General features: G+C 37.7%; 24 protein-coding genes (1 of these 24 running past the window's edge). All 24 read left to right on the plus strand.

Annotated features, from left to right (window positions below):
* Nucleotides 1-880: the end of an ABC transporter permease gene (locus K5G00_RS20370; RefSeq protein ID WP_238768083.1), read on the plus strand. The gene continues 1,460 nt to the left of window position 1, outside the view; 880 of the gene's 2,340 nt are visible here — the last part of the coding sequence; its start codon lies off the left edge, out of view; it ends in the stop codon at nucleotides 878-880.
* Between the two features lie 43 nt (nucleotides 881-923).
* Complete coding sequence (locus K5G00_RS20375; protein ID WP_238768084.1) at nucleotides 924-1,334, plus strand: endonuclease domain-containing protein; 411 nt, start codon at nucleotides 924-926, stop codon at nucleotides 1,332-1,334.
* A 91-nt stretch (nucleotides 1,335-1,425) separates the two neighbouring features.
* A complete protein-coding gene (locus tag K5G00_RS20380; RefSeq protein ID WP_238768085.1) occupies nucleotides 1,426-2,481 on the plus strand; it encodes a DUF4932 domain-containing protein in 1,056 nt (351 codons plus the stop codon).
* A 72-nt stretch (nucleotides 2,482-2,553) separates the two neighbouring features.
* Nucleotides 2,554-4,944, plus strand: coding sequence for an ABC transporter permease (locus tag K5G00_RS20385; protein ID WP_238768086.1), 2,391 nt, complete (start codon nucleotides 2,554-2,556; stop codon nucleotides 4,942-4,944).
* Between the two features lie 21 nt (nucleotides 4,945-4,965).
* Nucleotides 4,966-7,278, plus strand: coding sequence for an ABC transporter permease (locus K5G00_RS20390; protein WP_238768087.1), 2,313 nt, complete (start codon nucleotides 4,966-4,968; stop codon nucleotides 7,276-7,278).
* Nucleotides 7,279-7,313: 35 nt separating this feature from the next.
* Nucleotides 7,314-9,740 (plus strand): ABC transporter permease, encoded by a 2,427-nt coding sequence (locus tag K5G00_RS20395; protein WP_238768088.1) that lies wholly within the window; start codon nucleotides 7,314-7,316, stop codon nucleotides 9,738-9,740.
* Nucleotides 9,741-9,758: 18 nt separating this feature from the next.
* The gene (locus tag K5G00_RS20400; RefSeq protein WP_238768089.1) at nucleotides 9,759-12,131 is read left to right on the plus strand and encodes an ABC transporter permease; all 2,373 of its coding nucleotides are present in this window, start codon (nucleotides 9,759-9,761) and stop codon (nucleotides 12,129-12,131) included.
* A gap of 15 nt (nucleotides 12,132-12,146) precedes the next feature.
* Nucleotides 12,147-14,537 carry an ABC transporter permease gene (locus K5G00_RS20405; protein ID WP_238768090.1) on the plus strand — a complete coding sequence of 797 codons (2,391 nt, stop codon included), beginning with the start codon at nucleotides 12,147-12,149 and terminating at the stop codon, nucleotides 14,535-14,537.
* A 126-nt stretch (nucleotides 14,538-14,663) separates the two neighbouring features.
* The gene (locus tag K5G00_RS20410) at nucleotides 14,664-17,057 is read left to right on the plus strand and encodes an ABC transporter permease (RefSeq protein ID WP_238768091.1); all 2,394 of its coding nucleotides are present in this window, start codon (nucleotides 14,664-14,666) and stop codon (nucleotides 17,055-17,057) included.
* Nucleotides 17,050-19,470 (plus strand): ABC transporter permease, encoded by a 2,421-nt coding sequence (locus K5G00_RS20415; protein ID WP_238768092.1) that lies wholly within the window; start codon nucleotides 17,050-17,052, stop codon nucleotides 19,468-19,470. The genes K5G00_RS20410 and K5G00_RS20415 overlap by 8 nt, the downstream gene beginning before the upstream one ends.
* Nucleotides 19,471-19,583: 113 nt before the next feature.
* Nucleotides 19,584-20,588 carry a DUF4097 family beta strand repeat-containing protein gene (locus K5G00_RS20420; RefSeq protein WP_238768093.1) on the plus strand — a complete coding sequence of 335 codons (1,005 nt, stop codon included), beginning with the start codon at nucleotides 19,584-19,586 and terminating at the stop codon, nucleotides 20,586-20,588.
* Between the two features lie 68 nt (nucleotides 20,589-20,656).
* Complete coding sequence (locus K5G00_RS20425; protein WP_238768094.1) at nucleotides 20,657-23,080, plus strand: ABC transporter permease; 2,424 nt, start codon at nucleotides 20,657-20,659, stop codon at nucleotides 23,078-23,080.
* Nucleotides 23,081-23,159: 79 nt separating this feature from the next.
* Entirely contained in the window at nucleotides 23,160-25,661 is a 2,502-nt protein-coding gene (locus K5G00_RS20430) for an ABC transporter permease (RefSeq protein ID WP_238768095.1), read from the plus strand.
* 334 nt (nucleotides 25,662-25,995) lie between these two features.
* Nucleotides 25,996-28,401 carry an ABC transporter permease gene (locus K5G00_RS20435; protein WP_238768096.1) on the plus strand — a complete coding sequence of 802 codons (2,406 nt, stop codon included), beginning with the start codon at nucleotides 25,996-25,998 and terminating at the stop codon, nucleotides 28,399-28,401.
* A gap of 225 nt (nucleotides 28,402-28,626) precedes the next feature.
* Complete coding sequence (locus tag K5G00_RS20440) at nucleotides 28,627-30,969, plus strand: ABC transporter permease (protein WP_238768097.1); 2,343 nt, start codon at nucleotides 28,627-28,629, stop codon at nucleotides 30,967-30,969.
* A gap of 23 nt (nucleotides 30,970-30,992) precedes the next feature.
* Nucleotides 30,993-33,347 (plus strand): ABC transporter permease, encoded by a 2,355-nt coding sequence (locus K5G00_RS20445; protein ID WP_238768098.1) that lies wholly within the window; start codon nucleotides 30,993-30,995, stop codon nucleotides 33,345-33,347.
* Nucleotides 33,348-33,571: 224 nt separating this feature from the next.
* Nucleotides 33,572-35,884: an ABC transporter permease gene (locus K5G00_RS20450; RefSeq protein WP_238768099.1), complete on the plus strand. Its 2,313-nt coding sequence runs from the start codon at nucleotides 33,572-33,574 to the stop codon at nucleotides 35,882-35,884.
* Nucleotides 35,885-35,911: 27 nt separating this feature from the next.
* Nucleotides 35,912-38,287 (plus strand): ABC transporter permease, encoded by a 2,376-nt coding sequence (locus K5G00_RS20455; RefSeq protein ID WP_238768100.1) that lies wholly within the window; start codon nucleotides 35,912-35,914, stop codon nucleotides 38,285-38,287.
* Between the two features lie 93 nt (nucleotides 38,288-38,380).
* Nucleotides 38,381-39,895: a DUF4933 domain-containing protein gene (locus K5G00_RS20460; protein WP_238768101.1), complete on the plus strand. Its 1,515-nt coding sequence runs from the start codon at nucleotides 38,381-38,383 to the stop codon at nucleotides 39,893-39,895.
* 7 nt (nucleotides 39,896-39,902) lie between these two features.
* Nucleotides 39,903-41,429: a DUF4933 domain-containing protein gene (locus K5G00_RS20465; protein WP_238768102.1), complete on the plus strand. Its 1,527-nt coding sequence runs from the start codon at nucleotides 39,903-39,905 to the stop codon at nucleotides 41,427-41,429.
* Between the two features lie 11 nt (nucleotides 41,430-41,440).
* Entirely contained in the window at nucleotides 41,441-43,852 is a 2,412-nt protein-coding gene (locus K5G00_RS20470; protein ID WP_238768103.1) for an ABC transporter permease, read from the plus strand.
* A gap of 29 nt (nucleotides 43,853-43,881) precedes the next feature.
* Nucleotides 43,882-46,272 carry an ABC transporter permease gene (locus tag K5G00_RS20475; protein WP_238768104.1) on the plus strand — a complete coding sequence of 797 codons (2,391 nt, stop codon included), beginning with the start codon at nucleotides 43,882-43,884 and terminating at the stop codon, nucleotides 46,270-46,272.
* A gap of 31 nt (nucleotides 46,273-46,303) precedes the next feature.
* A complete protein-coding gene (locus K5G00_RS20480; RefSeq protein ID WP_238768105.1) occupies nucleotides 46,304-48,718 on the plus strand; it encodes an ABC transporter permease in 2,415 nt (804 codons plus the stop codon).
* A 28-nt stretch (nucleotides 48,719-48,746) separates the two neighbouring features.
* Nucleotides 48,747-51,164 carry an ABC transporter permease gene (locus tag K5G00_RS20485; protein ID WP_238768106.1) on the plus strand — a complete coding sequence of 806 codons (2,418 nt, stop codon included), beginning with the start codon at nucleotides 48,747-48,749 and terminating at the stop codon, nucleotides 51,162-51,164.
* The last annotated feature ends 305 nt before the right edge of the window (nucleotides 51,165-51,469 follow it).

Here is a 51,469-nt window from a genome sequence, read left to right on the forward strand (position 1 = left end):
CGTTGGCATTTATTGGAATGGCGGCGGTTGGGACTGGGACGGCAAAGATGCCAATTTTGACCCGCAGGTAACCTATATTGAAACCGATAAAGATTTCAGCAAAACCTTTGGAATTAAAATGGCTCAGGGCGACTTTTTTGAATCTGACAGGCCAGGGGTGGTAATCAACAATACTTTTGCTCAAATGATTGCCTCCGGTGAAAATGTTTTGGGCAAAATACTGATTCTTGAAGATCAGGGAATAAAAATTCCAATAACAGGCGTTATCAAAGACATTCATTTTAAACCACTCGACCGAAAGATAGGTGCTTTGATGTTTATTCCGGAAATGGGATTTGAAAATATGAGGTATTTATTTGTAAAAGTTAGTCCTGCAAACATGACGCAAACACTTAATTTTATTGAAAAAACCGTAACATCTCTAAATCCGGATTTTCCTTACTGGCATCATTTTTTGGATGATGACTTTGCCCGGTTGTATACGCAGGAACGCACTTTACGCTCACAAATGACATTTTTCTCCATTCTGGCTATTTTAATTTCATGTATGGGTTTATGGGGTATTATGGTATTTGTAGTTAAGCAAAGAGTTAAAGAAATTGGCATTAGAAAAGTAAATGGAGCTAAAGTTTCAGAAATATTGGCTTTGCTCAACAAAGATTTTGTGAAATGGGTGGTGGTTGCCTTTATGGTTGCTACACCTGTAGCTTATTATGCTATGAATAATTGGCTACAGAATTTCGCCTATCAAACCACAATAAGCTGGTGGATTTTTGCTCTGGCCGGACTGCTGGCACTGGGAATTGCGTTGTTAACGGTTAGTTGGCAAAGTTGGAGGGCGGCTACGAGGAATCCGGTTGAGGCTTTACGTTATGAGTAGTATTTTACCCCAAACCCCTGAAGGGGCTTAAAGAAGGAACAAAATGATTATTAGTGATAATGTTTCGATGTTTTATAATGCCAAACCTCACATTTTTGAAAAAGCAAAAATGCTGAGGAAAAATATGACTAGGGCAGAAGAAATATTATGGGAACAGCTTAAAGGGAAGAAAATGTTGGGATTACGATTTCGCCCGCAGCACCCAATTGACATTTTTATCACTGACTTTTATTGTCATCCTTTAAAATTGATAATTGAAGTTGACGGAGGAATCCACAAAAGTAAAGAACAGCAAGATTATGATATTGGGCGGGAAGGAGAGTTTGAAAACTGGGGAATTAAAGTAATCAGATTTACTAATAAGGAAATTGAAAATAATATTACTCAGGTTATAAAAGAGACAGAACATGTTTGCAAAGAATATCAATCGGAGCTTCCTTCAAGTCCCCTTTAGGGGATTTAGGGGTAGTAAGCTGGTAAAGCTGGCGTGCAGCTAAAAGAAACCCGGTGGAAGCGTTAAGATATGAATGAATTATCTAAGTAAAATGAAGAAACAAATACGAATCGGATTGATTATTTTTCTTTTTATTTCGTGTAAAAGCGAAGTAGTAAATAGTGGAAAAAAAATTAATGTCGAAGTTGATGAACGAATAGAGTTATTGGCAGTAGTCCAGCATTTTACTACGTGGGCAAATTTCGGACATACACGATATGATTTAACCTATAAATCAGAGATTGAAGAATATTTTAAACCTTATTCTAACCATGAAGCTATAAAACTTTGTCAGGAATTATATGATTTTGGATTTAATGCTGATGCACCTCCTGCATTTGTATTATATTATTCAGCATTACCTGATTTTCAACAGATTCTTCCTTACACTGAATACTTAATAAATCGGGCAGGTTCAGAGTTAAAACTAAAAGTGTTTGCTAATTCCCTGAGAGATTTTGCCATTAAAAGCAACTTCATAGATTTTTATAATTCAAAAACAGATTTTTACAACCAAGTAGTTGATAGTATAAAAGAAAATATATCTGATAATTATATCAATATACTGGAGAGTTATTATGGTGATGAAAAAGTAAGCTACACGATTATTGCATCGCCTCTGTTTCATTCCGGCGGATTTGGACCACAAATTCAATCAAATAACGGTGAATTAATATACAGCATTCAGGGGCCTAAAAAGAGTATCAATGGGTTCCCTGTTTTTGGAGATAAGGAGTATTTTGAAGGCATAATGTTACATGAATTCAGTCACTCTTTTGTAAATCCGAATACTGAAAAGAATCTGGAAGCCATAAATAATTCAGAAAATCTATTTATGCCGATTGAAAATAAGATGAAACGGATAGGCTACACTTATTGGGCTACCTGTGTAAACGAACATTTAGTGAGAACTAATGTAGCCAGAATGTCAGCAAAATTAAATCATAATAAAAACGATATTCTCAAACAAGAATTTGATAGTGGATTTATTTACATATACGATTTAGACTCGTTAATGGAGGAATATGCGAACTCCAGAGATGTTTATACAACATATGAGGATTTTTATCCTGAAATAATCAAGTATTTTGATTATACGAACCAATAAGCGTTTGCTGACGAACTAAGTTTCGTCAGGATGGAAGCATTTAGATACGAATAATTCAACTACTGAAATAAAATGAGAAGTTTAAAAATCATATCCAGAAACCTATTCCTCAAAGGAAAATCAAATGCGTATGTCCTTGTCAGTTTTTCAGTTGCATTTACATGTGCATTACTTATCTATCTTTTTGTTGCCGACGAATTTGCTTTCGATAAGCATTTCTCAAATTATCATCAAACATATCGATTAAATATAGAAGCGAGCGATAAAAGCAATGTTAGCTGTAACCTGCCTGGAGTTTTATACGACCAACTGGAGCAAATACCGGGAACTGAAGAGTATGCACGTTTGCAAACTTATATGGGTGAACGCTACATAACAGTAGATAATGAAACATTTCTTGATGATAAGTTCTTTTTTGGAGATCCGGAGATCTTTCAAATTTTTGATTTTAATTTTCTGACGGGAAGTGCAGATAATGCAATGGAAAAACCGTTTAGTCTGATTCTTAGTAAATCAACTGCCGAAAAATATTTTGGAGACTCAACTCCGATTGGGAAAACCATTCGGATGAATAATCACGACTTTACTGTAACCGCCGTGATAGAAGATATGCCGGCGCAAACACATTTCAGTTTTAAATTTTTAGCCCCCATTTCGAGTTACCGGATAATGGATAACAATACATTAACCCAATGGTATGTTTCGGCCTTTAACTACTATTTTTTGTTGCCGGATAATGTTAATAAGAGTGAAATCGAAAGCCGGATTACCGATGCTTTTGCTGAAGGAAACGGCATTTCACAGGAAGAAAGAAAGTTTAAAATGGCGCTTGAGCCACTGGCTGATATCCACCTGAAAGCGCCAAACACCCGATGGGATAATGCTATTAAAGGCGACATTAAAGTAGTTTACGGTTTTATAGTGATTGCTCTGCTTATTGTAGGAATTGCTATATCCAATTACGTCAATGTTCTTACAGCAAACTATCAGGATAAAGTAAGAGAAAATAGTATTCGAAAAATAAACGGAGCCTCCGGCTTTTCATTGATCCGCAAACAGCTTAAAGAAACTTCTTTCCTACTTACTTTATCCCTGTTTGTTGCAGCAAGCCTGGTTTATTTGCTCCTTCCGTTTGTCAATGATTTAAGTGGCAAAGAATTGGCTCTGAATTTGTCTTTAGTTCCGTTTATTGGAGTGTCTCTTTCCTTGATTGTTGCAGGCTCGGTAGTTTACCCGGTTTTGTTCATGCAGTCTTTTAAAATTGCAGGATTCAGGAAAAGTCAGTCGGTTATTTTAGATCTGAAAAACCGGAAACAACATTTGCGGGTACGGGGAACGCTGGTTACTTTCCAATTGATAATTGCGACGGCGCTCATTGCTTCATCTTTGATAATCAACAAACAACTTTATTTGGTAACGAAAACCAAAACCGGTTTTGATCAGGAAAATACATTGGTGGTCGTCAATCCATACGGAGACGCGATGAATAAACGCTACAATTTGTTTAAGCAAAAGCTGGAAGCGATTGCGATGGTTAAAAAAGTGGGTGTTGCCCAAAACGCCCCGGCCGGATTTATCAATAATTACACACCCGTGTGGCTCCCCGGTGGAGAAGACAAGCTTAAAGCAGACCTCGGGCAAATTACTGTCGACCATGATTTTCTTTCGGCTATTGGGGCAAAATTTATTCAGGGTAAAAATTTCGATAAAAATATCCGGTATGATGAGCAAGTGGGGATTGTAATTAACGAATCAGCCGTTAAAGCGCTCAATCTAACAAATCCTATAGGGCAGAAAGTGGTGGTTCAAAACAATGCATACACACCAAACAATGAAATGGAAATCATCGGTGTAGTGGAAGATATGCAGTATTTTACACTAAAAGAGGCATCAAAACCAGTGATGTATTTTATTCGTGACTGGGGAAAGCACAATATTGTTGTCCGACTGGACGAAGGAAATTACAAAGCTACTTTACAACAAATTAAAAACAAGTGGAATGAGGTGGAACCCGGTCTTCCTTTTACTTATCAGTTTATGGACGATCGGATTAGTTTAAATTACGCATCAGAGATTAGCACGGCGCAAATTATCACTATCCTTTCGGCAATTGCTGTTTTCCTTTCTGTACTGGGAATTTTAGGAATGATTGTTTTTACGGTTCGGCAGCGTATTAAAGAAATCGGCATCCGTAAAGTAAACGGCGCCAAAATTTCTGAAGTATTGGTAATGCTCAACAAAGACTTTATAAAATGGGTGATTATTGCCTTCGTTATTGCTACACCCATTGCATACTATACCATGAATAAATGGTTGGAGGATTTTGCTTACAAAACCAATTTAAGCTGGTGGATATTTGCTTTAGCCGGTGTGCTGGCACTGGGAATTGCATTATTGACAGTGAACTGGCAGAGCTGGAGGGCAGCTACAAAAAATCCTGTGGAGGCTTTACGATATGAATAGTTAAACAAACAAAATATAACCGTGAAAAACCTTTTAAAACTCATTATCAGAAATATCTTAAGATACCCAACCTATTCAATGATTAAGATAGCAGGGCTTTCAATTGGATTAACGTGTTTTATTGCAATAATGCTTTGGGTAAAATACGAAACCAGCTATGATAAATTCCATGTTAATTCTGATAATCTGTACAGGGTGGCATTCACAAACGAAAACGAAGATTTTCATGGTTACTGGCAGCCAGGTAATTTAGGCGGTTATTTGAAGGAAACTTATCCTGAAATTATTGAATCGACAAATTACAGTGAAATACAGATTAAAATTTCTCATGAAAACAAAGGGTTTTATGGGACTGGAAGTTATGCAGACACTGCATTTTTTGCCATGTTTACGTTCCCGTTTAAATATGGGGATCCTGGAAATTCGTTAAAGAATCCCGGTTCAGTTGTACTTACCAGTTCAATGTCTCAGAAACTTTTTGGGGATAAAAATTCGATTGGCGAGATGATAAAGCTAAACGAAGAAATGATTTACACTGTAACAGGCGTGATAAACGATGTCCCTGAAAATTCTCATATGGATTTTGATTTTTTAATTCCTTTTTCCGATGCTGATGAAGAAATGAAAAGCTGGGCTCCCAAATGGACAAAAACATATATTTTGTTGGAAGACAATGCCAACACCGATGTGGTAAATAAAAAAATAGCACAGGTTATGAATAAATTCCAGCCTGCCTGGAAAAATATTCTCTATTTGGTGCCGATGGAAAAAAGCCACTTATACAATTTAAGTGGAGGAGGATTAATTGTTTACATTATTCTGTTCTCTTCGATGGCCGTTATTATTGTATTGCTGGCCTGTGTTAATTTTATGAACCTTTCAACTGCCCGTTCAGAAATAAAACAAAAAGAAATCTTTATAAGAAAAGTGATTGGATCGAAAAAATCACAGCTTGGCTGGCAGTTTATTTTTGAATCGATGTTGTATTCGTTTATCGCTACTATAATTGCAGTCTTTTTAACGATACTTCTATTACCTTCAATAAACAACCTTTTGAATACGCAGCTCCAAATAAATAACTTTTCCTTTATTCCATATCTTATACTTCTTACTGCTATAACCGGGCTAATTGCGGGTAGTTATCCTGCAATATACCTCTCATCATTACTACCAGATCAGTTAGGAAAAAGGAAAATCCAATCACGTCGTAGCCGAAAATGGGATTTCAGGTATATTCTGGTTACATTTCAATTTGTTATTTCAATTTTCTTTATTGTATCAGTGTTGTCCATCAAACATCAAATCAATTTTATTAAATCGAAAGATCTGGGTTTTAACAAAGAGAATGTTATCCGGCTTTCTTCTGTTGGGAAGTTGAGTGAAAAAGCCAAAGAATTCAAAACGGCTCTTATACAAAATCCATCCATTGAAAATGTTACAGTTTCAGTCAATAATCTAACATCATGGATCAACACCGGCCCCCTCGACTGGGACGGACGTAACAAAGATGAATTAATTGAAATCGGGTACAATTGGGTCGATTATGATTTTCTACAAACCTTTGACCTCGAAATGAGCCAGGGGCGTTTCTTTTCACGTGAACATATGTCTGATGTGGACAATGCCCTTGTTATTAATGAAAAGGCTGCTGATTATTTAAAGCTTGAGAACCCTATTGGTATGAAAATACAAACATGGTTTGGTTTTAAAGGTACAATTGTAGGGGTTATTAAAAATTTTCATACAGCGTCGTTACACGAAGAAATCATGCCTTTTGCATTATTATTAGGTGAAAACGGCAATAATATATTTATAAAAACCAACGGAAAAGATACCAAAGCCACCTTGCAATTTATTCAGCAACAACTCAAAAAAGTCGTCCCTGATGATCCTTTTGAATACCAATTTTTGGAAGATCAAATAAATGATCTTTATAAAACAGAAACATTAACCTCTCAAATTGCAGGTATAGGCACGTTTCTAGCCATATTCATCTCGTGTCTGGGACTTTTTGGGCTGGTATTTTCTACCGTTGAACGAAAAATAAAAGAAATTGGGATTCGTAAGACAAACGGAGCAAAGACCAATGAGGTAATGTTTATGCTAATTAAAGATTTTACTTTTTATGTTCTGATAGCTTTTGTTATGGCCAGCCCCTTTGCATGGTATGCTATGCACAAATGGCTTGAAAACTTTGCCTACAAAACCAACCAGAGTTGGTGGATATTTGTCCTTGCCGGTTTACTGGCTTTGGGAATTGCGTTATTAACTGTAAGCTGGCAAAGCTGGCGAGCCGCTACGAGGAATCCGGTTGAAGCCTTGCGCTACGAATAATCTTTATAAAAAACTTTAAAATAATTCTATTATAAATGATTAAAAATTATGTAAAAATAGCATGGAGGCAGTTTCTTAAAAATCGCACCCTGTCGTTTGCCAAACTTATTGGATTGGGAATCGCTTTTGCTGTTGTTTTATTTGTTGCCACATATGTTTGTTCCGAATATAGTTTCGACAACTTTATTCCAGAAAAAGACAATATCTACCGGGTTTACCGGCAGGGAGTACTCGACGGACAAAATATTAACTCCGTTGTTACTTCACCTCTTCTGGCTGAATATTCCATTAAAGAAATTCCGGAAGTAACAGAAGTGCTCAGAATCCAAAACCAGGGGAATGCCTTTATTGAAGTAAAAGATGAAGTGAGTAATGTGCCGGGGGCAATCTATGCTGACCCCAACTTCCTTGATTTTTTCCAAATTCCATACAACAGAAGCTTCTCCCTTGCTTTGCCCGATAAAAACAGTGTTGCTATTTCGGAAAAGCTTGCCTTAATGTATTTTAAATCCGAGGAAAATGCACTTGGACATGAATTAAAGATCAAATATGGAACCCATTATGAATCATGTATTGTTTCATCCGTATTTCGCGACCTACCCCCAAACTCACATTTAGAAGTAAACCTCATCAAAAATATCAATAAAGTTATTGATCCGGCGAGCCAGGATTGGGAGACAAAAAACACTACTACCTATATAAAAACAGGAAATAAAACTACTGGTAAAAATGAATTGAACTTTAAATTAACAAAACTGATTTACTCACAATCCGATATTGACGGAGACGGTGTATTAGAGAAAATAAATGAGAATAATTTTACTGAACTGACACAGTCAAAAAATGTCCCGGTTAAATACTACACTGAACCCCTTAAAAAGATACATCTGTCAAACCACGATTTTGATTTTGCGGTAACCTCAAGCAAGATTTATCTGTATGGTGCAATGGCAATAGCCTTTATTCTTTTTTTAATTTCAGGAGTAAACTTTATTAATCTGACACTGGCCTCTCATTCCCTTCGGCTAAGGGAAATTGGTGTCCGGAAAACGAATGGCGCATTTCAAATGCAACTTTCAAAAATGTTATTAACTGAAACTATTTTTCATTGGATACTGGCATTTTTACTGGGTATTATTATTTATTTAGGAACTAAAAATCTACTAACCCAACATCTAAACCTTTCCATTTATCTGCAAAATTTCGATTTATTTAAAGTGCTGTTCTATAGTTTTTGCGGGATTATACTTTTTAGCATCTTCATCAATTTGATTCCGATATCCTACTATTCCAGACTAAATATCTTAGCTCTGCTCAACTCAAAGCGTCCTAAATCAAAATCTCCAATTGGCTCAAAAAATGTGCTTATTGTTGTTCAGTTTACATTGTCGGTAATCATTATTCTGAGTACCCTTATTGTTCAAAAACAATTGACTTATTTAAATTCGAAAAACAGGGCATATGGCGCAAACAACATTATTATGTTTCGTTTGTATGACCTAAACCGCCCCAACAGATTCAGCTTCGTAGAAAAGCTAAAGTCATTCGCCTCGGTTGAAGAAGTTAGTCTTTTAAGCCAGTTTATCGGGGATGATCCAGAGATGGTATCCGTTTATTTTAACCACTCCGGTGATGCCGGAAACCAACTGGTTGCCAAACGGCTTTTGATTGATGGAAATTATTTTCAAACTTATGGACTAAAAATATTAAAAGGAAGGGGATTTAACGAAAACAGAAATACAGATTACGATTGTGTTATTTTGAACGAGACGGCTGCACGCGAGTTTCCTGGGAAAAATGATATCCTCAACCAGTATATTATTAATGACAACAAAACCTATAAAGTAGTGGGGGTGGTTAAAGATTACAATTACAGATCACTACACCACAAAATTGAACCCCTGTTGATTTTCAGGGGCAAATACATTGGAAATATTGCCATGAAAATTAGCAACAACCAAACAACTGAGGCTTTAGCTGCACTTTCGTCACTTTGGGAAGAATACAAAATAAAAAGACCTTTGTACTATCAATTTTTGGATGACACACTGGCTTTAAAATACAACAAAGACAGACAGGCCAAAAAATTAATGCTGATTTTATCGGTACTGTCTATTCTTGTGGCCTGTATAGGCTTGTATGCTATCTTATTCTTTTCCATAAAAACCAAAGTTAAAGAGTTGGCCATACGAAAAATAAATGGAGCTTCTGAAGTTGAAATCGGATGGTTGATTGTAAGTAAATACATGTTTTTAATAACAATATCGGTGCTGATCTCTGTTCCGGTTTGCGTTTTGGTTATGCGTCAGTGGCTGGAAAACTTTGCCTATAAAACCAATTTAAGCTGGTGGATTTTTGCTTTGGCCGGCATGCTGGCACTGGGAATTGCTTTTCTGACGGTGAGCTGGCAAAGCTGGCGGGCTGCAACGCGGAATCCTGTTGAAGCACTGAGATATGAATAAGTATTAAATTTTGTAGTCATGTTTAAACAAGAAATAAAACTCATTTTTCGCATGTTAAAAAGGCAAATTGCCACGTCGTCGATTAATATTTTTGGATTGGCAATAGGTTTCACTTTTGTAATTCTGGCTGGTGTTTATGCGTTCTCGGAAATGAGTTTCGACCGTTTCCACAAAAACCATAAATCGTTATACCGGGTAGAATGGCGTACCCCTGATATGAATGTCATTTATACACCTGGGATTATGAATTCGTGGGTAAAAGAAAACATGCCGGAAATTGTTCATTCAGCAAGGGTTTTGAACGATGAAGAAGGCTTAACCGAACGAAATATCATTTATAATCAAACAAAATACAATATTGATAATCCCCTGGTTATTGATGATGATTTTTTCCCGATGTTTTCTTTTGATGTTTTGTCTGGGGAAGTAAAATCATTTTCTGCCGATAAATATTCTGTTGCGCTTTCAAAATCATTAGCAGGAAGAGTATTCGGGAATGAAAATCCCATTGGGGAATCCATTGAATACAAAGGAGGATTATTCACCGTCAAGGCGGTTATGAATGAAATTCCACAAAATTCATCCATCAAATTCGACATGCTTTTGCCTGCATCGAATATGCCAGGTTATGTAACGATGGAATGGTTGAATAATAATGTTCATACTTTTATTCAGACTGATAAACTTGCACAGGCTGACCAACTGCAACAAAAAATAAACAAAGGGCTAACTTCCGAATTTGCTTCCTTGGGATTAACAGAACAGACAAAAAACAGAATCTACCAACTAAATCCCCTGGACAAAATTTATTATTCGCCTGGTAACTCGTTCAGCGATATAGGTGTACACGGCAACCGGAAAATAACCCTGATGCTGATAAGCCTGGTCTCGGTTGTACTCCTGATAGCCTTATTGAACTACGCTAACACCTTTTTATCCGGGGCATCCGAAAGTATCAAAAAGATAGGAATCAGGTCGGTAAACGGCTCTTCGCGTACAAACAATATCCGCTTTTTGGTTTACCAGTCAGTTTTACCATCTGTTATTGCTGTAACAATTGCTTTTTTTATCAGCTATCCGGTAAAAAATATACTAAGTGACTTTTTAAACATTACCATGCCTGATTTACGTCCGTCCTACTTTATAATTGCGCTTTTAATCGGAGCTTTAACCGGTGTACTGGTTGGATTATTCCCGGCTTTAAAATTTACATCGTATAAAATTACAAGTTCATTAAAAGAAAGTAACGATTCGGGCAAAAAAGTAAATCGTATTGGCAACGTATTTTCAGTGGCTCAGTTTGCCGCTTCAATTGCCCTTATAATTTCGGTTATTACCATTTACAAACAGATGAATTTTGTATTTACTGAAAGCAGTAAAAATCTGTCTGACGGAGTGATTATTTATATGCCAATTGCAAACCGTAGCGCAGAAACATCACCCAATATAAAAAGAATTGAAGAAGCATTAAAAAAGATTCCTGAAATTGAAAAAGTTAGCACCAGCCTGAGCATACCTGGCGATGAACATTACTCTGATTTAGGTAGAATACCGCTTGTTAAAAACGGGGAAGAAGAATTAATTCGTATTAACCATAACATGGCAGGAGCCGATTATCCTGAAACGATGGATTTTGAACTTGTAGAAGGAAGGTTTTTTGACGACAAAATAGTATCCGACAAACAATCGTATATTGTGAATGAAACGTTTATCAGAAAACACGGCATTCAGGATATTTCCGGAACCTTGTTAAATGGTTCACCGGTAATTGGAGTAATAAAGGATTTTCACTACAATTCGTTGCACAACGAAATTGAACCTGTAGCTATTCGCTACGAAGAATCGTACCAGTCGCGGATTATGGTAAAACTGGCATCGGCCAATACTTCATTAACTGAGGTTGTAACTAAAATTAAAAGGGAGACCGATGAAATTGATAACGCCGCCGTTTCCGATGTTTTTTTCCTCGACCAGCACATTGCCAAACTGTATGAAAAAGAAATACAGATATCGAATATTTTGTTTGTTTTGGCTTTGTTTTCCATTCTCATTTCAGGGATGGGGCTTTTTTCCATGTCGATGTTAATTTCAAAAATGAGGACGAAGGAAATCGGCATCCGAAAAGTAAACGGAGCTAAAGTTTCTGAAATTCTAAGCATGCTCAATCAAGACTTTGTAAAATGGGTAGTTGTTGCATTTGTAATCGCAACGCCTGTTGCCTGGTATGTCATGAATAAATGGCTCGAAAACTTTGCCTACAAAACCAACCTGAGTTGGTGGATATTTGCAATGGCCGGAGTTCTTGCATTGGGAATTGCATTATTAACAGTTAGCTGGCAAAGCTGGCGGGCTGCTACAAGGAATCCGGTTGATGCACTAAAATATGAATAAATAAAAAAGAAAAAAATGAAACCTTATAAATTAAAAATAACCATCAGAAATGCCCGAAAAAATGGTGTTTTGACTTTTGCAAAGCTGTTTGGACTATGTGTTTCTTTTGCTGTTATTTTATTTGCAACCGGCTATGTAGTTTATGAAACCAGCTTTGATAAAAGTATCCCTGATAATAAAACAATTTATCGTTGTTTGATGCAAGGAAAGCTAAACGGAGAGGATGCTGATTTTGCAGTCACCAGCCCGGCAATGGCTCCGGCAATATTGAGCGAAATACCGAAAATTAAAGAAACGGTGCGAATTCTTCCTCAGGGTGAAGCCTCATTAAAATATAACGATCTGGTTTTTAACGCCGGACATCTGATTTATGCAGACTCTAATTTCTGCAGTTTTTTTGGATCTTCTGTAAAAACGGAAACAGAAAACCCTCTGAGTGCCGACAATTACATAATTATTGCAGAAAGTCTTGCTGAAAAACAATTCGGTTCTGCCGGGAATGCGTTGGGCAAAGTGGTCGAACTGCGGGGAGAAAATTGTATTGTAACCGGTACTTTTGAAGATTTACCCGAAAACTTTCATTTGCAGGTGAGCCTTATTCAGCCCCTAAAAAAATCAAATCCCGACAAAGTCGGCTGGGGTTCACAAAGTTACTATACCTATTTTAAAACCAACCGGGGAAATATTGAACCGGACGAACTCAATTTTAAGATTAGTAAAACGGTTTATACTCATTTCAACGACGATATTGACGGTGCTAATGCAAAAACACTGGAGGATCTCAAGGCTTCGCCCGATTTATATATATTGTATACCGCAGAAAAATTAACTGATATCCACTTCAGCAACCATAAATTTGACCCCGCAATTACCTCGAATAAAACCTATGTTTACGGAGCGGTTATTATAGCTGTTCTTATTCTTTTGATTTCATCCATTAATTTTATAAACCTTAATATTGCCAATATATCAACACGGTTAAAAGAAATAGGTATACGCAAAACTTCCGGTGCATACAACCATCACATTTTTTCACAATTCTTGTACGAAACAGTTATTTTTTGGTTTGTTGGCTTTGCTTTGGCTTTAGCTCTTTATTTACTTGCAGAAAATACACTTGAACAATATTTAGGCTTTGCTATTTCTCTGTCTACCGGAGGAATGATAAAAATTATTGCCGCTGTTTTTATTGGTCTTTTAGCTTTTAATCTAACCGCCAATTTCATTCCGATATCATTTATTTCAAATAAAAAAATACTGGGTTTGATTAAAGAAGAAAAACCTGCAAAAAAAAGCTTGTCAGCAAACAGCAGTTTTGTTTTTCTTCAGTTTGTGCTCTCGGGTTTAGTAATTCTTGCGTCTGTCGTTGTCCAAAAACAAATCAATTACATGGTTCATAAAAATCGGGGATATGATACAGAAAATGTGATGATGCTATCCATGTGGTCAATAAATCAGCAAACCCGAAAAAATTTTACAGACGAACTAAAAACGTATAGCGTCGTAAAATCTGTTTCAACAAGCGATACATATTTTGGCAACGATCCGGGCATGAACGATGCCTATTTCGAGGTAATGGATGATGCACATTACTTTCATACTTCGATTATGCCTGTGAGTGCGGAGTTCCTTAATACTTTTAACCTTGAAATAAAAGAGGGACGCTTTTTTGACAAAGAAAGACAATCTGATTCAGAAGCTGTTGTACTTAATGAAACCGCACTGAAAAAATACACGGGAGAAGGATCAATTATCGGGAAACAAGTTATTGTTGACGGAAATTACAAAGTAATTGGTGTAGTAAAAGATTTCAACTTTCGCTCGCTACATCATCAGGTTCAGCCGCTGGTAATGGTCCTGACAAAAGACAAAGGAAATATTTTTATAAAAATTCAGAATGAAGAGATAGCCAAAGTTACCGGCATTCTCCAAAACCTCTGGGAAAAGTACAACATCGACTTTCCGCTCCAATACCAATTCCACGATGATGTTCTGGCGCAACACTACGTAGGCGACCAACAGGCCAAAAAGCTTTTGATGATACTCTCCATGATTTCAATTGCAATTGCTTGTGTCGGATTGTACGCAATTAGTTTTTTCACCATAATCAGAAAAACCAAAGAAATAGGGATACGGAAAGTGAATGGAGCAAAAGTATCAGAAGTGATGTCGATGTTAAATATTCATTTTATCAAATGGGTTGGATTTGCTTTTATTCTGGCAATGCCCGTTGCATATTACGCCATGCACAAATGGCTCGAGAACTTCGCCTATAAAACCAGTTTAAGCTGGTGGATTTTTGCATTAGCTGGTTTGTTGGCTTTAGGAATTGCACTACTGACAGTGAGTTGGCAAAGTTGGCGGGCAGCTACGAGAAATCCGGTTGAAGCATTACGGTATGAGTAAAAGCCCCTCCCTGAGAATTTAGGACTAAACATTCTGACAAAGACTTTCGAGAAATGACAAATACAAAAGAGAAATAAACAATACGATTTTCATAGAGCAGACCATGTAAACATAAAACTCAACTAGATGAAACATCTGAAAAGATTTTATAGAAACCTTGCTAAAAACCGGGTTGTTAACGGGATAAATATTTTGGGATTGTCCGTGGGTATTGCTGCTATATTGCTAATATGGCAACACATACAGTTTGAAAAAAGTTATGACAATTTTCTTGACAATAAAGAAAACCTTTATCGATTGGTTTTTTACAGACATTATTCAACCGGGCTTGATAAAAGCGTTGGGAATAGTTATGTAGCCGGGCAAATGGCTTATGATAACATCCCTGAAATTGAAGACTTTATGCGCTGTAAAAAATCAACAGAACTAATTAAAGCCAACAACGAAATTTACAAAGAGGAACGCACCTTTTTTGCCGATAGTTCATTTTTTAGCCTGTTTTCATACCCAATACTTGAAGGAGATCCTTCTTCATTATTAAACGCTCCGAATACAGCTGTCATTTCTGAGTCGCTGGCTATAAAATATTTTGGGAAAAGCAGCCCGATAGGAAAAACAATAACACTGGTTAATTATGGAGACAAACCGCTAACAGTAAAAGGTGTTGCTAAAGATACGCCAGATAATACCCACCTGAAATTTGATTTAGTCATTTCACTGTCAACAATAACCAATCAATCTTATTGCTACACCTGTAACAACACCAATACCTATTTTCAATTGGCAGCAGGCAGTGAGCCAGAAAAAGTGGTTGGTGAAATTAATCAACTGGCCTATAATTATTTTGAAGAAAAGGGATATAAGCTGGATATGAAAATAGAATACAAGCTTCAAAGGGTCAGCGATATCCATTTGCATTCCAATTACCGTTTTGAACATGAAACAAACGGAAATTACACCTATCTGCTAATTTTATCCGTCGTTGCCCTATTTATCGCACTAAGTGCTTTACTCAATTATACCAATATTTATGAATCGATTATCCGTAAGAAAAAAGTTTCTTTTGGCATTCAAAAAATAAATGGTACATCCTGGAAAAGCCTCTTTGCAAATTCTGTTATCGATACTTTTAATGTATGTTTTATAAGTCTGATTCTAAGTTATATATTTTTGATGGCAGGATTTCCCCTGTTAAAAGAAAAACTTCAATTAGGCTTTTCGTTGAATACTTTTCTCTCACCCGAAGTAACCTCATATACTGTCGTTGGAATTCTGCTTACAAGCATTATTATTGGCTTGTTCATTGGAATTAAAACACTTCGCACGTCGGCGCTCGCCATGGTTCAATCAAAAACAACAAAGGGTAATGAAAAAAGATTGGGAAATAAATTCGTTCTGGTACTCCAATTTGGAATTGCCATCATATTGATAACGGGTTCTATCCTGGCAATTAAACAAATAAATTTCATGCAGCAATCTGTTTTATCCATGGATATGGACCAGATTTTGGTCGTTAAACGTCCCGGCGAACGTAATTCCAATTTATTGCAAAAACAATTTGAAGAAAGATTAACACAAATTCCCGGCGTTTCCGATGTTAGTTATTCAACCATTGCTCCGGGGCAAAAAAACAGTTGGGTAAAGGGTGGCGTTACCATCCGTGGCCTCGATCGCCAAAGCGACCAACTGTATCAGTCGAGTGTTGCTCCCAACTTCTTTAATTTTTTTGGAGTTCAACTTTTGGCCGGACGATTTTTTTATGAAGAAGAAACAAATTACGGCACAGACTCCAGGCACGTTATTTTAAACAAAGAAGCAGCACAAGCGCTTGGTGCCGACAATTATTCCGAATTAATTGGCAAACAGGTATATGATTCAGAAAATAACTCTGTTTTGGGTGAAATCGCAGGCGTTGTTGACGGATACTTTCAAAACTCTCTTGAACAACAGGTTAATCCAACCATCTTCAATCCCGACCAATACGGATATTATATTTTCACAAAAATTAAGAGTAATAATCCCATCGAGGTTGTCGACAAAATAAAAGCGGCTTTTAAAGCATCCTTTACCGACAGCTATGTGGATATGTTTTTCCTTGACGATTTGTTTAACCAACAGTATAAACAGCATATACAGTTTAAACGAATTTTAACCCTGTTTAGCTTTATGGCAGTAATTATTTCGATGCTGTCAATACTGGGCATCGCTATTTTAGGAGCTTCTTCCAGGATCAAAGAAATAGGCATACGCAAAGTAAACGGCGCTAAAATTTCTGAAGTAATGACAATGCTCAATAAAGACTTTATACTGTGGGTGGGAATTGCATTCGTCGTAGCGACACCAATTTCCTGGTTCGTGATGAATAAATGGCTCGAAAACTTCGCCTATAAAACCAGTTTAAGCTGGTGGATTTTTGCATTAGCTGGTTTGTTGGCTTTGGGAATTGCAATACTGACAGTGAGTTGGCAAAGTTGGCGGGCAGCTGCGAGAAATCCGGTTGAAGCATTACGGTATGAATAAAACAAAATTATTACAAAAACAACTTAAGACCGTTATTATTATGATTAACATTCAAAATATAAAATTTTCAAAACGCAACTTATTAAAAAACAAAACGATTTCCCTCATTAATATTGCTGGCTTATCTGTTGGTATTACCGTCAGCATGCTAATCTTTACTTATGTGTATAGCGAGTATACCACCGACAGAACAATACCTGATGTGGAACATATTTATGCCCTGACTCAGGATGGTGAAGCGCACATGTCGTACAACCTTGTGAATTTGATGAGAAATGAAATTCCGGAAGCAAAAAACATAACACTCTGTTCTTCAGACTGGTCATCACAGGTTTTTCTCAGGAATGATGAAAATAACTTTAAAATTGAAAACGTACTCTGTGCCGACTCATGTTTTTTCCGGGTATTCCCTTTTAAAGCTGCTTTTGGGAACCCAACCACCGCATTAGATAACCCCAACCGTTTGGTAATAACCCGGGAACTAGCGAAAAAAATATTCGGAAATGAAAACCCGGTAGGAAAAGAATTGATTTACAATGCAAGCAACTTTCAGGATATTACTGTTCAGGTTGATGCGGTGATCGAAGACCTGCCTGCAAATTCTTCCTGGAATTTCGATGCTGCAATATCGTTGCCAACCTATTTTAACATAAGTTGGTATAAAGAGAACATGAGAAATTGGGGAACCAATTCTTACAATGCGTTTTTGAGGACAGGGGAAAACGTTTCGGCGGAAACATTAAATAAAAAGCTTACAGCCTTACCAAAAGATAAATTACCTGGGTACATGAAGGATATAAAACTTAGTTCACTCCCCTTTCTGAGTGTATACTTTGATTTTCCACAGTTAAAACTTTTAAAACATGGCACCCGCCTAATTTTATCGATAATACTGATTACCGGAATTTTAATTATACTACTTGCCTGTATAAATTACGCGAACCTTGTAACCGCGCAACGTGAAAAAAGATTTAAAAATATTGGCATCATTAAATCGCTTGGAAGTCAACGACGGAACATTGTAAAACTGTTCGCCACGGAATCGGTATTGAGTTTCCTTTTGGCAGTAATAATCTCCGTTTTACTGATAAGTCTGTTGTTTCCCTTTACCAGACATATTCTTGCGTTAAATTTTGATTTACAATCATTTTTCTCTCTCCGGAATCTGGCGTTTCTGTTTGTTGTTTTTGCTCTTACCATAACTATAACCGGAATAATTCCAGGTGTTGTTTTCAGCCGTTATAAAGCCCATCTCCTTTTAAAAAAAATGCCCGGCATCGAATCCCGGAGAAACTATCTGCGAAACAGTATGTTGGTTTTTCAGTTTGCAGTCTCAGTGGTTCTAATTGCCGGAATTCTTTTTATTAACCGTCAATACAAATATATGAGTGATTTTGATACCGGTTTTGAAAGTGAAAATATTGTTTTTGCAAATACCAATATCGATTTAGGGAAAAACATCCAGGCTTTTAAAAACGAATTGGAAAATATTGCGGGAATTAATGAAATTACCTTTTGCAGTAACGAATTGGGTTATATTAGCGGTGAATGGGGACGCATAGTGGTAAAAAACGGCGAAAAAGAACAAATTAATTTTGCAAAAGTTACCGTTTCTCCCAATTTTTTCAACTTTTTCGGAATGGATATATTGGATGGACGGGGGTACACCGAAAGTTCCGAAAAGCTACAGGAATATATATTTAATGAGGAAGCCGTCAAGCAGTACAATCTTAGTACTAACGGTAACAACAGAGTAAACTATGGAGACCCGGTAAAAGGACATGTCGTCGGAGTTGTTAACGATTTTAATATAGAATCACTGCACGTACCCATACGCCCGGCTGGTTTTACGTGCTCAAACGATTTTTGCGATGTGGTTTATTTTAAAACCAATGTCGCAAATTTTAAGCAGCTAAGGGAAACCATGAACTCAGTTGAAAAAATTTGGAACCAACTTTCCCCGAACTTTCCATTTGAGTATAAGTTTCTCGACCAGTCACTGGAAGCTCTTTATACCAGGGAAAAACAATTCCAGTGTATTTTGAGTTTCGCTACTATTGTTTCATTGCTTTTATCCTGTTTAGGATTAATTGGACTTTCTTTCTTTGTAATGGAACAGCGTACCAAAGAAATTGGCATCCGCAAAGTAAACGGAGCAAAAATCTCTGAAATTTTAACAATGCTGAACAAGGATTTTGTGAAATGGGTAGTTATAGCCCTTATAATTGCTACGCCTATTGCGTATTATGGAATGAGTAAATGGCTCGAAAACTTCGCCTATAAATCCAGTTTAAATTGGTGGATATTTGCCCTGGCCGGAATTCTGGCTTTGATGATTGCATTGTTAACGGTGAGTTGGCAAAGTTGGCGGGCTGCTACAAAGAACCCGGTTGAAGCGCTGCGTTATGAATAACTAAAATTTCTGTTCCGATTCAAGTTTTAATCAATATAACGTAATTGGTAACTGGCTAACAATTAAGATGTATATATAAAAAAACAACTTATTAAAACGAAATAAATATTACTATGAAAAATCAACAAAAAATAAAAGGGATGTCCAAGTTGATTGCAATACTGATGGTAGTGCTCTCATACAACGGATTCGCACAGGAAAACAAAACCCCCACAATTACAAAAACGTTTGATCTGAATCAGCCGGGCACATTAAATGCCTCATCATCCGGTGGAGGAGTGACTGTAAAAACCCATAGTCAAAAAGAAGTAATTGTGCAGGCTTTTGTCCGAAAAAATGGCAGGATATTGTCTCCTTCTGATGCACAACTCGACGACATTTTGGAAGATTATGATCTGGAGTTTGAAAAAAATGGTTCTGTTATTACTGCGGTTGTCAAACGCAAAACCAGGTTTAATTTCCGGAACAATACAGGTATTGCATTAACCATTATAACTCCCCGGGAAATGTCGTGTAACGTTTCGTCGAGTGGTGGTGGAGTCGATATCTCAGGCGTAGCCGGAACACATAATTTTTCCAGCAGCGGAGGAGGTGTACGAATTGAAAATGTTACCGGTTCCACCAAGGCCAGTTCTTCCGGCGGAGGTGTGACAGCAACAAACCAGAACGGTGATTGCCGTTTGAGTTCAAGCGGTGGCGGTGTAAAATTGACCGACGCACATGGTAGTGTTTTTGCCCGCAGCTCAGGTGGCAGTGTACGCCTGAACAACATTGATGGTGATGTGGATGCCTCCAGTAGCGGAGGAGGAGTAAGTGTTTCCGGAAAAGCAGGCGCTGTAAAAGCAAAATCAAGCGGAGGATCGGTTCGTGTTGACATTGGCAATTTAAGCAAAGAGTTATACCTTACTTCCAGCGGAGGAGGAGTTGACGCGATAATCAAAAATGGTGACAATCTTGGCCTTGATTTGGATTTAAGTTCCGACAGAGTAAATATCGATCTTCATAATTTCTCCGGGAAATCAGAAAAAAACCGGGTAAAAGGAACAATGAACGGCGGAGGAATTCCGGTTTATATTCGTTCTTCCGGCGGAAACATTAATGTTCGGTATAATAATTGAGAGCGAAGAACCAATCAAATAATCGCTCATTTTTAACCAAAATCCACTGTAAATAAAGCACTAAAACCATGAACTACTACCTGAAAATTGCCTTAAGAAATTTATTTCGTGAAAAGAGATATACACTTTTCCTTTTTTCATCCATTTGCATTGGCCTAATCACTTTTATTCTGGTTTCAGGTTATGTTTTTTATGAAAAAGGTTTTGATCGCGTTTTTCCCGACAACAAAAACATCTACCGGGTAACTACCGAAATATACAACAATAACGAGTTAAGCCTCTCTATCCCTAGCGGGGAACGCGGAATATCAACATCAGTGAAAGAAACATATCCCAATGTTTTGGCTACGGGTTATATTACCAGAACAAGTAACCCACAGTACAAAATAGGAGAAGAAATCTTTTCCGACGAACAGATCTACCACGCCTCTCATGGTTTCCTGGACGTCTTTTCCATCCCGCTTGTTCTGGGAAACAAAGCGCAGATTTTAACCCGGCCCTACACCGTTATTATTTCGGAAAGTACAGCCAAAAAATATTTTGGAAATGAAAATCCGATTGGGAAGACTTTGTTTAAATACCCGGCGTATGAATATACCATAGAAGGCGTTTTTCAGGACATTCCTGCTCAGGCACACTTCACAGCAGATGCGCTGCTTTCTTTTCACGATGATATGCACCTGCCGCCACCTGCAAAAGCGCAGTGGGGCGAAACAGGTTTTTATACCTATCTGAAAGTAAAAGACAATACTGATATCAACCAATTGGAAACGGGAATCAACAATCTGGTTGCAGAATACAAAAAAAGCACATTCGAGAAAAACAATATCCAACACAAATATCATCTGCAAGCCCTAAACGACATCCACCTTCATTCAGAGTTAAAACAAGAATTACAACCCAATTCGCGGGCTGAATATGTGTATCTCATTTTTATCATTGGATTTTTAATTCTTGTAGCTTCCGGCTTTAATTACATCCAATTTTCATTCTCACGATTAATTAATTCAGCCAAACAAACCGGTATAAAAAAAATAAACGGTGCGACTTATTCGGGAATTGTTTTTGCCTCATTGGCAGAATCCATTATCATTCACCTTTTTGCATTGATTATTTCACTTGCCATTGCACGTACATTATTCCCGCTTATGCAAAATGAATTTGGCATTTTACTCCAACCCGTTTTTGTTCAACCCTTATTTCTTGAAGTTCTTTTCGGAATTCTGATTCTGAGTATTTTTGTAAATGGTGTTTTGCCTGCTTTGTTGATCAACCGTTTTAACGGCCTCGAATTGTTGAAACTAAAATATAAACCTGTTGCCAGCGGGACCTCTTTCCGGCAGGTAATTGTAGTTGCCCAGTTTGTAATTATTATTGCCATTATCTCAGGAATTTCAGGAATGAATAAACAGGTAAATTTTCTCATTCAAAAAGACAAAGGTTTGGATTTAAACAATACAATTGTTGTTAAAATTCCTTCCAACATGCGTAAAACCTCACAACGGATCAACAATTTGTCGGCATTTGACCAGGATTTAATAAGCAACAGCTCTATTGTGGGAATCTCCAGTTCAAATGCAATTCCAGGAGATTTGCCGGCCTACAACTTCAATTTTAAAGAAATACAATCGCAAAAGGGAGGGAAAGCAGCCTTGATTGTGGCAGACGAAAACTACATCAATAATTATAAAATTGATTTGCTGGCCGGTAAAAACTTTTATGCAATCGCAGATGACGATAAAAAGAACGGATGTCTCATAAATCAGGCTTGTTTGTCGGTTATCGGTTTTAAAACGCCGGAAGAAGCCGTTGGACGAGTATTGAAAATGGAAGATGAAAGCGGACTTCAAAAATTTGAAACTTCAGTTATTGGTGTTACAAAAAATGTGGATTTCAGCGATGCCAAAGAACAACATGAACCCATTGTTATTATGGACTGGACACAAAATATGGTTTGGGGAAACTATTCCATAAAAATGGCTACTCCCGATTACGCTTCTGTTCTTCCATTTATCAGGGAAAAATTTAAGGCTACATTTCCCAATTATCCATTTGAATATGTTGTTCTCGAAGACTACTACAACAGGCAGTTTGAATCAGAAACCCAACTTATAAAAATATTCCGGCTTTTTATTTTCATCGCCATTTTTATCACTGTAATTAACCTGTTTTCTATTTCCTGGCTGATTACATCAGCAAGGATAAAAGAGATAGGAATTCGAAAAGTAAACGGCGCCAATGTCTCTGAAGTGATGATTTTATTGAACAAAAATTTTATACTGTGGATTATTCTGGCTTTTGTAATAGCCACTCCGGTCTCATGGTTAGCCATGCACAGTTGGCTCGAAAACTTTGCCTATAAAACCAATTTAAGCTGGTGGATTTTTGCGTTAGCCGGAATACTTGCGTTAGGAATTGCGCTGTTAACGGTCTCTTTCCAGTCATGGCAAGCGGCTACAAAAAATCCGATAGAAAGTTTGAGATATGAATAATATAAAGTCCAAACAGCCAAAAGAGATGTAATAAATGATAAAAAAGAAAATTAATAATCGTTCCTAAAAACGGTAACCAATGAACCTAACCAATTTCAAAATCGTTCTCCGGCTAATAAAAAAACAGAAACTGCCCAGTCTCTTAAGCATTTTTGTTCTTACGCTTGGAATGACCTCTTTTTTGTTGATTTTCTTTTACATTCAGCATGAGAAAAATTTTGACAGGTTATGGAAAGCGCCAGACCAGATTTTCCGGTTGGCACTGAAAAAAACTCTTCCCAATGGAAGTAAAACTACAAGCGCTACCAACTATCCCGGGCTTTGCAGGGTTTTAGCCGACGAAATCCCGGAAATAGAGTGTGCTACCGGACTGTGGCCTGATGTGGTAACCGCATTTACAACTGAACATTTCCTGAAAGATGCCCGGTTCTACTGGAGCGATGCGAATGTTTTTAAAGTATTTAACCGCCCGTTTATTGCCGGCGATGCAACGAATCCTTTCCCAACAATTCAATCGGCAGTAATTTCCGAAAAGGCAGCCTTAACACTGTTCGGACAAAAAGATCCGCTGAATGAACATTTTAAACTCAACGAAGGCTGGGAATTTGTTGTTGCAGGTGTATTTGCCGACATCCCTGAAAACAGCCATTTAAAAGCAGACATCCTGATTTCCAGGGAATCACTGTACTATTACATAACACATTTCGACAATGCCACTTCAAAACTTAGATTGGAACCCATTACCGGATCTTTGGAACCACCTTCTTCTTCGGGCAGACTTTGGAGAAACCCACAGGCTTATACTTATTTCCGGCTGAAAAAGAACGTGAAAATCAGCTCTGTTTCCCAAAAGTTCCCGGCGATTTATAAAAAGTATACCAGCCATTTGATTGAAGACGGACAAAAATCTGCGTTTATTCTTCAACCCGTAAAATCGATTCATGCCAACTCCGACTTCGAACAGGAAATTTCTCCCAATACAGATTCAAAAACCATATCTGCACTTTATATTATTGCTTTCCTGATTTTAGTAATGAGCTGGATAATCTTTGTCAATTTCCAGATAACTCAAATAATTGAACGGGCAAAAGAAATCGGCCTTAAAAAGGTAGGCGGGGCTTCGTCATCCGGCCTTCTTTCCCAAATAACTCTTCAATCCGTAATGATTAATGCTTTCTCTATTCTGCTGGCTCTCGGTTTATTTTTTGCCTTACGGGGACAACTTAGCAGGTACGTCGGAATTAACGGACAGTTACCGGTTCATTCAATTTTTCTGCTCAGGTTTATCGGTCTGTTTATCGCAGGGAGTTTTTTAAGCGGTATCTATCCTGCATTCATTCTTATCTCAAAAAGGACACAAATGCTCCTTTCAAACAGATTTGCCAAAAACAACGACGGATTTACGCTGCGTCGCTCCCTTATTGTCTTCCAGTTTGCAGCTTCCATCGGATTGCTTATCGGAACAATTACCATTATCCGGCAGGTTTCTTTTATGAAAAACAAAGACGTAGGCCTGAAAATAAAACAAACAGCCTATTCTTTTACGCCTATGAGCCTGATAAAAAAAGAGGGTGCCACGCAAAAACTGGTTTCCTACATGAATGAAATAAATAAACTTCCGGGGATAAAAGCTACTACGGTAAGTTCATGCATTCCCGGGAAAGAGATCAGTTTTCACAGCAATCATATTTACCCGGAAGGAAAGCCGGAATTGAAGGGCGATAATTTTGGAATTCTGAACATTGACCACCGTTTTCAGGAAGTATTTGAACCGAAACTATTGGCCGGAAAAATATTTACAGAAGAAGATTCACCTGAAGGAACAAAACTGGCAATCAACCGGGCAGCCTGTAAAACATGGGGATTTCCTTCACCTGAAGCGGCTGTCGGAAAATTTGTTGAAGTGGAGGTTAACGATTTTCTAAGTATTCCTAAAAGTACCTTTCAAATCTGTGGAGTAATTGAAGATTTCCATCAGGAGTCGCCACGAAAAAAAATTGAGCCTCTGCTTTTGATGCATAGTTACAGATGGAAATACGATGTTGGCTATATTACAACACTTTTTGACGGTTCTGCTTTACCTGACGAAATGTTATCAGCCCTAAAAAAAGAGTGGGAGAAATTTTTCCCTGTCGACCCCTTTGAAATCAAATTTACAAACGAGAAATACCAGCTTCAAATGAGCGCCGATAAAAAACTGGCAGGAATTTTCTCTGTATATACCTTTTTGTCGGTTCTGCTGGCTGTGTTGGGATTGTTTGGGCTTGCCGCCAATTCAATTCAAAAAAGGACAAAAGAAATTGGAATTCGAAAAGTAAATGGTGCAAAAATTACTGAAGTTATGGCCATGCTAAACGCCGACTTTATAAAGTGGGTAATTTTATCATTTGTAATTGCAGTCCCTGTTGCCTGGTACACCATGCAAAAATGGCTGGAAAAATTTGCGTCCAAAACAGATATGAGCTGGTGGATTTTTGTACTTGCCGGATTGTTAACGCTGGGAATTGCTTTACTAACCGTTTCTTTTCAATCTTACAAAGCCGCAACACGAAATCCGGTAGAAAGTTTGAAATATGAGTAAGTCTTTATTTTGCGTATAAAATTTTAACACAAAGTGTATAATATTTTGACAACTCAAATCCCTCAAAAAGCACAACACGCTGACAATCAACATCGTGCATTTTAGGTATTTTATTTGATTCTAAAACATGAGATGTCAACTATAAAATTTAAGAATCATAATCAAGATACCGAAAACAGGAAGATACAAATCTTATTGACGCAGCATTTTTGTTGGTGGTCGAAAAAGAGAAAATGTAGATTCGTATTGCAATAGCGTCATTGGCAATTTGAAAATTTGAGGTTCTTAAACCATTATACTTGAATGAAAAATCAACAATTGAATACATATAAAAATGCTTCAACATTATCTGAAACTCATCTTCCGAAACTTTGCCAAACACCGGCGCTTTTTTATAGTAAATATTATTGGCCTATCGATTGGAATAGCAACCTTTGCGATGCTTTGGATGCACATTCAATATGAAAAAAGTTACGACAAGTTTTATCCGCAGACTGAAAATTTATACCGTATTAGTTACCATGCTTCAAAAGACGGGAAACAGTTAACCAACAGTTGCCGAACACAATCAGCACTGGGGCTTGCGTTGCAGGGCAACCAGGAATTGATTGCGGCAAGTTGCAGGGCTTTTTACGAATCATGTTTTATGTACACCGATAATGTTCAAATGTACAACCAGGATGTAGTTTGGGCCGACAGCGCTTTTTTTACCGTTTTTCAGAATGAAATGGTTTTGGGCGATATTTCAACTGCTGTATCCAATAAATACACTACTGCAATTTCTGATAAAATGGCCCGCATTTATTTTGGTGATGAAGACCCGGTTGGAAAAATTATTAAACTAAATGAAGGCATCCCGTTTACCGTAACAGCCGTTTTTAAATCTCTTCCAGAAAATACGCACCTGCATTACGATTTTGTTGTCAGTTTTTATACGTTGGAAGACTACGGCGTCAAGCGCCAGGGAAACTGGGGAGGAATTTTTGTTTCTACTTATTTCAGAAAAACACCTGCTGCTACGGAAACGGATATTACAAATCTGCTAACAGAAACAGCCGGAAAATACCTGACAAACAACGGGAAAGATGGCCTGCAGGCCGGGTATTCCATCATGCCGGTAAAAGACATTTATTTGCAGTCGGATTTGGAAGGTGAATTTGTTCCCCAGGGAAATTCTACCAAAGTGAAATTGTTGCTTGTTGTTGCGATATTTATTATCGTTATTGCGTGGACAAATAATATCAATATATCAACAGCCTTGTCGTTTGAACGTGTTAAAGCCTCGGCTATCCGAAAAATTAACGGGGCCAACAACCGGTCTTTAACGAAATATCATCTGGCAGAGTTGCTTGTGATTAATCTCACGTCCATTCTTTTTTCATTGGTACTTATTCTGCTTGTTTTACCCCTTTTCAGGTCGTTTGTGGATAACAATATCTCCATCGCTTCTTTTTTACAGCCATGGTTTTGGGTTATGTTTGGAGGCATACTGTTGTCGGGTATGATTTTTACCGGAACCATTTCGGCGCTGCTGCAATCTTCGTTTAATCCCTTGCAGGTAGTTAACAACAAAATTACCAACTCCGGTGGTTTTGGTTCGGTTCGTTACGGATTGACCGTGTTTCAGTTTATGCTAGCTATTGTTCTCATTGGCTCAACGACACTGATATTTAAACAGATCAATTTCCTAAAGAAAAGTAACTTGGGAATGAACCCAAGTCAGGTTTTAGTAATGCGGGGCCCGGCAACCAATAATACAACCGGGGAAAGACGTTACCATGAATTTTGCGCTTTCCGAGAAGAGCTCTTACAATTGCCTTATGTTGAAAAAGTTACAGCCACAATGAACATTCCGGGGCAAACCAACCGGTACAACAACGTAACGGTTAGCCGGAGAGGAAAACAATTAAATACAACGTTTAATATTTCTTTTTCCGATGAAAACTATTTCGCCACTTACCAGGTTCCGATTCTTGCAGGCCGGAACTTCTATCCCATATTGGCCAGCGAAAGCAAAAATGTAATTATAAACACAAAAGCGGCTGAAGCCATGGGCTTTGAAGCGGCAGAACGGGCAGTTGGTGAAAAAATTAATATTGGAGACAACGAGATGGAGATTGTTGGTGTTGCCCAAAATTTTCATCACGAATCGTTGCAAAAAGAGCTGGAACCCTATATTTATCAATTCAGGCATCCACACGAATTTGGCTATTATCCGGCGCTGGTTAAAACTTCAAATATTCCGGCATTAATGAAGTCGGTAAAACAGGTTTGGGAGAAACATTATCCGCAGGCCCAGGCCGATTTCTTTTTCCTTGACGGCTATTTTAACAAACAATATTTTTCTTACAAACAGCTTGGGCAGCTGGCCGGAGCAAGTTCTTTGCTGGCAATACTAATTGCATGCCTTGGACTTTATGCTTTGGTTTCGCATACCGTAAATAAAAAAGTTAAGGAAATCGGTGTGCGCAAAGTAAATGGAGCACGCATATCAGAAATATTGGTCATGCTAAACAAAGATTTTGTAAAATGGGTAATCATTGCTTTTGTTTTCGGCACTCCCCTGGCCTGGTATGCCATGAACAGGTGGCTCGAAAACTTTGCTTATAAAACCAATTTAAGTTGGTGGATTTTTGCATTGGCCGGAGTTATGGCATTGGGCATCGCATTATTGACTGTGAGTTGGCAAAGTTGGCGGGCCGCAACGAGGAATCCTGTAGAAGCGCTACGGTACGAGTAAAGCCCCACCCAACCTCCTCGAGGGGAGAGCCGGGAACAGCAAAATTGAAAAGATAGAGTTTTGATGAAATGCTCAACTGCAATCAATATACGCTGGATCAAATTCTACCTCAAAGAATTAAGGGGATTATTAACCGGCAAAACCGGTGGGTGGTTAAACAAAACACTGGGAATAAAGCAACTCGGGATTGAAATTTTAAGACATGAATAACAAAGACGAACGGAAATGATTAAATATTTTTTAAAACTTGAATGGCGCAATCTAACACGGAATAAATACATTTCGATATTAAAAATTACGGGCTTTGTAATCGGACTCTGGGTATTTATGGTAACTGGATATTATGTTTTGCATGAATCCGGTTTCGATCATTTCCAAAAGAATGCTGAAAATAAATACTTGCTTGATGCCCGGGATCAGTTTGGCGAGATGTACTTTTCGTTCAGTCTTCCGTATCCATTAACCGACTCGTTGCAAAATCGCTACCCGGAAGTGGTTCAAAGTACTTCGTTCGAAATGAGGGAAAATGCGATTTTTATTGGAAACGACGACGGATTTATAAAATCAGACAAATCGAAAATGGCTTTTGTAGAGGAAAGTTTCTTCGATTTTTTTGAATCTGATTTTATTATTGGAAGTGTACAAAGCAGCTTTTCGAATCCCAATCCTTTGATTGTATCGGAAGATGTAGCCAACAAATATTTTAACGGAGCAAATGCCATTGGGAAACCAGTTAGAATCAGTCTGGAAGATAACATTTACGACTTTGTTGTTACTGCAATTATTCAGAATCCGGCCGACAATTCGAACGTCAATTTTCACTGGATTGGAAGTTTACAGCAGTTTATGAAAACAGCCGGAAAAACAAACTATGCTTCTGACTGGGATTTTAAATGCAAAAGTTACGTTCAGCTAAAAAAAGGAATTGCCCCGAATGATTTTACAAAAAAATTGACAGATGAATATGTAACTCACGCAAAATTGGAACGCGCTCCAACTCTAATTTCCACGCCACTAACCAAAATCCATCTAACCAGCGATGTACAACGGCGAATTCGAATTTTTTCTGCACTGGGAATTCTGATTCTTATTATTTCAATTGTAAATTATGTCTTATTGTCAACGGTTGAAAAAACGCAGCAAATGCGCTACCTGGGTATTGAAAAGATTTCGGGCGCACGGAGATCTGATTTCTTCCAAAAGAATATTGCGTCCGTCCTGCTTTATTCTATTGTCTCGTTTCTAATTACCGTAGGATTGTTTGTACTTTCAAAACCCTATTTCAAAAACTTTTTTGAAGGTTCATTTTCTTCTGATTTAAATGTTACGACCATTGTATTGACATTGCTTGCAACTGTTTTTTCCATTGTTTTTTTGTCAGCCTTTATCAATCAAATCATCAACGGAAGCCAAAAGCCACTCGATATTTTAAAAAACAAATTCAGCAAAGGAATAACCGGGAAGATTATTTTCAACTCCTTGCTGACTTTTCAACTTGCAGCATTTATAACCCTGATCTCTTGTTCGGTTTTTGTACAAAAACAATTGTCCTTTATGCAAAAAAGCAAACTGGGTTTTAATCAGGAATCGCTGATTACAGTGAAAATAGCTCCGGAAGACATAAAGAACTACCCCACTTTTAAAAACGAACTTTTACGAAACTCTTCAATTTTGGATGTTTCCGGGACAAGCGCTCCCCCACTTTCCGACCGACGAAATATTTTTGGTTTTGTATCAAAAGACAGTTTAGGAAACGAAACAATAAAAGTAGTTGACTACGTGAGTGTTGATCGCGATTTTTTCAAAACGCTGGAACTAAAATTTAAAGAAGGCACAACCTTCCCTGAGTTTGCTGAAGGATATTGTGTGGTAAATCAAACTTTTATCGAGGAAAGGGAAATTAAAGATCCTTGGGGTGAAAGCGTTGAACTTGGAGGAAATAAATATAAAATCTGTGGAATAATGGAAGACTTTCACAGCCAGTCGATGCGCTCTAAAATTGAACCGTTTGTTGTTTTTCTGGATCCGGGCCAGATAACTCACTCCATTCTACGTTTTAAAGGGAGCCCGCTTGAAACAGTTGCGCTTTTAAAAAATGCTGCCAACCAGTATTTCCCAAATACCGTATTCGAATACGAGTTTATGGATACAAAAATTAAATCGTTATACAAAACAGAAGCGCGTTTTGGGAATACCATTAAAATCCTGACTTTCTTATCAGTACTTATTGCTGTTTTAGGCCTTCTTGGATTGGCCTATTTTTCATCACTGGTTAAAATTAAAGAAATCGGCATAAGAAAAGTAAACGGTGCCAGGATATCAGAAATACTGGCAATGCTCAATAAGGATTTTGTGAAATGGGTAGTGATTGCATTTGTTATTGCTACACCAATTGCGTACTTCGCCATGACCAAATGGTTGGAAAGTTTTGCCTACAAAACCAGTTTAAGCTGGTGGATATTTGCTTTAGCCGGGGTATTGGCATTGGGAATCGCATTACTAACTGTGAGTTGGCAGAGTTGGAAGGCAGCTGCGAGAAATCCGGTAGAAGCCCTACGATATGAGTAAAAAGCATTTAACAACCAGAGAAAATGAAAAACACAATCAAACTTATCCTTCGGAACCTGTTGCGAAAACCAGTAACAGCAGGTATTAACCTGCTCGGGCTTTCGGTGAGCCTTGCATTGGTTATCATTCTGTCGGCTTACTCATACAGCGAATTTACAACAGACAGATTTCACAAAAATCATGAGAATATTTATCTCATACAGCCGGGGAAAAACTGGTTCTTCACTCCGGCGATTTTAAAACCGACCATTGAAGCCAACGTTGCCGGAGTAAAAAAATCCATCCGGATGAGAGATAAGTGGAATCCTCCTGTTTACCAAGTCGAAAACGAAGATCCTGTTGAATCGGACTTGATATTTTCTGATAGTAATTTTTTTGAACTGTTTGATTATACAGTATTAGAAGGCGACCTTAAAACTGCCCTCGATGCGCCAATGTCGGTGGTACTCTCAAAGAAACTGGCAATGCGTTTGTTTGCAGATGAACCCGCTGTTGGAAAAACAGTTAAACTAGATAACAAGCATTTTCTTACCGTAACTGCCGTATTAAAAGAGCAGCCTTCCAATACATTGTTCTTATTCAACTCAATAGCCAATATTGAAACCATGAAACGGGTACAGTCTGACGATGAAAGAGATTTTACCACCTGGGGATGGAACAACTACCAAACATTTCTATTATTAGACGATAAAGTAAATCCTTCTTCTGTACAAAATCAGGTTATTAAATTATTTCCGGAAGAAGAAAAAAAGGAAGTTGTCGATTTAAACCTGGTTCCGTTAGATAATATCTATTTTTCTGCTCACGACGATTATCTCACGTTCATAAAAAGCGGCAATAAAACACAGGTAATTTTACTTTCTGTTGTGGCCTTTCTGATTTTAGTAGTGGCTCTGGTCAATTTCATCAATATTTCTACCACACAATGGAGAGACCAAATAAAACAAACCGGAATCTTAAAAGTTATCGGGGCAAAACGTATAGAGATAATGTTAAAAATGCTCTTCGAAACGTTTCTGCAATTCTCCTTTGCGTTCCTGGTTGCTTGTCTGATTACAACCATTGTTACTCCGATACTTGCCCATGAAACAACCATAACATTTAACCCGCAAATCATTTATTCCGGTGAATTTTTAATTATCTCCCTGGTTTGTATCTTTGTTCTTAGTCTTTTTTGCAGCATTGTGCCTGCATTTCGAATTGCTTCTTCCGAAACCCTCATTAACCTCAAAAAGAAAATCGTTTTCAAACACACAAAAACATTTGGTAAAGGAACACTGGTTTCTGCACAATTTGTCGTCGCCATTATCCTGATTCTCTTTACCATTTTAATTCAAAAACAAGTTGATTTCGGAAGCAGCAATCTGGGAATGAACCAGGAAAATATTGTCGGAATAGAATTGACAGACCAGTTGGCAAGTAAAAAAGATGTTCTGAAAGACGAATTGCTTGCGCAGGCAAACATTGAAGAGGTAATATTCACGCAATATTACCCGGGAAAAATGAATTCGGGCTGGGGACTTGAACTTCAGCAAAACAGTGAGAAGAAACAAGTAGAATTCAGGACGTTCAGCGCCGATGCCGGTTTCTTCGATATTATGGGATTACAACTTTTGAAAGGACGATTTTATTCTGACAATTTAGAAACAGATAAACATAAAGTAATTGTAAACGAACAATTCTGCCGGGAATACGGAATCACAGATCCCATAGGAGCAATTATGCCCAGATATAAAGGACCAGACTACGAAATCGTTGGCCTTGTAAAAAATTTTCACTTCCGCCCAGTAAATGAACCGATTGCGCCGCTGGTAATTCGGAATGACAATTACGCTTCAATTGCGCTGATAAAATTAAAAACCGAAAACTTTAAAGCACTTCGAAATACATTTGAAAATATTCAATCGATGGCCGCAGAATTATCCCCTTCTTTTCCTGTAAAAGTTTCATTTTTCAGCCAGGCGGTTGAACATTTGTACCAGGAAGAAGTGAAATTCAGAAAGGCATTTACGCTATTTGCTGTTTGCGCTATTGTCATAAGTTGTATGGGAATTTTAGCCATGTCGATGTTTGCCGCCCAGAATAGAATCAAAGAAATCGGTATCCGCAAAGTCAACGGCGCCAAAATCTCTGAAATACTCACAATGCTCAATAAAGACTTTGTAAGATGGGTAGTAATTGCATTTGTTGTAGCAACTCCAATTTCATATTACAGCATGAATAAATGGCTTGAAAACTTTGCCTATAAAACCAACCTGAGTTGGTGGATATTTGCACTGGCAGGAGTGCTGGTATTGGGAATTGCACTCTTAACAGTAAGTTGGCAGAGTTGGAAGGCAGCCACGCAGAATCCTGTTGAAGCTCTACGTTATGAGTAAGATGACGATTATGGTTACCTGAGAATGGAGTTTGGGAGATCTAAATGACAAAATATTATACAGAGTATGTAAAAAATTTTGACACACTCTCATTTTACTTCCAATTTAAATATCTGAAAACATGCGCATTACAATAGAGGTATTGAATTTGATAAGTTAAGTACATCTTGAAAGGAAAGTACCTTGACAACAAGTGTTACACACATAACATTAAAAACTAATTAATGAGTACCTCAATTAAATCTTACTTCCGAAATTTCAAAAAGCACAAACTGATTTATGGTATCACCATTGGAGGATTTGCCATCAGCCTGGCGGTGTTGGTTATGATTGTTTCCTATATTATAGAAGAAAAAAATGTGGATAAACATTTCCCCAACATTGATTATATGTACCGGATTAAGCAGGCCGATGGAAATGCCCAGATACCGGAACGAATGTATCAGCCAATTCTGAACGCAGCACCTGAGATTGAAAAGTTGTGTTTGCTCGAAGCAACAAGCGTACTCTATGAATATAATAGTGAGAAGAAATGGGCAAAAGCTGTTGCTACAAATGGAGAGTTTATTGATATCTTTTCCGTTGATGTTATACAGGGCACAACAAAAGATTTATTAAAGGCAAAGACCGACGTTTTAATAACAGAAGGTTTTGCACAAAGAGTGTTTGGTGATAAAAATCCATTGGGCGAAATTTTGGAATTTGGTAATAATGAAAAAAAGGAAGTCAGGGCTATAATTGCAGATCCCCTTGAATCAAGTTCATTAAAATACGATGTTATTTTTAATCTGGATCAGGAATTATTTGGCTCAACAAGAGGCTTTAATGAGGTAACTTATAAGATGTTAAATGCCGTTTTCCTTCTAAGCTCTGGCACAGGTTCCGCCGAAACCGAAGCAAAAATCATGGAAATTTTAAAACCTTATGAAGGATATGATGAAACATTGTTAAACGTTCAGCCTTTTAAAGATATTTATTTCGATCTTAAGGGAGATAACGACCTGTTTAATCATGCCAACCTTAATATGATAAAACTGCTTTCATGGATTGCGATTATTATTTTAGTGCTGGCTGTTTTTAATTACATCAATCTTACAACTGCTCTTAATAGTGAGCGGCATAAAGAAATCTGTATTCGCAAAACCACAGGAGCAAAACGTGAGACCATTTTTTCACAGTTTTTATCTGAATCCTATTTATCCTGTTTTATAGCTTTGCTTTTGGCTGTTGGATTTGCCATTATCATTTCTCCGCTTTTTAAAGATTTGTTTGGCAGGGAGGTAAATATTTTCGAAGCCTTGCAAAATCCGCAAATACTCCTTGCCGTTATCCTGATTTTTGTTGTAATAGGCGGCCTTACGGGTGCGTTACCGGCTCTGGCAGCATCAAAGTATAATGCCATTGATTTATTACAGCGTAAAGTATTGTTGAGAAACTCAAATGTGAGAGGTGTATTTAATACAATACAGCTTACGGTAACTTTGAGTTTAATTATTGCCCTTTCAATTATTACCAAACAAATCAACTTTGTTAAAACGAAGGACGTAGGCTTTAACAAGGAATTTCTATTGGAGGTTCGTCTTCAGGGTAAAACAAGCGACAAGGCAGCGGTGATCAAGGAGAAATTATTAAAGTATCCGAATATTACAGATGTAACAGCTACGCACGGCAGACCGTTTGCCATATATTCGACGAGTTCCGGTTCCTGGAAGAAAGATAGTGTTGAATATGAAATTGACAATTTATCTGTAATGAATTCAGATACTTCCTTTCTCTCTGCATTTGGGCTCGAAATTGTTAAAGGCCGTAATTTTCGTTTAACTGACAAAGGCCAGAATGTATGTATTATTAATAAAAAAACTTACGATTACCTTCAATTAGATGATATTGATGAATCCGAAGTTTTCGGTTCAAAAATCGTAGGTGTGGTAAAAGATTTTCATTTTAAAGATATGCATCAGGAGCTGGGATTTATACAGCTTAAATACGACCCGGATAATTTGAGCAATCTGAATATCAGGATAAGCGGCAATGATATACCCGGAACATTACATGTAATAAAAAATACACTAAAAGAATTTGAACCTAATTTAAACTTTGAACCCCGGTTTTATGACGAATGGATAAACACAATGTACCGTAAAGAAGAAAACCAGGCAAAAGCGATTGTAATTTATGCTGTTATAGCTTTGCTGTTATCAAGTTTGGGATTATTAGGGCTGGCAAGATTTTCAGCCATCAGAAGAACGAAAGAGATTGGAGTACGTAAGGTAAACGGTGCAAAAGTTCGCGAAATTTTGGTCATGCTGAATTCCGGTTTTGTGAAATGGGTTGTAATTGCATTTGTTATTGCATGTCCGGTTGCCTGGTATTCGATGAACCGGTGGCTGGAAAGTTTTGCTTATAAAACTACTTTAAGTTGGTGGGTTTTCGTTTTGTCGGGAATACTGGTACTTGGAATTTCGCTTTTAACTGTTAGCTGGCAAAGCTGGTGGGCGGCAACGCGAAATCCGGTGGAAGCATTGAGGTATGAATAACAAAAAGACTAAAAGATCAGACGAATCATGATAAAAACTATCTTTCTAAAACTTTGGTTTCGGAAATTGGTAAGAAACAAAATATATTCAGCAACCAATATTTTAGGCCTCACCATTGGATTCTCTGCCTTTATACTCATTGCACTATTTGTTCGGTTTGAACTTAACTGGGATAAAAATCACCAAAATTACAAGCGGCTTTATCGCATTCAAAGACAATTTACACAAACACTTTATACCACAAATGGAAATGATATTTCTCCTCACACCCGCGCATTCACTGCGCAAATGATAGAAGGACACTTCCCCGAATTTGAAAAAATTTCGGTTATCCGCGAAAACGGAGGAAGTTTCCTTTTTACAAATTCAGAGCACAAAATATACGACGACAAAGGAATTCATGCCGACAGTTATTTTTTCGATTTATTTAGCTACGAATTTATCGCCGGAAACAAAAGCACAGCCTTAAACGAGCCCTTCTCAGTCGCCCTCTCCGAAACCGTTGCCGAGAAACTTTTTGGAGATAATTCTGCCTTGGATAAAACAGTTCTGCTGGACAAAAAATATACACTAAAAGTAACGGGTGTATACAAAGACCTCCCCTTTAACACGAGCCTCCGCCCAACTTACATTATTTCTTTTGCAACACTAAAACCTTTAAAAAATATTGCCAGAAACAAAAGTTGGTCGGGCGATTGTATGACATATGCTTTGTTAAATCCGGGAGCCAGTCACAAGCAGGCAGAGGAAAAAATAAGAGACCTGTTTACAAAGTACGAGACCATAAAAAACGAAAAACTTCAGCTGTGCCCTTTGTCGAAAGTATACCTCAACTTTAACGGGAAAAACGATTACCTGATAGTGTTGAAACTTTTTGGACTTATCGGGGTATTTATTCTTGCTATGGCCGGTTTCAATTATATCAATTTATCGCTGGCAAAAGCATCAATGCGTAGAAAAGAAGTGGCAGTAAAAAAAGCGATCGGTAGCAAACGCAATTCGCTTGTACTTCAGTTTCTGAGTGAAACTGTTGTTGTATCACTGATCGCTTTGATATTTGCATTTTTGGTTGCAGAACTCTTTTTACCTGTCTTTTCAAATATTGTCGACAAACAAATTGAACTCATTTGGCGAAACGACTGGAAATTTATTTTGTTAACCATTTTAGTTGCAATTACTACGGGAATCCTATCCGGAACTTATCCGGCCTGGTTTATGGCCTCAAACAAAATTATTGATTTGTTTAAAGGAAACTTTTACAGCAAAAAAAGTAGTTCTTCCCTCAATCTAAAAAAAGTGCTGGTCACTTCACAGTTCGCCATCTCATTGTTTCTTATTGTACTTACATTGTCTTTTTCCATGCAAATAAAACACATCACTGAAAAAGATCTGGGATTTGAAAAAGAGGGGCTGCTATATACCGAAATTACTGTTTCTGAAACTGAGGTAATGTTTGACCAGCTTCGCAGCCGTCTGCTTCAGTATCCTGGAATTAAAGATGTATCCATGTCGAAAAACTTACCGTTTGTTCGTTTTGGCGGAGGATCAGTTAACTGGGAGGGAGGTGATCCGAATGTAAAAATCAACTGCCGGTTTAACAACGTGAGTTACGATTACATTTCGGTTTTAGATGCCAGACTGGTTGCCGGGCGGAACTTCTCTTTTGATTTCAGGGGCGATGCAGCTAATACGTGTATTATCAACGAAACAGCAGCCAGATGTTTTGGATGGGAAGACCCAATTGGAAAGCGAATCAACGATAATAAGCTTAAAGTAGTAGGTGTGGTACAGGATTTTGTTTACCAGGACATGCATAACCCGGTTGATCCATGCGTTTTAGTTCTGGCACCAAATACAGTTAAAGGAAACTGGATTTTTGCTTTTCGGGCAGAAAAAGAAATGCAGAAGAGAGCAAAGGAAATCCTGACATCCGAACTGGAAAAAATATTTCCAAACGATCCTTTTGAAATTCGCGATGTTCCGTTGGCATTTAACAGTGAAAACAGTTTTAAAATTTATCACTCTGTAAACAAAACTTTGCTGTTTTTTACTTTTATAAATGTACTGCTGGCAGTTGTTGGAATGTTTGGTTTGGTTTCTTATTCCGTGACACGCCGAACCAAAGAAATTGGAATACGGAAGATCAACGGAAGCTCATCGTTACGAATTTTCCATTTATTAAATAAAGAATACTATTGGCTGATAGCCTATGCACTGGGAATTGCTTTTCCTGCCGCATGGCTTGCTTATAACAGTTTGCCAAGCGCTAATAAATTGCCGGCACAGCCCTGGATATTTATTTCGGGTGCAGCTATGCTATTGATAATTATTTTAATAAGCACCAGTTACGAAACCATAAAAGCAGCAACCAAAAATCCAGTGGAAAGTTTGAGATACGAATAGCTTTCACTATCAGCACACATTAAGAACAAATGCTTTAAACTGGCAATATTTTTGTTACAACAAACAAAATTAACATCCTAAAAATCAAAAATAATGAAACGTATTTTCTCTTCATTCATTATTCTAATTTTGATCGTTTCATGCAGCAACAAAAACAAACTCAATACCAACGAGCAAAAATTGGCTGCTGAAATAAAAACTGAAGAATTACAAAAACTGGAAGCAGAAAAAGCAGCACAAGAAAATACAACCATTATCCCCGATTCTTTGCCTCCCGGATTTCGGTTTCAGGAAGATCGGTCGGTAGACCTGCAGTTCACACCTAAAGTTATTGATATATCTAATTTCCAAAACACCAAAAAAAATTTTAAACTTTCTGATTTAATCCATGAAATAAAATATATACCTCTGGAAAATATTCCAAATAAAATAAACGATAAATCTCTGGGATACACTCCGAAACTGGCGGATAATTATATTCTGATAAAAAGTGGTTTCAGTCTGTTTCTTTTTAATCGCGATGGTTCGTTTAAAGATGTGGTATGTGAAAGCCCAAACGGATATGTAGAAACTTCATCCGGAAGTGACATTCAAACGGCTACCATAAGTTCACTGAATAATGCAAAAGGCGTTTGGGGCGATGTTTGGTCCATCGGAAATAAGCTGTTTTATCGTTATGTCGATAATGGGGCCAAGAAGAATTTTCTTATGACTTATGATATGGATTCTCGTCAAAATCCCCTTTCATTACCTGCTGACAAAGAAAAATACCAGGTTGCTGCAAAAGGGAAAATTCAGGCCTCGTTAGGCATTGAACGGGAAGAAAGGTTTTCTGAGTATATTCCGTTAAGTGATGATTCATATGCAGGTATTAACCGCAAAACGAAATCGGCAATGCAGGGGCAGTTAATGACTTCCTTTCGCTTAAATGGCGATACGCTAACCTCATTCCCTGAATACGAAACAATTAGCAACTACAGCCACTCGGTTATGCGTGGTAATTTTCCGCAATTCATTTATCAATACAAAAATACAGCGACCTTCCTAAATACTTTTAACGATACCGTTTATCGGGTTATTCCCCCAAACAGATTGTTACCGGCCTACATTTTAAATATGGGGGAATATAAAATTAAAACACAGGAAGGTTTTACTCCCGGGCAGGATATTTCTTCGAAACTATACATTAAAGATTTTTTTGAAACACCTAAATATATCTACATTAAATTAATACAGGGTTACGATAGCCCCAATAACCGTAAAAATAAGAACATTAAGATTTACTATGTCGTTTATGAAAAAGAAAATGGCCGGTTATACCAGCTTCCCGTAAATCCAAAGGGTTACTGCGGAGCTTTTGAAGGTGTTCAAAGCTATTATGTTCCACAGGGAATTGTAAATGACATTGATGGTGGTTTTCTATTCTGGCCACAAAACGTAAATGCGAAAGGAGAAATTTATGAAGTTGTATCCGGTGAAAAGCTGAAAAAACACATTACTTCCGACAGATTCAATTATTCATCGGCATCGAAATACGAAAAAGATAAATTAAAAACACTGGCAGAAAAAGTTAAAGGTGACCAGTTAATTCTGATTGTTTATAAATAATCTGAAAATGAAATCAGCAACATTCATATTTGTTCTACTCTTTCTCGTCGCCTGCAAACCACGCAACAAGCTCAACACCAACGAGCAAAAACTGGCTGCTGAAATAAAAACTGAGGAGCAAGAAAAGAAGAAAGCCGAAAAAGCTACCGAAGCAAACTCAATTACAATCCCGGATTCTTTGCCGCCCGGATTCCGGTTTCAGGAAGACCGCAAAATCGATCCGGAGAATCCTCCTGAAATGATTGACATCGTTGGGAATCTCAACAACAAGAAGGAAATTAAACTTTCAGACATCACAAAACGTGTCAGGTATATCAGGCTGGCTCCTCCCCCCGACAGTATTTTTTACCAAACGCCGTTACAAATCATTTTTACCCAATCGAACATTATTGCTACATCACATTTCGGAACCTGCATATACTCCCTTACAGGTGAGTTTATTGATCTGGTTGGTGTTACTAAATTTGATTCACCCAATGGAATTCCACCGCCACCAATACCTAAAAACGATCCTTATTTTGCTAAATTTAATGATGCTCCGGAAAAAATAAAAAGCATCAGGAAAAAACAATATGGATTTACAAGCAAAGAGATATCCGGCATTTATGAGAATAATTTTTCTGGCGATGATATCTTTTTCAAATACAGGGACAGAGACAAAGAAGAATCCTATTTAATGAAATATAATGTTAAAAATCAGTCAAATTCCTTACCGCTTCCAAATAATAAAGAAACAAAAGATCTGGTGATTTTTAAAGGAGATAAAATTGTTTCATTAACTGATAAATCTACGTTCAACTATCACATTTTAAGCAAGAACAGCAAAATCGGCTATCAGAGGAAATGGAACTCCGCGCAGAATGGAATTATGTTACTGTTGGAAAATATGCAGGGCGACACACTTTGTATTTTTAAAGAATACGACAGGATTAAAAACTACGATGCAACTTTGGTCAGAAGTGTAGAAAGTGGGTCACAATATTTTTATAAAAACCAGTTTACTTATCGCAGCGCTTTTAACGATACCGTCTTCCGGCTAATTCCTCCCAACCGCCTACTTCCGGCCTTTCTTTTGAATTTTGGAGAACACAAACTAACTGCCCTGGAAGCCATACATCCAAATTACGACTTAGCAAACAAGTTTCTGATTAACAGCTGGACCGAAACTCCTGATTATATTTTTATCCGATATACAAAAGACCGCAGTACAATAAATTCGAGAGTAAATAAAACAGTAAAGTACCATTATGCTGTTTATGATAAAAAGCTGAAACAAACCATTCATTTGCCTGTCGACCCACTAAATTATGCGTATGAAATTGAAAACAATATTGATGGTGGATTACCGGTTTGGCCCGAATTAATCACCCAGGAAGGAAAGATTTATAAAGTGTTTGAAGGCTGGGAACTAAAAAAACATGTTCAATCGAAAGAATTTCTGCAATTGGAAATTTCCGCTGAGAAAAAAGAATTTCTGACACAACTAGCTGAAGCAGCCAGCGATGCAGAAACCATAATCATGATTTTGGAATAAAACATACAACCATGTTAAAATACAATTTGATAATCTTGCTCCGGAACCTCAAAAAAAAACCTGTTTATTCTACTATTTCAGTAGCCGGATTTACTTTTGGAATTGTGGCCAGTTTATTTATTTGGTTTTGGGTACTGGATGAACTAAGCTTTGAAAAATTTCATCCAGAGCATCAACAAATTTACCGGGTGTTGACATTATCGAAACAAGGTGATAATATTGTAAAATCGGCCAGCAGTTACGAAGCAATTGCCAGTACCCTAAAAATGGATTACCCTCAAATTGAAGATGCCACTTATATCAGTTACAGTTCTGAAGACTCGCCATTAAAAGTTGAAGGTTCAACAAATAAAATAGAATCACGCCGGGCCTGGGTCGACAACCAGTTTTTTAATGTTTTCCAGGGTTTTGAATTTTTGGAAGGAACCCGGAAAAACGCTCTTGACAACCCGAACAAAATTATCCTTTCAGAAAAAACTGCCCAAAAATTATTTGGCTCAGAACCCGCATTAGGAAAAACCTTGATTAGTGATAAGTGGAGTTGGGATGAAGTTTACACTGTGGGGGGTGTAGTGCGAATCCCTCAGCAAAGTCATATCGATTTTGGCTATTTGCTTTCTGAAAATGGAGGGAAAATGCCTGTTAAATATTCAAACAATTGGCATAAATCAGTTCATGTACACACCTATATTAAACTTCAAAAAAATGCTGAGATCAACGAAAACTTCAAGGATCTGGTGAGCGGACACATTGGTAAATACACCAATTCTACCGATAAACTATTGTTTCAGCCCATTGTCGACATACATCTTCACACCGATTATGAAACGTACCAGTACGACAAAAATATCAGCAACATAAAATATATCTGGATATTTTCAGGGCTGGCACTGCTTATCATTTTAATGGCTTCTCTCAATTTTGCATCACTTTCTGCAGCGCGGGCTTCAAAACGGGCCACCGAAATCGGAGTAAGAAAAGTTTCCGGTTCAAACAAAAAAAGCCTTGTAAAACAATTTATTATGGAGTCGCTGGCACAAACTGTTTTTGCAACCATTATCGCACTGTTTATCGTTGGGCTGTTTTTGCCCTGGTTTGGAAACCTGACTTCCAAAGAATTCTCATTTTCATTCACACCGCAACTTATTCCCTCCCTGTTTATCATTACCCTGCTGGTGGGGATCTTTGCAGGAATTTACCCTGCATTTTACCTGACTTCATTTAATCCGGTACTGATTTTTAAAGGGGGAAATCCAACCGGTTCAAAAGCCGGATTTACAAGAGGATTAGTGCTGGTGCAATTTACAATTGCCACCGTTTTAATTGTTTCCGGCATTACCGTTTACAAACAATTACAGTTTATCCAAAACCGCGATTTGGGGATTGATAAAAAGAATATTGTAGTCGTTCCTACAGGACTTTGGTATTCCATAAAAAACTTCAAACAGGAACTGCTCGAAAATCCAAATATCATCAGTGTTTCGGCGAGCGCTCAGGCACCTGTTGATTATGGCTGGCAACGAGGATTTTGGTGGGATGGAATAGATAAACAAGACACTTTACAGGCCAATATGCTTTGGGTTGATGAGGATTTTGCAAAAACCTACAACCTCAAAATGATAAAAGGCGATTTCTTAAAATTCAACTATTCCGATTACTGGTCGGAGTCAGGGAAAGCTAATAAAAGTAAAAAAGAAGGAAAAGAATACACTTTTTCGATACCGGTGGTGGTTAACCAAACTTTTGTGAAAATGATGGGAGTGGACAATCCCATTGGAATGAGATTAAATAATTCGAATGTAATTATTGGTGTAGTAAAAGATTTTAATTACCGTTCGTTATACAACAAAATTGGCCCGTTAGTTTTACAAAATAGTCCCGAAGCCATTCAAACACTAAACGTAAAAATAAGTCCGGTAAATCGTGCTGCAACACTGAATTTTATTCGGGATACTTATAAAAAACATCGCAACGAACGAGGATTTTCATACAGTTATTTTGAAGATGAACTGGAACAGGTTTACAAAGCCGAAACCCGTCTGGGAAGCCTCATCTTTATTTTTGGATTAGTTGCTGTATCGATTGCAGTTATGGGAATCTTAGGGCTCTCAGTTTTTGCCACCGAACGACGCGTAAAAGAAATCGGTATTCGAAAAGTAAACGGGGCAAAATTCTCCGAAATAATGGCTTTGCTGAATCTCGATTTTATAAAATGGGTTACAGTCGCATTTTTTATTGCTGCCCCCATATCCTTTTTATTGATGAATAACTGGCTGCAAAACTTTGCATACAAAACCCGTTTAAGCTGGTGGGTATTCGCACTGGCCGGTTTGCTGGCTTTGGGAATTGCTTTGCTGACTGTTAGTTGGCAAAGTTGGAAAGCCGCAACGAGGAATCCGGTGGAAGCGCTACGATACGAATAAACAATCTAAAACATAAAAACAATTAAGCTATGTACCACCTTAAAACAACCATACGCCGACTTTTAAAAGACAAAACTTTCCTGCTCACTAATGTCTTTGGTTTGGTAATTGGCATTATGTCATTTCTTGTTCTATTTATCCATGTTTCAAACGAAAAGAGTTTCGACAAGCATATTGTGGAACACGAAAATATTTACCGAATCAGCTCGACTGCCAAGGGCAATCCCAGCAAATGGGCCCGTAGTTTAGGTATTGTTTATTCCTCATCATCTGAAATTCCTGAGGTTGAACTGGCGACTCAGTTTATACATAGCCCTGTTGGAACCATAAAAATCGGTGACAACTCGTTTCAGCAGAACGATATTTTTTGGGTTGATGAGGCTTTTATTGACATGTTTAAAGTTAAAGCCAAAGTAGGCGACCTAATGGAATTGGAGAAGCCAAACACTGTCTTTATTTCAGAAGATTTTGCCCGGAAACACTATGGAAACCTAAATCCCGTGGGGCAAATCATCAAATTTGAAACTGCCCAGTATAAACAAGATATTGGTGATTATGAAGTTCGTGGAATAGTAAAAAACACCCACCCAAAAACACATTTTAAATACGAATTGCTAACATCTCAGAAAGGTAACGTACAAAGGGATTTTGAAGAATTATTACCCAACTTAAAAGTTTTATGGGCTTACAATTACTTTAAACTTCAGGAAGGTGCGTCTCCCATATTGGTAGCTCAAAAGTTAAAAGATTTTTGGGATAAAAGTTCTTTGAAACAGGAAGGTGGACCTAAAGATTGGGATTTTTCATTGTTCCCAATTGACGACATCCACCTGAAATCAGACTTTCGTTTTGAACTGCGCGAAAGTTCGAGCAAAATAAATATATCACTGTTTACAATAATATCCTTTGTTATTTTGCTGGTTTCGTTGCTAAATTTCACCAATCTCACCATTGCCAAGCTAATTAAACGTTCAAAAGAGCTGGGCTTAAAAAAATCCATTGGGGCTAACCAGTGGCAAATCATCAGGCAGGTATTAGCCGAGGTATTGATTGTATGTGTGCTGTCAATTGGTATTTCATTGTTATTTATTCAGGCTGTAAACCCCTTTGTAAACCAACTGTTTAACATAGATTTTAAAATATATTACAACGAACCGGCTATTTACTGGAGTATCCTGGCAGTTATTGGTGTGAGCCTCACGATAGCAGCCCTTTTTGTCGCTGTATTTTTTCTGCATAGAAATTCCACCATTGATATTCTTGCCCAACGGAATAATTTTTCAGGAAGTTATGTGCTAAAGAGCCTTTTGGTGGTACAGGTTGCGATTGTAATTGTATTGATATCGGGAACTTTTCTGGTGAACAAACAAATTGACTTTGTATTGAATAGACCCTTAGGATTTAATAAAGAAAATATTGTTGTGCTGGAATTAAAAGACTTTTCAAAAGATCCGTCAGTTTTTGCACGGGAACTGAAAAAACAAACATCTGTAGAGTCGGTTGGATTTACCCGGCAATACTTTGGATGGCCAACACAATCATTCACGCTCGACGGCTTAGGCCTTGAAGGAAGCGCAGAGGCTGTTTTTGCCAACTACGATTACCTTAAAACAATGAATATTAAGCTGATTGAAAACTGGATGAACCCTTCTGTGGATACTGTCCGGGGAGCAGTGATAAACAACCATCTGTATAAACGCTTAATAGAAAAATATGGTAGCCTGGAAGCGATCAATGCTTACCAGCAAACACAACAATTGGAAAGAGGAAGAGAAAATTATCAAATTATAAAATTCTTAGGTGTGGCTGAAGATTTTAATTACAATTCGGCACACGAAACCATTGGTGACTATGTTTTTTGGTTGGATGAATCATTAAACCGTGCACGTTTTATTCATATCCGCTTAGGTGAGGGAAGTTTGTATGCTGGTATGACCGCAGTTAAAAAAGTATGGAACGAGTACTACCCCAACCAGCAAATGGATTACTTTTTTATGGATGAAAAAATAGCACAGCAATACAAAGCTGAAACCATTCTGAGCCGCATTCTGTTTGCTTTTTCAAGTATCGGAATACTAATTAGCATAATAGGAATTAGTGCGTTGGCACTATTTATTTCGCAACAACGAACCAAAGAGATTGGTATCCGAAAAGTTAACGGAGCGAATATTTCAGAAGTAATGACACTACTGAATTCTGATTTTATAAAGTGGGTGACTATATCTTTTGTGATAGCTACACCGCTTGCTTACTATGCTTTAAATAAATGGCTCGAAAACTTTGCCTATAAAACCGGTTTAAGCTGGTGGATATTTGCCATGGCTGGTTTGCTGGCTTTGGGAATCGCACTATTAACAGTAAGTTGGCAAAGCTGGAGGGTAGCTACGAAGAATCCTGTTGAGGCACTTCGGCATGAATAACGTCGAGCAACATTAAACGAAAGAAAAGGTCATGATAAAATACTACCTAAAAACCACTTTCCGAAACTTGTTGAGAAATAGGTTTTATTCTGCAATAAATATTGTTGGATTATCCATCGGAATTACCGCATGTATTTTGATTATGTTGTATGTTCAATTCGAATTGAGCTACGATAAATTTAATGAAAAAGCGGATCGGATTTATAGGGTGAACGGTCTTGAAGTTTTAAATGGAGACAACTATAATCTGCCGCACACATCACCTCCTTTGGCGGGAGTAATGAAAGATGAGATACCTGAAGTTGAAGAGGCTGTTCGTTTAACTCATTACTGGCCAATGATCTTGGAATACAAAGACAAGATACTTAATGTAAGCAAGACGTGTTTTGCTGATCCTAACTTCTTTAAAATTTTTTCGACATCGTTTATTTATGGTGATCCAAGCACAGCTTTGTTAGATCCCTACTCGGTGGTTTTAACCGAAACTACAGCAAAACGTTATTTTGGAAATGAAAATCCTATTGGGCAAACGCTTTCCCGAAAAAACTATACCGGTTTTACTGTTACCGGGGTAATTGAAGATTTTCCGGAAAACTCGGATATAAAACCTGACTTTATTGGTTCATTCAAAAGCCGGTCGTACAACAACAGTATGAATTGGTTTCAGAATAGTTTTTATACTTATGTGTTGCTAAAAGAGGGCTTTTCTAATCGAGATGTGGATGAAAAACTGAAAAGTATTGTTAAAAAATATGTCGGGCCGTATGTGAAGGAGTATAAAGGGGTATCGCTTGAGGAACTAATGGCAAAAGGTAATAGACAAGAATATTATACACAACCTTTAACAGAAATTCATTTAGATAATACTGTAAAAGCAGGGTTAGAACCTTTGGGTAATAGCAATTACCTGATAATTTTCTCAATCATTGCAGTTTTTATACTGGTAATTGCCTGTATTAATTATATGAATATGTCCACTGCACAGTCGGTCAACCGTGCTAGAGAAGTTGGATTAAAAAAATCATTGGGTTCAAACCGCAAAAAACTTGTTCTACAGTTTTTATCCGAATCTGTTTTAATCACTTTAGCAGCGCTGACACTTGCCATGATTTTAATCAAAATTTTTCTTCCGGCTTTTAACGCGTTAATCGACAAGCAGTTGGTATTTAATTATATGAATGATTTTGGAACCATCCCTTTATTTCTGGTCTTGGGAATTGCAATTGGAATTTTGGCAGGCGCTTACCCTGCTTTCTTTTTAGCATCGTTTGATCCTATTAAAGTTCTAAAAGGAATTCATTTTTCTGATGGTTCGCATGGTAAATTGCGTAGCGGGTTGGTTGTGTTTCAGTTAATCGTAACCATTGTACTTTTTTCAGGAACCTTTTTCATCAGCAAACAGCTCAATTTTCTTCAGGAACAAAAATTGGGCTTTAACAAAGAAAACATGGTCATAATAGAAAATACAAATTATTTAGGGCCCCAATTGTCTTTGTTAAAAAACGAATTACTTGCACAACCAGGTGTATTACAAGTAACAAATTCTAATGGAATTCCCGGAAGAGATATGTATTATGAGACATTTGCTCATGATTTGTCTAACGTAGACCGACATGTAAGCGTGATTTGGACAGACGTTGATTTTTTAAAAGCATACGATATTGAGCTTACGCAAGGTCGTTTCTTCGAAGAAGGTAATCAGGCAAATGCAAAGTCGATAGTGTTAAATGAAACCGCCCTAAAAGAATTAAATATAAAAGATCCGATAGGTAAGAAAATATATAAGGGGCAAAAAACAGATGCGACTACTTTTACCATAATTGGGGTAATAAAAGATTTTCACTTCGAATCGTTGCACAAAGAAGTGAGTCCCTTAGGGATTTATAACAACAATGAAATGTTAAAGTATAATGGCAGGTTCTTAAGTGTCCGAATATCAGGAGATATTCAGAAAAATCTTAAAAAGATTCAGCAAATATGGGACAAGTTTACCGGAGGACAGAGTTTCGATTATGTATTTCTTGATGAAGACTTTGGTCGTCTTTACACCACAGAGGTGCGAACACGAAAGATAGTTTCAGTCTTTTCTGCATTGGCAATTCTAATTGCTTGTATAGGGCTTCTTGCCCTGGCAGCTTTTGTTGCCGAACAACGAACTAAAGAGATTGGGGTGCGAAAAGTGAATGGTGCCCGTATTGGTCAGATTCTGTATTCGTTGAACCGGAATTTTATGAAATGGGTAGTGATTGCCTTTGTAATATCCTGCCCAATTGCATATTACACTATGAATAAATGGCTCCAAGACTTTGCCTACAAAACCAGTTTAAGTTGGTGGGTATTTGCATTGGCCGGATTGGCAGCCCTGGTAATAACCATAATAACTGTTAGCTGGATTAGTTGGCGTGCTGCTACGCGCAATCCGGTGGAAGCGTTGAGATATGAATAAAATTAATTATAAATAAAAAACCTTAAAAATGTTTCATTATATTCTGAAGATGGCCTTTCGAAACCAGTCGAAAAATAAATTCTTTTCAATGATTAACCTGATTGGGTTATCTGTTGGGCTTGCTGTTACCATTCTTATTGTAAATTATGTTGCCTACGAGTATAGTTTTGATACTTTTCATTCTAAAAAAGACAGAATTTATCGGGTAGAAAGTCAATTTTATGAAGGTGATGTGCTTACCGACGACTGGGCTACCAGTACTTTTGGATGTGGAAAGGCAATTGCATCCGAGATTCCCGGAGTTGAAGATTACGTAAGATTAGGAATTCAAAATACGGAACAAACAGTTTCATACAAAGAAAAAAGAAGTACGGAAGACGGAATTGCTTATGCCGGCCCTTCTTTTTTTAATGTATTCGATTTTAAGTTAAAAGAAGGATCAAAAAAGGATGAGCTTGTAAGGCCCAATACCGTAATTATTACCGAAGAGGCAGCCGGGCACTTTTTCAAAGATGAAAATCCGGTTGGCAAAATCCTTACTTTTGCTTCCGGTTCCAGCTTTGTAAACTGCGAGGTTACCGGAGTTCTGGAGAATGTCCCTCAAAATTCCCATATTCACTTTAAATACCTCATCTCTGATGCTACCTTACCCGACTGGATGCAGGACTTCTGGTACCTGCACGAAACATATACTTATCTTTTGCTTTCTCCCGGGACAAGTCCGGCAGACATTGAAGCCAGCTTTCCTCAAATGGCAGAGAAATACAAAACCGGTGATGCATTAAAAGAGAAAAAATGGGCGATTTCGCTGGTACCATTAACCGGCATTCATTTACAGCCTCAAAAGCAGTATGAAAAAGAGGTAAAAGGGAATCGGAGTTCACTGGTAACTCTTTTAATAATCGCATTTGTAATTTTAGTTACAGCCTGGATAAATTATGTGAACCTTTCCACTGCTCAATCTATGGAACGTGCAAAAGATGTGGGTGTGAGAATGGTTTCCGGTGCTTTCCGGAGGCAACTTATCCGGCAATATATGATGGAATCGTGGCTGGTTAACATAGCCGCCGTTTTTCTTGCGTTCCTGTTTGTATTGGTACTTCGTCCGGTTTTTAACCATCTAATCGGATTTCATCCCGGCTTATTCCTTCTAAAGATGCCTGTTTTTTGGTTTTTCTTTATTTTACTTTTGTGCTTAGGAATTGTAGCTTCTGGTTTTTACCCTGCTTTTATTATGACCCGTGTCAAGCCAGCTGTAATTCTTAGGGGAAAATATTCCAATTCCGGTTCGGCAGGAATAACACGAAGAGCTTTGGTTGTATTTCAGTTTACCGCAGCGCTTTTTTTAATTTGCGGAACATTTATCGTGTACCGGCAGGTACAATTTATGCAGCAGCAACCACTAGGCGTTGATATCAACCAAACCATTGTTCTGAAATACCCGGTAACCAGGAGCAACTTAAATCAACAGGTAACTCTTTTTGCTGATAATATAGAAGAAGAACCTTTTGCACAGTCGGTGAGTCTCTCAGGTTCTGTTCCCGGGGCAGAGGTTGCCTTTTTTGCATCGAACCGGCTACAGGGGACAGATCCGGGACAAAACCGGATTTACGAGATGCTTACCATTGACGATCATTTTATAGAAACATTCAATTTTGAATTGTTGGCTGGCAGGTCGTTTCACGAAGGATTTGGAGACGACCAAAGAAATATGCTGATAAATGAAGCTTCACTGGCTCCGTTGGGGTTTAACAGGCCTGAAGATGCCTTGGGAAAACGCGTTATACTGGAAGGAACGGATGAACCTACCACGATTATCGGAGTGGTAAAAAACTGGCACCAGCGAGGCCTGACCAATGCTTTTACTCCCATTATGTTTATTCCTAATGGTCGCATCGGGTGGGTTCCTCCGCGGTTTATTGCAATAAAAACAACCGGGAAGAATTATGAAATGTACCTGAACCTGCTCAGGGAAAAATGGGATGAATATTTTCCGGAAGCCGGTTTTAATTATTTCTTCCTCGACCAGTTTTTTGATGACCAGTATAAAAGCGACAGGCGTTTCGGGAAGATTGTCTGGGTATTTACACTTCTTGCCTTTTTTATCTCGGTGCTGGGATTATGGGCGTTAACAACATTTACTGTAGCTAAAAAAATAAAAGAAGTAGGTGTACGAAAAGTATTGGGAGCCCGGATAATTAGCATTGTTTACCTGTTCTCCAAAGAGATTATAGCCCTCATTATGGTTTCACTGATTATTGCTACACCTGTTTCTTTGTGGGTAATGAAAAACTGGCTGAATAATTATGCTTTTCATACTAAAATAAATCCATTCATTTACCTGGGAGGAGGAATTGTTACGATTCTTGTTGCATTGTCAATAGTGCTGTGGCTAAGTTGGAAGGCTGCTACGCGTAATCCGGTGGAAGCGTTGAGGTATGAATGACCCCTTTATCACACAACCTCAACATTTCCCCTATCGAATAACAATTAAGGAGGAGGTTAAAAAGCAGTATTTGAAAATATAAAAATCTTCAATTGTACTGTAATGTTACAGATGCATTTAAAATCCGGTTTTTAACCATTCATAAGAGATCAAATGTATTTCATCTACAAAATTCTTTCTAATCGCAAATATTATCTACTTTGATTAATCATACCAATTTGAGTATATAGTGCCGCTGTATTATCTTTGAAGCATGGGAAGACAAAGCAAATTCAATATAAAAGAGGATTTAAAAGAACTTGAGA

Source organism: Maribellus maritimus (genome assembly GCF_022267315.1).
GTDB classification, from domain to species: Bacteria; Bacteroidota; Bacteroidia; order Bacteroidales; family Prolixibacteraceae; genus Draconibacterium; species Draconibacterium maritimum.

Coding starts and splice junctions, on each gene's coding strand:
- K5G00_RS20420 (WP_238768093.1), top strand. CDS start 19,584: ATGAAAAATCAACAAAAAATAAAAGGGATGTCCAAGTTGATTGCAATA.
- K5G00_RS20455 (WP_238768100.1), top strand. CDS start 35,912: ATGATAAAAACTATCTTTCTAAAACTTTGGTTTCGGAAATTGGTAAGA.
- K5G00_RS20395 (WP_238768088.1), top strand. CDS start 7,314: ATGATTAAAAATTATGTAAAAATAGCATGGAGGCAGTTTCTTAAAAAT.
- K5G00_RS20480 (WP_238768105.1), top strand. CDS start 46,304: ATGATAAAATACTACCTAAAAACCACTTTCCGAAACTTGTTGAGAAAT.
- K5G00_RS20415 (WP_238768092.1), top strand. CDS start 17,050: ATGAATAAAACAAAATTATTACAAAAACAACTTAAGACCGTTATTATT.
- K5G00_RS20460 (WP_238768101.1), top strand. CDS start 38,381: ATGAAACGTATTTTCTCTTCATTCATTATTCTAATTTTGATCGTTTCA.
- K5G00_RS20430 (WP_238768095.1), top strand. CDS start 23,160: ATGAACCTAACCAATTTCAAAATCGTTCTCCGGCTAATAAAAAAACAG.
- K5G00_RS20400 (WP_238768089.1), top strand. CDS start 9,759: ATGTTTAAACAAGAAATAAAACTCATTTTTCGCATGTTAAAAAGGCAA.
- K5G00_RS20410 (WP_238768091.1), top strand. CDS start 14,664: ATGAAACATCTGAAAAGATTTTATAGAAACCTTGCTAAAAACCGGGTT.
- K5G00_RS20380 (WP_238768085.1), top strand. CDS start 1,426: ATGAAGAAACAAATACGAATCGGATTGATTATTTTTCTTTTTATTTCG.
- K5G00_RS20440 (WP_238768097.1), top strand. CDS start 28,627: ATGATTAAATATTTTTTAAAACTTGAATGGCGCAATCTAACACGGAAT.
- K5G00_RS20485 (WP_238768106.1), top strand. CDS start 48,747: ATGTTTCATTATATTCTGAAGATGGCCTTTCGAAACCAGTCGAAAAAT.
- K5G00_RS20445 (WP_238768098.1), top strand. CDS start 30,993: ATGAAAAACACAATCAAACTTATCCTTCGGAACCTGTTGCGAAAACCA.
- K5G00_RS20425 (WP_238768094.1), top strand. CDS start 20,657: ATGAACTACTACCTGAAAATTGCCTTAAGAAATTTATTTCGTGAAAAG.
- K5G00_RS20375 (WP_238768084.1), top strand. CDS start 924: ATGATTATTAGTGATAATGTTTCGATGTTTTATAATGCCAAACCTCAC.
- K5G00_RS20450 (WP_238768099.1), top strand. CDS start 33,572: ATGAGTACCTCAATTAAATCTTACTTCCGAAATTTCAAAAAGCACAAA.
- K5G00_RS20465 (WP_238768102.1), top strand. CDS start 39,903: ATGAAATCAGCAACATTCATATTTGTTCTACTCTTTCTCGTCGCCTGC.
- K5G00_RS20475 (WP_238768104.1), top strand. CDS start 43,882: ATGTACCACCTTAAAACAACCATACGCCGACTTTTAAAAGACAAAACT.
- K5G00_RS20405 (WP_238768090.1), top strand. CDS start 12,147: ATGAAACCTTATAAATTAAAAATAACCATCAGAAATGCCCGAAAAAAT.
- K5G00_RS20470 (WP_238768103.1), top strand. CDS start 41,441: ATGTTAAAATACAATTTGATAATCTTGCTCCGGAACCTCAAAAAAAAA.
- K5G00_RS20435 (WP_238768096.1), top strand. CDS start 25,996: ATGCTTCAACATTATCTGAAACTCATCTTCCGAAACTTTGCCAAACAC.
- K5G00_RS20385 (WP_238768086.1), top strand. CDS start 2,554: ATGAGAAGTTTAAAAATCATATCCAGAAACCTATTCCTCAAAGGAAAA.